The organism is Mesorhizobium escarrei, assembly GCF_935825525.1.
In the GTDB taxonomy this organism is placed as follows: Bacteria; Pseudomonadota; Alphaproteobacteria; order Rhizobiales; family Rhizobiaceae; genus Mesorhizobium; species Mesorhizobium escarrei.
The window spans coordinates 1-54,313 of sequence record NZ_CAKXZT010000122.1; the positions used below are offsets into that span (position 1 = coordinate 1).

Annotated in this window: 59 protein-coding genes, 1 tRNA gene and 1 other RNA gene; 17 read left to right on the forward strand and 44 right to left on the reverse strand. The window is 63.1% G+C overall.

From position 1 onward, the window contains the following. Positions 1–120: 120 nt before the first annotated feature. Both NMG80_RS13825 and NMG80_RS13830 read right to left on the reverse strand, forming a co-directional pair. Positions 121–1,923: an ABC transporter transmembrane domain-containing protein gene (locus NMG80_RS13825; RefSeq protein ID WP_254018612.1), complete on the reverse strand. Its 1,803-nt coding sequence runs from the start codon at positions 1,921–1,923 to the stop codon at positions 121–123. A 35-nt stretch (positions 1,924–1,958) separates the two neighbouring features. Continuing rightward, a complete protein-coding gene (locus tag NMG80_RS13830) occupies positions 1,959–2,147 on the reverse strand; it encodes a hypothetical protein (protein ID WP_254018613.1) in 189 nt (62 codons plus the stop codon). Between NMG80_RS13830 and rpmE the strand changes: the two genes are divergently transcribed. Continuing rightward, positions 2,130–2,351, forward strand: coding sequence for a 50S ribosomal protein L31 (gene rpmE / locus NMG80_RS13835; protein ID WP_006327661.1), 222 nt, complete (start codon positions 2,130–2,132; stop codon positions 2,349–2,351). The two genes, NMG80_RS13830 and rpmE, sit on opposite strands and share 18 nt — an antisense overlap. A 66-nt stretch (positions 2,352–2,417) precedes the next feature. Here the strand turns inward: rpmE and NMG80_RS13840 are convergent, their stop codons facing one another. Beyond that, a complete protein-coding gene (locus NMG80_RS13840) occupies positions 2,418–3,059 on the reverse strand; it encodes a TetR/AcrR family transcriptional regulator (protein WP_254018614.1) in 642 nt (213 codons plus the stop codon). 112 nt (positions 3,060–3,171) lie between these two features. On the opposite strand from NMG80_RS13840, the gene NMG80_RS13845 reads away from it, so the two are divergent. Together NMG80_RS13845 and NMG80_RS13850 are read left to right on the forward strand one after the other, a co-directional pair. Further along, positions 3,172–4,005, forward strand: a complete 834-nt coding sequence (locus tag NMG80_RS13845) for an NAD(P)H-binding protein (RefSeq protein WP_254018615.1) — start codon at positions 3,172–3,174, stop codon at positions 4,003–4,005. Between the two features lies 1 nt (position 4,006). Beyond that, positions 4,007–4,486, forward strand: a complete 480-nt coding sequence (locus tag NMG80_RS13850) for an anthrone oxygenase family protein (protein WP_254018616.1) — start codon at positions 4,007–4,009, stop codon at positions 4,484–4,486. Positions 4,487–4,502: 16 nt separating this feature from the next. Here NMG80_RS13850 and NMG80_RS13855 read toward each other — a convergent pair whose 3' ends face one another. The 3 genes from NMG80_RS13855 to NMG80_RS13865 all read right to left on the reverse strand — a co-directional run bounded on the left by NMG80_RS13855 (position 4,503) and on the right by NMG80_RS13865 (position 6,237). Further along, the gene (locus NMG80_RS13855; RefSeq protein ID WP_254018617.1) at positions 4,503–4,829 is read right to left on the reverse strand and encodes an Rdx family protein; all 327 of its coding nucleotides are present in this window, start codon (positions 4,827–4,829) and stop codon (positions 4,503–4,505) included. Between the two features lie 108 nt (positions 4,830–4,937). Continuing rightward, positions 4,938–5,687, reverse strand: a complete 750-nt coding sequence (locus tag NMG80_RS13860) for a YebC/PmpR family DNA-binding transcriptional regulator (RefSeq protein WP_254018618.1) — start codon at positions 5,685–5,687, stop codon at positions 4,938–4,940. Between the two features lie 226 nt (positions 5,688–5,913). After that, a complete protein-coding gene (locus NMG80_RS13865; RefSeq protein ID WP_254018619.1) occupies positions 5,914–6,237 on the reverse strand; it encodes an ArsR/SmtB family transcription factor in 324 nt (107 codons plus the stop codon). 51 nt (positions 6,238–6,288) lie between these two features. On the opposite strand from NMG80_RS13865, the gene NMG80_RS13870 reads away from it, so the two are divergent. From NMG80_RS13870 to NMG80_RS13880, 3 genes are read left to right on the forward strand one after another with little or no spacing between them, the layout of a single operon-like run. Beyond that, the gene (locus NMG80_RS13870) at positions 6,289–6,771 is read left to right on the forward strand and encodes an SRPBCC domain-containing protein (RefSeq protein WP_254018620.1); all 483 of its coding nucleotides are present in this window, start codon (positions 6,289–6,291) and stop codon (positions 6,769–6,771) included. Between the two features lie 16 nt (positions 6,772–6,787). Next, positions 6,788–7,150, forward strand: a complete 363-nt coding sequence (locus NMG80_RS13875; protein WP_254018621.1) for a hypothetical protein — start codon at positions 6,788–6,790, stop codon at positions 7,148–7,150. A gap of 27 nt (positions 7,151–7,177) precedes the next feature. Further along, positions 7,178–7,645, forward strand: coding sequence for an SRPBCC family protein (locus NMG80_RS13880; protein WP_254018622.1), 468 nt, complete (start codon positions 7,178–7,180; stop codon positions 7,643–7,645). A 9-nt stretch (positions 7,646–7,654) separates the two neighbouring features. On the opposite strand, the gene NMG80_RS13885 is transcribed toward NMG80_RS13880, so the two are convergent. The 6 genes from NMG80_RS13885 to ssrS all read right to left on the reverse strand — a co-directional run bounded on the left by NMG80_RS13885 (position 7,655) and on the right by ssrS (position 10,953). After that, positions 7,655–7,942, reverse strand: coding sequence for a BrnA antitoxin family protein (locus NMG80_RS13885; protein ID WP_254018623.1), 288 nt, complete (start codon positions 7,940–7,942; stop codon positions 7,655–7,657). Next, on the reverse strand, positions 7,923–8,210 hold the full coding sequence (locus tag NMG80_RS13890; RefSeq protein ID WP_254018624.1) for a BrnT family toxin: 288 nt from the start codon (positions 8,208–8,210) through the stop codon (positions 7,923–7,925). The genes NMG80_RS13885 and NMG80_RS13890 overlap by 20 nt, the downstream gene beginning before the upstream one ends. A gap of 60 nt (positions 8,211–8,270) precedes the next feature. After that, positions 8,271–9,038, reverse strand: a complete 768-nt coding sequence (locus tag NMG80_RS13895; RefSeq protein WP_254018625.1) for a TerC family protein — start codon at positions 9,036–9,038, stop codon at positions 8,271–8,273. Positions 9,039–9,109: 71 nt separating this feature from the next. Continuing rightward, positions 9,110–9,934: a TIGR00282 family metallophosphoesterase gene (locus NMG80_RS13900; RefSeq protein ID WP_202365547.1), complete on the reverse strand. Its 825-nt coding sequence runs from the start codon at positions 9,932–9,934 to the stop codon at positions 9,110–9,112. Positions 9,935–10,015: 81 nt separating this feature from the next. Beyond that, a complete protein-coding gene (locus NMG80_RS13905; protein ID WP_254018626.1) occupies positions 10,016–10,603 on the reverse strand; it encodes a 5-formyltetrahydrofolate cyclo-ligase in 588 nt (195 codons plus the stop codon). 194 nt (positions 10,604–10,797) lie between these two features. Continuing rightward, positions 10,798–10,953: non-coding RNA, 6S RNA (gene ssrS / locus NMG80_RS13910), on the reverse strand. A gap of 182 nt (positions 10,954–11,135) precedes the next feature. Between ssrS and NMG80_RS13915 the strand changes: the two genes are divergently transcribed. The 5 genes from NMG80_RS13915 to msrB all read left to right on the forward strand — a co-directional run bounded on the left by NMG80_RS13915 (position 11,136) and on the right by msrB (position 15,071). Continuing rightward, a complete protein-coding gene (locus NMG80_RS13915) occupies positions 11,136–11,975 on the forward strand; it encodes an AAA family ATPase (protein WP_254018627.1) in 840 nt (279 codons plus the stop codon). A gap of 114 nt (positions 11,976–12,089) precedes the next feature. Further along, positions 12,090–12,536, forward strand: coding sequence for a GNAT family N-acetyltransferase (locus tag NMG80_RS13920; protein WP_254018628.1), 447 nt, complete (start codon positions 12,090–12,092; stop codon positions 12,534–12,536). A gap of 8 nt (positions 12,537–12,544) precedes the next feature. Then, on the forward strand, positions 12,545–13,735 hold the full coding sequence (locus NMG80_RS13925) for a vWA domain-containing protein (RefSeq protein ID WP_254018629.1): 1,191 nt from the start codon (positions 12,545–12,547) through the stop codon (positions 13,733–13,735). Beyond that, positions 13,736–14,557 (forward strand): MBL fold metallo-hydrolase, encoded by an 822-nt coding sequence (locus tag NMG80_RS13930; protein ID WP_254018630.1) that lies wholly within the window; start codon positions 13,736–13,738, stop codon positions 14,555–14,557. A gap of 109 nt (positions 14,558–14,666) precedes the next feature. Beyond that, positions 14,667–15,071, forward strand: coding sequence for a peptide-methionine (R)-S-oxide reductase MsrB (gene msrB / locus NMG80_RS13935; RefSeq protein ID WP_254018631.1), 405 nt, complete (start codon positions 14,667–14,669; stop codon positions 15,069–15,071). Between the two features lie 75 nt (positions 15,072–15,146). Here the strand turns inward: msrB and NMG80_RS13940 are convergent, their stop codons facing one another. Then, positions 15,147–15,491: a hypothetical protein gene (locus NMG80_RS13940; RefSeq protein ID WP_254018632.1), complete on the reverse strand. Its 345-nt coding sequence runs from the start codon at positions 15,489–15,491 to the stop codon at positions 15,147–15,149. 215 nt (positions 15,492–15,706) lie between these two features. On the opposite strand from NMG80_RS13940, the gene NMG80_RS13945 reads away from it, so the two are divergent. Then, positions 15,707–16,216 carry an arsenate reductase ArsC gene (locus tag NMG80_RS13945; protein WP_254018633.1) on the forward strand — a complete coding sequence of 170 codons (510 nt, stop codon included), beginning with the start codon at positions 15,707–15,709 and terminating at the stop codon, positions 16,214–16,216. 27 nt (positions 16,217–16,243) lie between these two features. Here NMG80_RS13945 and NMG80_RS13950 read toward each other — a convergent pair whose 3' ends face one another. From NMG80_RS13950 to NMG80_RS14005, 12 genes are all read right to left on the reverse strand, one after another. Continuing rightward, on the reverse strand, positions 16,244–16,699 hold the full coding sequence (locus NMG80_RS13950; protein ID WP_254018634.1) for a DUF4268 domain-containing protein: 456 nt from the start codon (positions 16,697–16,699) through the stop codon (positions 16,244–16,246). A 48-nt stretch (positions 16,700–16,747) separates the two neighbouring features. Then, positions 16,748–17,008 carry a DUF2312 domain-containing protein gene (locus tag NMG80_RS13955; protein WP_023800031.1) on the reverse strand — a complete coding sequence of 87 codons (261 nt, stop codon included), beginning with the start codon at positions 17,006–17,008 and terminating at the stop codon, positions 16,748–16,750. Positions 17,009–17,167: 159 nt separating this feature from the next. After that, positions 17,168–20,626, reverse strand: a complete 3,459-nt coding sequence (gene pyc, locus NMG80_RS13960) for a pyruvate carboxylase (RefSeq protein ID WP_254018635.1) — start codon at positions 20,624–20,626, stop codon at positions 17,168–17,170. A gap of 239 nt (positions 20,627–20,865) precedes the next feature. Beyond that, on the reverse strand, positions 20,866–21,984 hold the full coding sequence (locus tag NMG80_RS13965) for a branched-chain amino acid ABC transporter substrate-binding protein (protein ID WP_254018636.1): 1,119 nt from the start codon (positions 21,982–21,984) through the stop codon (positions 20,866–20,868). A gap of 139 nt (positions 21,985–22,123) precedes the next feature. Continuing rightward, positions 22,124–22,471, reverse strand: a complete 348-nt coding sequence (locus NMG80_RS13970; protein WP_254018637.1) for a DUF6867 family protein — start codon at positions 22,469–22,471, stop codon at positions 22,124–22,126. Positions 22,472–22,489: 18 nt separating this feature from the next. Next, positions 22,490–23,218 carry an ABC transporter ATP-binding protein gene (locus NMG80_RS13975; protein WP_254018693.1) on the reverse strand — a complete coding sequence of 243 codons (729 nt, stop codon included), beginning with the start codon at positions 23,216–23,218 and terminating at the stop codon, positions 22,490–22,492. Beyond that, complete coding sequence (locus NMG80_RS13980) at positions 23,218–24,381, reverse strand: ABC transporter ATP-binding protein (RefSeq protein ID WP_301943358.1); 1,164 nt, start codon at positions 24,379–24,381, stop codon at positions 23,218–23,220. Before NMG80_RS13980 ends, NMG80_RS13975 begins: the two co-directional genes overlap by 1 nt. Next, complete coding sequence (gene livM / locus NMG80_RS13985) at positions 24,381–25,976, reverse strand: high-affinity branched-chain amino acid ABC transporter permease LivM (protein ID WP_254018638.1); 1,596 nt, start codon at positions 25,974–25,976, stop codon at positions 24,381–24,383. Before livM ends, NMG80_RS13980 begins: the two co-directional genes overlap by 1 nt. Positions 25,977–25,980: 4 nt before the next feature. Then, a complete protein-coding gene (locus NMG80_RS13990) occupies positions 25,981–26,883 on the reverse strand; it encodes a branched-chain amino acid ABC transporter permease (protein WP_254018639.1) in 903 nt (300 codons plus the stop codon). 336 nt (positions 26,884–27,219) lie between these two features. After that, positions 27,220–28,221 carry a 4-hydroxyproline epimerase gene (locus NMG80_RS13995; RefSeq protein ID WP_254018640.1) on the reverse strand — a complete coding sequence of 334 codons (1,002 nt, stop codon included), beginning with the start codon at positions 28,219–28,221 and terminating at the stop codon, positions 27,220–27,222. Positions 28,222–28,233: 12 nt separating this feature from the next. Further along, positions 28,234–29,484, reverse strand: a complete 1,251-nt coding sequence (locus tag NMG80_RS14000; protein WP_254018694.1) for an NAD(P)/FAD-dependent oxidoreductase — start codon at positions 29,482–29,484, stop codon at positions 28,234–28,236. Between the two features lie 229 nt (positions 29,485–29,713). Beyond that, the gene (locus NMG80_RS14005) at positions 29,714–30,607 is read right to left on the reverse strand and encodes a dihydrodipicolinate synthase family protein (RefSeq protein ID WP_254018641.1); all 894 of its coding nucleotides are present in this window, start codon (positions 30,605–30,607) and stop codon (positions 29,714–29,716) included. Positions 30,608–30,677: 70 nt separating this feature from the next. Between NMG80_RS14005 and NMG80_RS14010 the strand changes: the two genes are divergently transcribed. Further along, positions 30,678–31,370 carry a GntR family transcriptional regulator gene (locus NMG80_RS14010; protein WP_254018642.1) on the forward strand — a complete coding sequence of 231 codons (693 nt, stop codon included), beginning with the start codon at positions 30,678–30,680 and terminating at the stop codon, positions 31,368–31,370. Positions 31,371–31,450: 80 nt separating this feature from the next. Here NMG80_RS14010 and NMG80_RS14015 read toward each other — a convergent pair whose 3' ends face one another. The 3 genes from NMG80_RS14015 to NMG80_RS14025 form a co-directional block, all read right to left on the reverse strand. Next, positions 31,451–31,765: a hypothetical protein gene (locus NMG80_RS14015; protein ID WP_254018643.1), complete on the reverse strand. Its 315-nt coding sequence runs from the start codon at positions 31,763–31,765 to the stop codon at positions 31,451–31,453. Positions 31,766–32,040: 275 nt separating this feature from the next. Continuing rightward, positions 32,041–32,244, reverse strand: a complete 204-nt coding sequence (locus NMG80_RS14020; protein WP_254018644.1) for a hypothetical protein — start codon at positions 32,242–32,244, stop codon at positions 32,041–32,043. A gap of 326 nt (positions 32,245–32,570) precedes the next feature. Further along, a complete protein-coding gene (locus tag NMG80_RS14025; RefSeq protein ID WP_254018645.1) occupies positions 32,571–34,067 on the reverse strand; it encodes a CoA-acylating methylmalonate-semialdehyde dehydrogenase in 1,497 nt (498 codons plus the stop codon). A 385-nt stretch (positions 34,068–34,452) separates the two neighbouring features. Between NMG80_RS14025 and NMG80_RS14030 the strand changes: the two genes are divergently transcribed. Beyond that, positions 34,453–35,334: a LysR family transcriptional regulator gene (locus NMG80_RS14030; protein WP_254018646.1), complete on the forward strand. Its 882-nt coding sequence runs from the start codon at positions 34,453–34,455 to the stop codon at positions 35,332–35,334. 137 nt (positions 35,335–35,471) lie between these two features. On the opposite strand, the gene NMG80_RS14035 is transcribed toward NMG80_RS14030, so the two are convergent. From NMG80_RS14035 to rsfS, 8 genes are all read right to left on the reverse strand, one after another. Next, the gene (locus NMG80_RS14035; RefSeq protein WP_254018647.1) at positions 35,472–36,728 is read right to left on the reverse strand and encodes a D-amino acid dehydrogenase; all 1,257 of its coding nucleotides are present in this window, start codon (positions 36,726–36,728) and stop codon (positions 35,472–35,474) included. A 162-nt stretch (positions 36,729–36,890) separates the two neighbouring features. After that, positions 36,891–38,042, reverse strand: coding sequence for an alanine racemase (gene alr, locus NMG80_RS14040; RefSeq protein ID WP_254018648.1), 1,152 nt, complete (start codon positions 38,040–38,042; stop codon positions 36,891–36,893). An 89-nt stretch (positions 38,043–38,131) separates the two neighbouring features. After that, positions 38,132–38,653, reverse strand: a complete 522-nt coding sequence (locus NMG80_RS14045; protein WP_254018649.1) for an RNA pyrophosphohydrolase — start codon at positions 38,651–38,653, stop codon at positions 38,132–38,134. A 2-nt stretch (positions 38,654–38,655) separates the two neighbouring features. Continuing rightward, positions 38,656–39,879 carry a divergent polysaccharide deacetylase family protein gene (locus NMG80_RS14050; RefSeq protein ID WP_254018650.1) on the reverse strand — a complete coding sequence of 408 codons (1,224 nt, stop codon included), beginning with the start codon at positions 39,877–39,879 and terminating at the stop codon, positions 38,656–38,658. 131 nt (positions 39,880–40,010) lie between these two features. Next, the gene (locus NMG80_RS14055; RefSeq protein ID WP_254018651.1) at positions 40,011–41,336 is read right to left on the reverse strand and encodes a S41 family peptidase; all 1,326 of its coding nucleotides are present in this window, start codon (positions 41,334–41,336) and stop codon (positions 40,011–40,013) included. Position 41,337: 1 nt separating this feature from the next. After that, positions 41,338–42,714: a murein hydrolase activator EnvC family protein gene (locus NMG80_RS14060; RefSeq protein WP_254018652.1), complete on the reverse strand. Its 1,377-nt coding sequence runs from the start codon at positions 42,712–42,714 to the stop codon at positions 41,338–41,340. 145 nt (positions 42,715–42,859) lie between these two features. After that, the gene (gene rlmH, locus NMG80_RS14065) at positions 42,860–43,342 is read right to left on the reverse strand and encodes a 23S rRNA (pseudouridine(1915)-N(3))-methyltransferase RlmH (RefSeq protein WP_254018653.1); all 483 of its coding nucleotides are present in this window, start codon (positions 43,340–43,342) and stop codon (positions 42,860–42,862) included. An 81-nt stretch (positions 43,343–43,423) separates the two neighbouring features. Continuing rightward, positions 43,424–43,801 carry a ribosome silencing factor gene (gene rsfS / locus NMG80_RS14070; RefSeq protein ID WP_023800052.1) on the reverse strand — a complete coding sequence of 126 codons (378 nt, stop codon included), beginning with the start codon at positions 43,799–43,801 and terminating at the stop codon, positions 43,424–43,426. A gap of 240 nt (positions 43,802–44,041) precedes the next feature. Here rsfS and NMG80_RS14075 point away from each other — a divergent pair, with 240 nt between their 5' ends. Further along, positions 44,042–44,896, forward strand: coding sequence for a mechanosensitive ion channel family protein (locus tag NMG80_RS14075; protein ID WP_254018654.1), 855 nt, complete (start codon positions 44,042–44,044; stop codon positions 44,894–44,896). 25 nt (positions 44,897–44,921) lie between these two features. Here the strand turns inward: NMG80_RS14075 and NMG80_RS14080 are convergent, their stop codons facing one another. The 5 genes from NMG80_RS14080 to obgE all read right to left on the reverse strand — a co-directional run bounded on the left by NMG80_RS14080 (position 44,922) and on the right by obgE (position 50,772). Continuing rightward, positions 44,922–46,211, reverse strand: coding sequence for an MFS transporter (locus NMG80_RS14080; RefSeq protein WP_254018655.1), 1,290 nt, complete (start codon positions 46,209–46,211; stop codon positions 44,922–44,924). A gap of 224 nt (positions 46,212–46,435) precedes the next feature. Continuing rightward, positions 46,436–47,023 carry a nicotinate-nucleotide adenylyltransferase gene (locus NMG80_RS14085; RefSeq protein ID WP_254018695.1) on the reverse strand — a complete coding sequence of 196 codons (588 nt, stop codon included), beginning with the start codon at positions 47,021–47,023 and terminating at the stop codon, positions 46,436–46,438. Positions 47,024–47,287: 264 nt separating this feature from the next. Further along, complete coding sequence (locus NMG80_RS14090; RefSeq protein WP_254018656.1) at positions 47,288–48,574, reverse strand: glutamate-5-semialdehyde dehydrogenase; 1,287 nt, start codon at positions 48,572–48,574, stop codon at positions 47,288–47,290. A gap of 3 nt (positions 48,575–48,577) precedes the next feature. Then, complete coding sequence (gene proB, locus NMG80_RS14095) at positions 48,578–49,738, reverse strand: glutamate 5-kinase (protein WP_254018657.1); 1,161 nt, start codon at positions 49,736–49,738, stop codon at positions 48,578–48,580. Positions 49,739–49,740: 2 nt separating this feature from the next. Continuing rightward, entirely contained in the window at positions 49,741–50,772 is a 1,032-nt protein-coding gene (gene obgE, locus NMG80_RS14100; protein WP_254018658.1) for a GTPase ObgE, read from the reverse strand. A gap of 130 nt (positions 50,773–50,902) precedes the next feature. On the opposite strand from obgE, the gene NMG80_RS14105 reads away from it, so the two are divergent. Further along, entirely contained in the window at positions 50,903–51,772 is an 870-nt protein-coding gene (locus NMG80_RS14105) for an endonuclease/exonuclease/phosphatase family protein (protein WP_254018659.1), read from the forward strand. A gap of 287 nt (positions 51,773–52,059) precedes the next feature. Here NMG80_RS14105 and NMG80_RS14110 read toward each other — a convergent pair whose 3' ends face one another. The 3 genes from NMG80_RS14110 to NMG80_RS14120 form a co-directional block, all read right to left on the reverse strand. Further along, a complete protein-coding gene (locus NMG80_RS14110; RefSeq protein ID WP_254018660.1) occupies positions 52,060–52,647 on the reverse strand; it encodes a GNAT family N-acetyltransferase in 588 nt (195 codons plus the stop codon). Positions 52,648–52,765: 118 nt separating this feature from the next. Then, entirely contained in the window at positions 52,766–53,035 is a 270-nt protein-coding gene (gene rpmA / locus NMG80_RS14115) for a 50S ribosomal protein L27 (RefSeq protein ID WP_202365511.1), read from the reverse strand. Between the two features lie 117 nt (positions 53,036–53,152). Next, complete coding sequence (locus NMG80_RS14120; RefSeq protein WP_254018661.1) at positions 53,153–53,848, reverse strand: 50S ribosomal protein L21; 696 nt, start codon at positions 53,846–53,848, stop codon at positions 53,153–53,155. A 320-nt stretch (positions 53,849–54,168) separates the two neighbouring features. Between NMG80_RS14120 and NMG80_RS14125 the strand changes: the two genes are divergently transcribed. Then, positions 54,169–54,258 (forward strand) — tRNA-Ser (locus tag NMG80_RS14125). Positions 54,259–54,313: the final 55 nt, after the last annotated feature.

Sequence of the window (54,313 nt, forward strand, 5' to 3'; positions counted from 1 at the left end):
CACCATGAACTTCCTGACGCACTCGTCCTAGGGCGAAGCAAGGAGCGAAGCGACGCGGCGCAGACCCTAGGATCCATGCCGTGACATCAGCCGAACAATGCAGCGGACAAGAAACGAACGCTACTCCGCGGCGCCCCTGAAAGCGTTCGCCCCGGTTTCGAACTGCAGCTTGGCCAGCCGCGCATAGATGCCGCCCTTGACGACGAGGCTCTGGTGGCTGCCTTCCTCAACGATGCAGCCGCCATCCATGACCAGGATCCGGTCCGCCTTCAGCACCGTCGCCAGCCGGTGGGCGATGACGATCGTGGTGCGGTCCTGCATCAGCCGTTCCAGCGCCGTCTGCACCAGCGTCTCGCTTTCGGCGTCGAGGGCCGAGGTCGCCTCGTCGAGCAGAAGGATCGGCGCATCGCGCAGAATCGCGCGGGCAATCGCCACGCGCTGGCGCTGGCCGCCGGACAAGGTCACGCCGCGCTCGCCGACCTGGCTGTCATAGCCTTTCTCGAGTTTTAGGATGAACTCGTCGGCAAGCGCATCCCTGGCCGCCGCCTCGATCTCGGCCTGGCTGGCGTCCGGACGGCCGAAGCCGATATTGTCGCGCGCGCTGGCCGCGAAGATGGTAACGTCCTGCGGGACGATGGCGATGCGCTCTCGGATGGCGACGGGGTCGGCCTCGCGCACATTGACGCCGTCGATCATGATCTTGCCGGTCTCGGGGTCGTAGAAACGTAGCAGCAGCGAAAAGACGGTGCTCTTGCCGGCGCCAGACGGGCCGACGATCGCCACCGTCTCGCCGGGCTTGACCTGGAAACTCAGGCCGTGGACGGCGGCGCGGTCGGGCCCGGCGGGATAGGAGAAGGACACGTTGTCGAAGCTTATTGCGCCTCTGGCCGTCGCCGGCAGCAGTTTCGGATGCGCGGGGGCTTGGATCGCGGGCTTCTCGGCCAGGATCTCGGTCAGTCGTTCGGCAGCACCCGCCGCCTGGGAAAGCTCGCCCCACACTTCCGACAGCGCGCCGAGCGCGCCGGCCGCGAACACCGAATAGAGCAGGAACTGGCCGAGCGTGCCAGGCGACAGCGTGCCGTCGAGCACGTCGCGCGAGCCGAACCACAGCACCGCCACTACCGAGGAGAAGATCATGAAGATGGCGAAGAAGGTGAGGAAGGAGCGGGCAAAGATCGAGGACCGCGCCGAATCGAAGGCGGCTTCCACGGCAGCTGAAAAATGCCCGGTGACCAGCTTCTCGTTGGTGAAGGCCTGCAGCGTGCGCACCGCGCCGATCTGCTCGCTGGCATAGGCCGTGGCGTCGGCCAGCGTGTCCTGCGCCAGCCGCGATTTGCGCCGCACCGAGCGGCCGAAGGCGACCAGCGGCAGCACGATCACCGGAATGGCGGCGATGACAAGGCCCGACAGTTTTGGGCTGGTGACGACCATCATCGCCACGGCGCCAAGCCCAAGAATGACGTTGCGCAGCGCCACCGACGCGGTGGCTCCGACCGCCGACTTGACCTGCGTCGTGTCGGCGGCGAGCCGCGAGACGATCTCGCCCGACTGTGCAGTGTCGAAGAAGGATGGCGACAGCGTCGTGACATGGCGGAACACGTCGCTGCGGATGTCGGCGACGACGCGCTCGCCCAGCGTGATGACGAAGTAATAGCGGCTGGCCGACGCCGCAGCGAGCAAGGCCGCCATCACCACCAGCATGGCGAAGTACTCGGCGATGAAGCTGGAATCGGAGGCGGAAAAGCCGTGGTCGATCATGCGCCGCACGGCCAGCGGCAGCGCCAGCGTCGTCACCGCAGCAATGGTCAGCGAGACGACCGCGCCAACCACCATTTTCCGGTAGCGGGTGATGTACGGAAACAGGCGCCGCAGCGGCTTGAGCGAGCGCCTGCGCTCGTCTGCATCGCCGCTGGTGTGCGCCATGACCGTTTCCTCTGGCCGCCTTCTGGGCATGCGCCTCAATATGCGCTTACCGCGGCCTTGTGATTCAATTCCGGCTGATGTATAGGCTCGCCGACCGTTTTTAAAAGCCGTGGCTCCTCAATAGCTGCGGCTTCGAGTTTTAAAAAGGGGCGCATCGACGCAGGCTTTATGCCCGTCAGCAGCGCCAGCGAACCAGGAATAGCACAATGAAGACCGACATTCATCCCGACTACCACACCATCAAGGTCGTCATGACCGACGGCACCGAATACATGACCCGTTCGACCTGGGGCAAGGAAGGTGACACGATGAACCTCGACATCGACCCAACCACCCATCCGGCCTGGACCGGCGGCCAGCAGACCCTGCTCGACCGCGGCGGCCGCCTGTCGAAGTTCAAGAAGCGTTTCGAAGGTTTCGGCCTCTAAGCCGCAGGCCTTTTCGGATCGAAGAAACCCGCCCTCGTGGCGGGTTTTTTTGTTGGAGATGTGGCTCTATTCGCCAACCAGTTCGCGCAGCGCCATTCGCTTATAGACGGCGACCAGGTCGTCGCCTTCCTTTCGACCGACCGAGATCGCCAGCCGCATGGTGGCCTCGCCCATCTGCCAGATGAGAAACGCCGTCGTTTCCAGCGCCGCCGGATCGGCGGTGGGCCGCAGCCGCTTCAGCACAGCGGTGAGAAATTCGGCGTTAGCCCGGCTGTCGGCGAGCTCGAGTTCGCGCAGCGCCTTGTCGGCCTGTGTGCCCGACCAGATGTCGCGCATCACCGGCTCGGCCAGGAACAGCCCGTAATAGATATCCACCAACTCGGAAAATGCCCGCCGCAGCCCTTCGGCGTCGCTAACCTCGCCAAGCGCTGCCGCGATGCAGGCCTGGCTTTCGGCGGTGTAGCGCTCGGCCAGCGCCCAGATGATCGCCCGCTTGTCCGGGAAGAACTGGTAGAGCGAACCGATCGACACGCCGGCCCGTTCCGCCACCTCGCCCATGCGCATGGCATCGCTGCCTTGCTCGGCGATCAGCGCAGAGGCGGCGGCCAGCATCCGCTCGACCCGCTCGCGGCTGCGTTGCTGGCTTGGCGCCCGGCGCGGCGATGCGATCTGGCCATCCTGGGAACCCGATACGGTCGAGCCTTCCATCACTGTCTCCAGGCGAATGATCAACAAACTGGCTTGACTCACAAAATACGAGGGTTTATCACGTTTTGCAAATGTGAGGATTGCTCATGTTTGAAACAAAAGGAAAATCACCATGATCGACACGACACGGAAACCGACATTGATCCTCGGCGGCACTGGCAAGATCGGCCGCCGCCTCGCCGAGCGACTGACAGCGCGCGGCCTGCCGGTGCGGATCGGCTCCCGTTCCGGCACGCCATCTTTCGACTGGGAAGACAACGCGACCTGGGGCCCGGCAATGCAAGGTGTGGGCGCCGTGTATATCAGCTACTATCCCGATCTTTCCGTGCCCGGTGCGGCCGAAGCGGTCGGCGCCTTCGCCAACCTTGCCGTGCAAAACGGTATCACACGGCTGGTGCTGCTGTCGGGGCGCGGCGAAACCGAAGCGCAACGCGCCGAAGAGATGCTGAAAGCCTCAGGGGCCGACTGGACGATCCTGCGCTGCGCCTGGTTTGCCCAGAATTTCAGCGAGAGTTTTTTGCTCGATCCGCTGCTCGCCGGTGAGGTGGCTTTGCCGGTCGGCACTGTCGGAGAACCGTTCGTCGATGCCGACGACATCGCCGACGCCGCCGTTACGGTGCTTACCCGGCAAGGCCATGTCGGCCAGCTTTACGAGTTGACCGGGCCACGGCTGCTGAGCTTCGCTGACGCGATCGCCGAGATCGGCAAGGCAGCTGGCCGCAACATCAGCTTCAAGCAGATTTCGCATGCCGAGTTCGCCGCCGCAATCGCCGCGCACGAGCTGCCGGCCGAGTTTGGCTGGCTGCTCAACGAGCTGTTCACCGAAGTGCTCGACGGCCGCAACGAGGCGCTGGCCGATGGAATCGAGCGCGTGCTCGGCCGAGCGCCAAGGGACTTCTCCGCCTACGCAACCGAAACCGCTGGTACGGGCATCTGGAGCAACTGACATGATCATGAAACTGCTTCCCACCCTCACCTTCATCGCCGCACTCGGCTCGGGCGTCGTCGCTGGTGTCTTCTTCGCCTTCTCCAGCTTCGTCATGCCGGGCCTCGCCCGCATGCCTGCCGCGGGCGGCATCGCCGCCATGAATTCGATCAACGTCACTGCGGTGACGCCAATGTTCATGACCGCGCTTTTCGGCACCGGGCTGATCTGCCTTGTCCTCGCCGCCAGCGCTGTCATCGGATGGGGCCAACCGGGCTCGTTGTGGCTTCTCGCCGGCGCCCTGATCTACCTCGTCGGCAACCTGATCGTGACGATGATCTTCAACGTGCCGCTCAACAACGCGCTGGCCGCCGTCGATCCGGCGAGCGCCAACGGCGCCGCTTTGTGGACCACCTATCTCAGGGACTGGGTGATGTGGAACCACGTCCGCACCATCACCGCCATCGTCGCGCTGGGCTGCTTCATCGTGGCGTGGCGGTGAATGCAGGGACCCTGCGTCAGGCAGGGTCTTCTGACGTGGTGTCTTTTGACTTGTCGCACTTGCGGTCGGCATGGCCGAGATCGCGGTCCGGATCGATCACGTCGCGAACCAGCTGCTTGAGCCTTGCGGCATCGGGGAAGCCGCCGTCGCGCTTGCGGTCCCAGACCAGAGTGTCGTTGCAGGAAATGGTGAAGATGCCGCCGGTGCCGGGCACCAGCGTGACCTCGCCCAGATCCGTTGCGAAGGTCGACAGCAGCTCCTGCGCCATCCAGCCGGCCCGCAGCAGCCAGTGGCACTGCACGCAATAGCTGATGCGGATGGTGGGCAGCACCTTTTCGGTCATGTCAGATTGAACTCCGCTCATATTCCAACTGAGCTCCCTCATCGTCTCAGATTGAGCTCCGCTCATATCTCCGATTGAGCTCCGCTTATGTCTCGGGCTGAGCCGTGCTCATGCCGCGCTGAGTTTCGCCATGGTTTCGTCGTCGACCTCGAAATTGGCGTAGACGCTCTGCACGTCGTCATCGTCCTCGAGCGTCGCGACCAGCTTCATCAGCGACTGTGCCCGCTCCTCGTCGACCGCAATGCTGGTCTGCGGCTTCCAGATCGGCTTCACTGATTCTGCCTCGCCGAGCGCGCCTTCCAGCGCCTTCGACACTTCGCCGAGATTCTCGAAGCTGCAATAGATCGTGTGGCCTTCCTCGTCCGACTGGACGTCGTCGGCTCCGGCCTCGATCGCCGCGTCCATGACCTTCTCGGCACTGCCGACCGACGCCGGATAAAAAATTTCGCCGACACGGTCCCACATGAACGACACCGAGCCGGTTTCGCCCATCGCCCCGCCGGCCTTGGTGAAGGCGGCGCGCACATTCGACGCCGAGCGGTTGCGGTTGTCGGTCAGCGCCTCGACGATGAGCGCAACGCCGCCTGGCCCGTAGCCTTCGTAGCGCACGGCTTCGTAAGTCTCGGCGTCACCCATCGACGCCTTGTTGATGGCGCGCTGGATGTTGTCTTTCGGCATTGACACCGCCTTGGCGTTCTGCACGGCCAAGCGCAGGCGCGGGTTCATTGAGGGATCCGGCGTGCCGCTCTTGGCGGCGACGGTTATTTCGCGCGCCAGCTTGGAAAACATTTTCGACCGCACCGCGTCCTGGCGGCCCTTGCGGTGCATGATGTTCTTGAACTGTGAATGGCCAGCCATGGCACCCCTGTCGTCTTCTTGGCAGAGCATCCTGCAGCGAGGTAGTCACCTCGCCTTTTGCCAAAATGCTCGAATTCAAAATTTCAGAACGTCCCTGCTGCGTCCGGATGGACGTACGGCGCTCTATCTCGGAATGGCCGGCTTATAGATAAATCGGCTCAATTCGTCCAGCCGCGCGGTAAGGGGGGAGCGCAACACGCCCGCCAGCTGCATTCTTGCGGCCATTTCACCCCTCCAGATCGGATTTCAGCCGGTCGAGAATGCTGATCGCATGCGTGGCGTACTGGCTGATCCAGCGGTCATGGATCTGCTTGATCGGCAGCGCATTGAGATGGTTCCAGCGCTCGCGCCCCTCGCGCCGCGCCACGACCAGGTCGGCTTCCTCCAGCACTTTCAGATGCAGCATGACGGTGCAGCGGTCCATGTCGGGAAAGGCATCGCATAGCATGCCGGTGGTCCGCGGCGCGTCCTTCAACTCGTCGAGCAGCGCGCGCCGGCGCGGATGCGCCAGCGCCTTGAAAACATTGTCGTCCCGCGCTTCGCTTGACATGTTATATTTTTATAACATAATATCGATCTGATCAAGGAAGGAGCTGTGGATATGTCTCTTGAATTCAGAGTTTCGGGCCGCATCGGCAAACCGGTCGCCGAAGTTTTCGACGCCGTCGTCAACCCGAACAAACTCAGCGCCTATTTCACCACAATCGGCGGCGCCAGTGCCCCGCTGGTGGCCGGCACCAAGGTAGTCTGGTGGGGCAAGGTCCCGGTCAAGGTCGACGAGGTGGAGAAAGACAACCGCATCGTGCTGCGCTGGGACGCCACCGACGCCGACGGCAAGCCGGCTTACAAGACGCGCATCGAGATGAATTTTGAGCCGCTGGACGACGGCGGCACCTTCGTCACAATCGCCGAGGCCGGCTGGCACGAGGACGCGGTCGGCCTGAAGAAGTCCTACCTCAATTGCGAGGGCTGGTCGCAGATGCTGGCCTGCATGAAGGCCTATGTCGAATACGGCATCAATTTGCGCGACGGCTACTATCGCAGCGAGATGAAGGGCGAGCCCGCCAATGAAGACAATATCTGAGAAGACGGAGGAAAGAATGGCTGCGAAGATCACCGGCGGCATCAACATCGCCATGAAAGTGCCGCCCCACCAATACCAGGAGACGATCGCCTTCTACCGCGATGTTGTCGGCCTAAAACCGTTCACGGCCAAGGCGCCGGCCGTTGGTTTCGAGCTCGGTCCCAATCGCCTGTGGATCGACGAGGCGCCGATGCTGAGCCAAGCCGAGGTCTGGCTGGAGCTGTTCACCGACGATTTTCCGGCCGCCGCCGATCATCTCGCCAAGGCCAGCGTTGTGCGCTGCGACGCCATCGAGGCGCTCGGCGAAGGTTTTCGTGGCGGCTGGATCACCAATCCGGCCAACATCATTCACCTGGTGCGCGAACCCGACGCATGGTGACGGAGACCCGTTCGGAAGGAGGACGAGATGGACATTCGTGAGACACCGACCGCCGAAGCCGGCATGCTGATCCGGCGGCCGGTCGCAGAAATGTTCGAAGTCATCGTCGATCCGGCGATCACCACGAAATTCTGGTTCACCCACGGCAGCGACAGGCTCGACAGCGGCAACGAGGTTCGCTGGGAATGGGGCATGTATGGCGTTTCGACGCCGGTCACGGTCAGCGAGATCGTCAGGAACGAAAAGATCATCATGCAATGGAGCGATCCGCCGACAACGGTGGTCTGGACCTTTACCGAACTGCCGGGCGGCACGACCTTTGTCGAGGTTCGCAATTTCGGTTTTGCCGGCAGCCCCGATGAACAGGTCAAGCAGGCGATCGGCTCGACCGATGGCTTCGCGCTGGTGCTCGCCGGCGCCAAAGCTTGGCTGGAGCATGGCCTGACGCTTGGCCTGATCGGCGACCGTCATCCGAAGGGCGTGCCGACCGCTTAGCTGAAGCGCTCAGGACCGCCGCTTTTCCTGCTCCGTCACATGGCGACGGAGCACGCGATTGATCTCGGTTTGATAGCCGCCACCCTCGACGTGCTCCTTGAACCAGGACAGCACATCAGCGTCGAGCCTAATGGTCACCGGTTGCTTGAGCGGTCGATAAAGATGCCCGCGGCGAGCGTGAACCCAGTTCTCGGTCGGGGCTTCCGGAATATCGGAAGTATCGATTTCGTCGTCAGGCAAATCAGCCAGCATGGCAAGCTGGTCGCGCTGATCCTGGCTAAGCTCGTTCCTGCTCATAGCGCCTCCTTTCACGCGGCGTCGCTTTTCGAGCGCCGATAGTCCGAATCCGTTCTTCATCTTCGAGATCAGGGTATGTATCCATAACGAGCAAAACCACCAGCATCTCGATCATCCCAATCGCATGCCATCGTTGCTCCCCAACTTCGAACCGGTCAGGCACGATAAGATGAAGCGGATCGTTGAAGACGCCCTTTGCGAGATCGAATGCGGCACCGTGCTTGGCAAGATTGCGCTTGGCCTTTTCGGCATCCCGCTCGAACTGCAACGCCGCACCATTATTTACGATATTGTACGTACAATTTTGTAAGAGTCTAGCGTCGATGACTCAGTGCCCCGCGCCGGCCCTTGCTTTTCTTCGACGTCGCGCCAGCATGTTGAGGCCCTCGACAAGGGCGGAAAAACCCATGGCGGCGTAGATGTAGCCCTTCGGCACATGGAAGCCCATGCCGTCGGCGATCAGCGTCATGCCGATCATCAGCAGGAAGCTCAGCGCCAGCATGACGATGCTGGGGTTTTTCGCGATGAAGTTGGCGAGCGGCCCGGCCGCCAGCATCATCACGGTGACCGCCACGATCACGGCGATGTACATGATGGCGATCTCGTCGGTCATGCCGACTGCGGTGATGATCGAATCGATCGAGAAGACGAGGTCGAGCAGCAGGATCTGGAAGACGGCGCCGGCCATCGAAAGCTGCAGCGTCTCACCGATCATCGTGTCCTGATGGTCCTCGAGATCGACCGTATGGTGGATTTCCTTGGTCGCTTTCCAGACGAGGAACAGGCCGCCGGCGATCAGGATCAGATCGCGCCAGGAGAAACCATGGCCGAAAGCGGTGAACACCGGCGCCGTCAACTGGACGATGATCGAGATGGTCGCAAGCAGAACCAGCCGCATTATCAGCGCCGCCGAAATGCCGATTCGCCGGGCGCGAGCCCTCTGCGCCTCCGGCAATTTGTTGGTCAGGATCGAGATGAAGATCAGATTGTCGATGCCGAGCACGACCTCCAGCACAATCAGCGTCAGCAACGCGACCCACGCGGTCGGATCGGAGACAAAGGCGAAATGCGGCGCCAGGAATTCGATGAGCTGCATGGAGGTCGTCCCCTCTTACGATCTAGAGCAGTGTCGCCGGCAATTAGGTATCGCAGGCGTTGATATCAATGTCACGACCAGAAAGATGGCGCCGTTTCCTCCAGCCGCGGCCCGCGGCGAAACGGCGCAATCCGCTCGGTCAGGCCGCTGCGATCCGAAATGTCGACGCCGACGCCGCACAATGTCGCCGGGCCGCTCGCCGCCTCGAAGCGTCCTTTCGGCACCTTCGACAGAAACCGGTTGAGCGGCTCCTCCTTGTCCATACCGAGCGAAGAATCATAGTCGCCGCACATGCCGGCGTCCGAGATATAGCCGGTGCCGCCATTGAGGATATGGTGGTCGCCGGTCGGCTGATGTGTATGAGTGCCGACGACCAGGCTGGCGCGGCCGTCGACGAAGTGCGCAAAGCACATTTTTTCGGAGGTCGCCTCGGCATGGAAATCGATGACCACCGCATCGGCCTGCTCGCCGAGCGGGCAGGCGGCAAGCTCGCGCTCGCCGGCCTGGAACGGATCGTCGAGTTCGGGATGCATGAACACCCGGCCCATGATGTTGGCGACCAGAACGCGCGCGCCGTTCCTGGCGATGTAGACGCCGGAGCCCCGCCCTGGCGTGCCCTTGGGGAAATTGGACGGACGCAGGAAGCGTTCCTCGCGCGGCGCGAAAGCCAGCGCATCGCGCTGGTCCCAGACATGGTTGCCGGTGGTGACGACGTCGGCGCCCGCCGCGATCGTCTCGCGAAAGATCTCTTCGGTGATGCCGAAGCCGCCGGCGGCGTTCTCGCCATTGACGATGACGAAGTCGAGTTTGAAATCCGAGATCAGGCCGGGGAGTTGTTCCCACACCGCCGTACGTCCCGTCTTGCCGACCATATCGCCGAGGAAGAGAAGTCTCATCTAAAAATGATCCTGAACCGAAGGTCAGCGAAGCAAAAAGCTGCATGACTTCCGGAAAAGACCATGCGTCCAGGAACTTATCTACAATTTCGGCGCGAACCGGCGCAACCCGCTCTCGGTGAGTATTTCCGGAATGGTCACGTCATGCGGCTCGTCCGGCACCAGCGGCACCTCCTGGCAGTCGAAAGCAATGCCGATCAGCCGCGGCTTCTGCCCCTTGTCGACCAGCCGCGCGATGGCGCGGTCGTAATAGCCGGCGCCGTAGCCGACGCGGTGGCCGCGCGCGTCGAAAGCCGCGAGCGGCACCAGCATCACCTGGGGATCGAGCACCTCGGCCTCTTCATGCGGCCCGACGGTGCCGAACCCCATGTCGATCATCGGTGCGCCGCGCACCAGTTCGCGAAAGACGATGGTGGTCTTGTCGAGAATCGCCGGCAGGCAAAGCCGTGCCCCATTTTCGCGCAGGGCGAACATCAGCGGCCGGACGTCGACTTCCGTGCGCATCGGCCAGAAGCCGGAGACGATCTGGCCCGGTTCTATCGCAATGTTGTCCCGCGCCGTCTCGGCCATTTCGAGCGCTGCCTCCACCCGCCAGAACGGATTGAGCGCGTCGCGGCGCCCGAGTGCTTCGCGTCGCAATTTTTTTTTCAGTTCTTTCAAGGATGTCATGCGCCGACGATAGAAAAGGTCAGATTTGGATGGAGTTTTAGGAGCGACGTTTTCTACCGCATGATCCACCGAAGTGTCAGCGGTTCGGTGAAAAGATCATGCGAAATGAGATCAGCGGAGCGAACTTTTCGTTCGTGAGCACCGCACAAAGCGGCGCGACGACAAAATCCGCAAAATATGGCCTTTTCGATGGGTGACGATCCACACAACCGGTGGAGAGAGCGATCCCGGGAACCTACAAAGTAGGTGGGCGCCGTATGAGAAAACCCACGGGTCTTCCCAGGGACAGCTCCCTAGGGATCATTAAGGCCCCGGGGAAAATGTTCTCCTGCCGGGAAGCGCAGACCGTCTTGCCCAATATAGGCCGACGATCGACCAAGCGCCATAGAGACGGCCATGCTCGGTGGCTTAATTCGTCACAAAGCCCTGCCCGGGAGTTTTCCTGGCACAAGGTTTCACCGCGCCCTCGCCGCTGCGCCTTGCGCAGGCTGGACTGTCTCCTTACGGTTGCCATCAAAACCGAGGAGCAAGAATGCGTTTCGAAGGCACGGCGGCCTATGTCGCCGACAAGGATCTGATGGTGGCGGTCAACGCGGCGATCGCGCTCGAGCGGCCATTGCTGGTCAAGGGCGAGCCCGGCACCGGCAAGACCGAACTGGCCAGGCAAGTGTCGGCGGCGCTCGGCCTCGAGCTGATCGAATGGCACGTTAAGTCGACGACAAGGGCGCAGCAGGGCCTCTACGAGTATGACGCCGTCTCGCGGCTGCGCGACAGCCAGCTCGGCGACGAGCGCTTCAACGACATCAGCAACTACATCAAGCGTGGCAAGCTGTGGGACGCCTTCACGACGGCCAGGAAGGTCGTGCTTCTGATCGATGAGATCGACAAGGCTGACATCGAGTTCCCCAACGATTTGTTGCAGGAACTCGATAGGATGGAGTTCTTCGTCTACGAGACCGGCGAGATGATCCGCGCCGCTGTGCGCCCGATCGTCATCATCACCTCCAACAACGAGAAGGAGCTGCCGGACGCCTTCCTGCGCCGCTGCTTCTTCCACTATATCCGCTTTCCCGACGTCGAGACGCTGCACCGGATCGTCGACGTGCACTATCCCGGCATCAAGCAGAACCTGGTGCGCGCCGCACTGACCCAGTTCTACGAGATCCGCGACGTGCCGGGCCTGAAGAAGAAGCCATCGACCTCCGAGGCACTCGACTGGATCAGGCTCTTGGTCGCCGATGACATCGCGCCCGAGGACCTGCGCGCCGACCCGAAAAACGCACTGCCCAAGCTGCATGGTGCGCTTTTGAAGAACGAACAGGACGTGCATCTGTTCGAGCGCTTGGCCTTTATGGCGAGAAGGCAGGGGTGAGGAGCGGTCGGCCAAAGCCGCGGCAGGGATCGGACAGCGCTTTCCCGTTGCTGGACCGTTGCCGCCGGCCGGGCACCGGGGCAGCCTGGGCCCGAAGCTTCGTAAGGAAATGAAATGGCCGAGATCACCGTCCGCCCACTCGCACAATCCGACCACGCCGACTGGCAGCGCCTGTGGACTGCTTACCTCACCTTCTACGAAACCAAGCTGCCGGAAGACGTCTACGCCGTCACCTGGAAGCGGCTGTTCACGGCGGGTGAGTTCGAGCCGAAGGGGTTCATCGCCACCCTCGACGGTAAGGCGGTCGGCCTCACCCATTACCTCTACCATCGCTCCTGCTGGTCCGAAAAAAACAACTGCTATCTGCAGGATCTGTTCGCCGACCCGGATGTGCGCGGCAAAGGCGTCGGTGCCGCCCTGATCGAAGCGGTCAAGCAGGAAGCCGGCAAGATCGGCGTTAAGAACGTCTACTGGATGACGCACGAGACCAACACCACCGCGCGCAAGCTCTACGATCACGTGGCGCGGCGAACCGGCTTCATCGAATATGATCTCCCATAGATGGTGCGATGTTCATCCCCTTCTTCCTCGAACTGAAGGCTGCGCGGGTTCCGGTCTCTCTCCGGGAGTATCTGTCGCTGCTGGAAGGGCTGGAGGCGGGGCTGGTCGACTATGACGTCGAGGGGTTTTACTATCTCGCCCGCGCCGCACTGGTGAAGGACGAGCGTCACATCGACCGTTTTGACCAGGTCTTTTCGCGCGTTTTCAAGGGCATTGAAGCGCTGGCTGGCGAAAACCAGGTCGACGTCGAAAACATTCCGGAGGAATGGCTGCGGCGGCTTGCCGAAAAGCACCTAAGCGACGAAGAGAAAAAGCTGGTCGAGGCGCTGGGCGGTTTCGAAAAGCTGATGGAGACGCTGAAGAAGCGGCTGGAGGAACAAAATGGCCGCCATCAGGGCGGGTCGAAATGGATCGGCACCGGCGGCACCTCACCCTTCGGCGCCTATGGATATAATCCCGAAGGCGTTCGCATCGGCCAGCATGAGAGCCGCAACCGCCGCGCGGTGAAGGTCTGGGACAAGCGCGAGTTCAGGAATTTCGACGATGCCGTCGAGCTCGGCACCCGCAACATCAAGATCGCGCTTAAACGCTTGCGCCGTTGGGTGCGCGAAGGCGCCGAGGAGGAGTTCGACCTGCCCGGCACCATCCACGCCACGGCCGAGCATGGCTATCTCGACGTGCAGACACGGCCCGAGCGGCGCAATGCCGTGAAGCTGCTGATGTTCTTCGATGTCGGCGGCTCGATGGACGATCACATCAGAAGCGTCGAGGAGCTGTTTTCGGCCGCCCGCGCCGAATTCCGCCAGCTCGAATATTTCTACTTCCACAACTGCCTCTACGAGGGCGTGTGGAAGGACAATCGCCGCCGCCATGCGGAGGTGATTCCGACCTTCGACCTCCTCCACAAATACGGTCCGGACTACAAGGTGATCGTCGTCGGCGATGCCTCGATGAGCCCCTATGAGATCGCGCATCCCGGCGGCTCGGTCGAGCACTGGAATCCGGAGGCCGGCGTCGTCTGGCTCGGCCGCCTGCTGCAGCAATGGCCTAACGCGGTATGGCTCAACCCCGAAAGCGAAAAGCACTGGGGTTTTACCCATTCGATCGCCATGATCCGCAATATTTTTGGCGGCCGCATGTTTCCGCTGACGCTCGCCGGGCTCGACGCTGCGACGAAGCAGCTTTCAAGGAAGCACTGAATGGGTCCACGCAAAACAGGACGGCCGACCTGTTTCCTCTGCCTGCAGTGTGGCGTCCAGTTCGCGGCGGCAGCCGCGCCGCCGCAACATTGCCCGATCTGCGAGGACGAGCGGCAATATGTGCGCTGGGAGGGCCAGGCCTGGATCACGCCGCAAGAGCTCGCCGCCGGGCATCGGGTCGTGATGAAGGACGACGCCGGTGTGCTCGCCTTCGGCATCGAGCCGCGCTTCGCCATCGGTCAGCGGGCGCTGCTGGCACAGACCCCGCACGGCAATGTGCTGTGGGACTGCATCTCGATGGTCAGCGACGAGGCGGTGGCCGAAATCAACCGACGAGGCGGCCTGGCCGCGATCGCCATTTCGCACTGCCATTATTATTCGGCAATGGTCGAGTGGAGCGAAGCGTTTGGCGGCGTGCCGATCTATCTGCATGCCGATGACCGCAACTGGATCATGCGGCCGCATCCGGCCGTTGTCAGTTGGGAGGGCGAGACGCGCGCCCTGAACCCCTCGCTGACACTTATCCGTTGCGGCGGTCACTTTGCCGGTGGCCAGGTGCTGCACTGGAAGCGCGACGGCGGCGGCGCCATCCTGGCCGGCGATGTCTTGCAGGTGACGCCAACCCGCCGCCATGTCAGCTTCATGTATAGTTACCCGAACTACATCCCGCTCAATGCGGCGAAGGTACTCCGCATCGCCTCGGCACTGGAGCCTTTCGCGTTCGACCATATCTACGGCGCATGGTGGAACCAGAACGTCATCGGCGATGCAAAGACGGCATTTGCAAGGTCTGTTGCGCGGTATCTCGCAGCGATCGCCTGAGGAATTCTTCGCGGCAGCATTGGAAATACCGGCAAACGCCGTAACAAATGCCTATTTTAGGCGAACTTGGGAAGACAACCCCAATAGCGGCACGAGCTAAGAGGCAAAAATGGATAGTCACACCTACCCTGTCACCCGCACCGATGCCGAATGGCGCGCCCGGCTGACGCCGGAGCAATATGCGGTGATGCGTAATCACGGCACCGAGCGGCCGGGCAGCTGCGCCCTGCTCCACGAGAAGCGCGCCGGCACTTTTTCCTGCGTCGGCTGCGACCAGCCCTTGTTCGAATCCAAGCTGAAGTTCGAGAGCGGCACCGGCTGGCCAAGCTTCAACGATCCGGTGCCCGGTTCGGTCGAGACGACCGTCGACCGCAGCTACGGCATGGTCCGCACCGAATGCCACTGCGCCCGCTGCGGCAGCCATCTCGGCCACGTCTTCGAGGACGGCCCGCCGCCGACCAGCCTGCGCTATTGCATCAACGGGGTCGCGCTGAAATTCGAGCCGGCTGCCTGACTGCAATTTAAGATTGTGCAATTTAGCGTTGTCAAAGGACGGCTTCGGCCGGCCTTTGCCGGCAGCATTTTCCTGTCAGATCACCACCACCAGCATCAGCCACAGCACAGCGCCCAGCGTCATCAGCGAAGCCTTGACGCCGCCGGATTTCTCGGCGGTCCGCCACACCGCAAAAGTCAGGAAGAAATTGTACGGCACCGGCGCGAAATGCACCGCCAGAACGAGAGCGAGCGGCAGCTTCAGCCCGAGCAGGATCAGCGCCAGCACCGACACTGCGATGTTGATCGCCGTGCCGACAAGGACAAGATCGCGCCAGAACAGCCGGTCTAGCGGCGCAGTGCCTCTCCAGCGCGAGCGGAAGAAACCCGCCGCACGGCCTGCCTTGCCGTTTTCGCTTTCGAAAGTCTCTGGCGCACTCATCGATGCGGCTTTCTCTCATTCGACAGCCGCAGAGATTTCCAAAGCAGCAAGCCTGTCAACGCAGGTCGATCATCGGCACGCAAGCGTATGATTTGGAAGATTGTCATCAAACGGTCGTGAAACCTTTCTACGTCGCCTTGTCGGCATCTCGGCAAAGACACCTTGCCGGAATCTGCCGCCCCCATCATCCAGTCACCTGCCAAGGAGGTCTTGAGATGAGCGATAATGTCTACAACGTGCTGTTTCTTTGCAACGCCAATTCGGCGCGGTCGATCATGGCGGAAGCCATCCTCAATCGGATCGGCGCCGGCAAGTTCAAGGCCTTTTCCGCCGGTTCGCGGCCGAAGGGCGAGGTCAACCCCTACGGATTGCAGCTGCTCGAAAGCCTCAACCACGATACGAGCTTCGCCCGTTCGAAAGGCTGGGACGAGTTTGCCGAGCCCGACGCGCCGGAAATGAATTTCATCTTCACGCTTTGCGACACCACCGCCAATGAATCCTGTCCGATCTGGCCGGGTCATCCGATGACCGCGCTCTGGTCGATACCAGACCCAGCCAAGGCAGAGGGCACCGAAGCCGAACTGCATCTTGCCTTTGCCGATGCCTATCGTATGCTCAACAACCGCATCTCGCTGCTGGTCAATCTACGGATGGACGCGCTCGACCATCTAGCGCTGCAACAGCATCTCGACGAGATCGGCCGGGATACGGCGAAGCCGAACTAAGCCCAAGCCGCCGACAGGCAGGCGAATTCACGAACCGGCTTCGCCAGCCTCGCCGAGAACCTCGGCAACGGCGCGCTCGAAACGCGATGCCTCCGTCACCAGCCAGTCGGCCATGGCCGGCCAATTGTCCTCGGCAAAACAGTTCACCCGCCACAGCGAATTGATGCCGAGGCCCTCGCAACTCTGTTCCGGCCTGAGCTTCAACCTATCTTCGATCGCCGGCTGGAACGGTTTCAACCGCGACCAGGCTTCCGTGGCGCCGAACTTCTCGTTGCGGCCGAAGAAGACGCCGACATGGTTCTGCGCCGGCGCGACATACATGGAAAGGACCAATGCGAAGTCGGGCAGCCCGCGCTGCCAGAACCAGGGTCCGCGCCGCGCCATCAGAGGCCTTTCTTCTGGATGCCGTTCCGCGAACAGCGTCCAGAAGCCGCGTTGGCGGAACTCAGACGCGCGGCGGCCGCCAAAGTCGAATTCGCTCATGGTTCGACCCGTTGCGGGCGCAACCGGCGCCCAGGGCTGTTACCAGCCTTACACCATGCCGAGTGCGGCTTTGTAGAGGTCGAGGATGGTTTCCTCCTCTTGCCGCTCAGCCTGGTCCTTCTTGCGCAGCCGGATGATCGACCGCATCGCCTTGGTGTCGAAGCCGGTGCCCTTGGCCTCGGCGAACACTTCCTTGATGTCGTCGGCGATCGTCTTCTTCTCTTCCTCGAGCCGCTCGATGCGCTCGATGAAGGCTCGCAGCTGGCCGGCGGCAACAGTCTGGCTGGTCTCGGTGATGTCGTCGGCCATTTTTTCTCCGCGTCGTTTCCATGCCGCGACTCACGAACCGTCGCGGCGAATTTGCAGCGGTTCGATGCCCGACCGGAGGCGACCGGTCAAGCTGTTATCGATGCGGCATGAAGGGCTGCCGCCAGACGCAGAAACCTCTGCCTGGGCAACATTTCTGTCTCATCCGAAGGCGATCAGCAGATCCTTCGCGTCGATCTGGTCGCCGGCCTTGACCAGCACTTCGGCGATTGTGCCGTCGCGCTCGGCATGCAATGCCGTCTCCATCTTCATCGCCTCGATCGACAAAAGCACGTCGCCGGCCTTGACCGCCTGGCCGGCGGCAACGGCAAGCGCCGAGACGACGCCGGGCATCGGCGCGCCGACATGCGCCTCGTTGCCCGGCTCAGCCTTGCGCCGCGCCTTGGCGGCGGAAGCGCCATGCGCGCGGTCCGGCACTTTGACCCGGCGCGGCTGGCCGTTGAGCTCGAAGAACACGGTGACCATGCCCTTCTCGTCGACATCGCCGATGGCCAGGCAGCGCACCACCAGCGTCTTGCCCTTCTCTATGTCGACAAAGATCTCGTCTTCCGGCTTCATGCCGTAGAAATAGGTTGGCGTCGGCAGCACGCTGACCGGCCCGTAGGTTTCCTGCGCTGCGGTAAAGTCGGAGAAAACCTTCGGGTACATCAGCCACGAGGCGAATTCGAATTCGCTGAGCTTGCGCTCGAGCTTATCTTCGATCTCCTTGCGGCTGGCCTTGAGATTGGCCGGTTTCAACTGCGAGCCAGGTCGCACGGTGATCGGCTTATCGTCCTTAAGCACCTTCTTCTGCAGTGCCTCCGGCCAACCGCCCGGCGACTGGCCGAGATCGCCGCGCAGCATCGACACGACCGAGTCCGGGAAGGCGATATCCCTGGCAGGATTTTCGACATCTGCAACCGTCAGGTCCTGGCTCACCATCATTAGCGCCATGTCGCCAACGACCTTGGACGACGGCGTCACCTTGACGATGTCACCGAACATCAGATTGACGTCGTGATAGGTTTGCGCCACTTCGTGCCAGCGCGTCTCCAGCCCGAGCGAGCGCGCCTGCTCCTTGAGGTTGGTGAACTGCCCACCCGGCATTTCGTGCAGGTAAACTTCCGAGGCCGGTCCCTTCAGGTCGCTTTCGAAGGCAGCATACTGGTTGCGCACCGCCTCCCAGTAGAACGAGATATTCCTGATCCATTGCGGGTCGAGGCCCGGATCCCGCTCGGTGCCCTTCAGCGCCTCGACGATCGAGCCCAGGCAAGGCTGCGAGGTGTTGCCGGACAGGGCATCCATCGCCGCGTCAATGGCGTCGACACCGCTGTCCACCGCCGCCAGCACCGTCCCCGCCGACAGGCCTGACGTGTCGTGCGTGTGAAAGTGGATCGGCAGGTCGGTCGCCTCGCGCAGCGCCTTGAACAGTGCGCGAGCGGCGTTCGGCTTCAAGAGCCCGGCCATGTCCTTGACCGCGACGATATGGGCGCCGGCCGCCTGCAACTCCCTGGCCAGCGCGACGTAGTATTTGAGGTCGTACTTGGCTCGCGCCGGGTCGAGTATGTCGCCGGTGTAACAGATCGCTGCTTCGATCAGCTTGCCTTCGGCGCCGACCGCGTCCATGGCGACGCGCATGTTGTCGACCCAGTTCAGGCAGTCAAAGACTCGGAACAGGTCGACGCCGCCGCTTGCTGCCTGTTTGACGAAATGCTGGACGACATTGTCGGGATAGTTGGTGTAGCCGACGCCGTTGGCGCCGCGCAAAAGCATCTGCAGCAACAGATTGGGCGCTGCCTCGCGCACCAGCGAGAGCCGCTCCCACGGGTCTTCGGTGAGGAAGCGCATGGCGACGTCGAAGGTCGCCCCGCCCCAGCATTCGAGCGACAAAAGCTGCGGCAGCGCACGCGCATAGGTGCCGGCAATGCCGGCGATGTCATATGTGCGCACCCGCGTCGCGAGCAGGGATTGGTGTCCGTCGCGCATCGTCGTGTCGGTGACCAGCACCTCTTTGCGTGCGCGCATCCAGGCCGCGAATTTCTCCGGCCCAAGCGCATCGAGCTTCTGCTTGCTGCCATCAGGCACATCGCCGTTGAGATAGGGCACCATCGGTGCCGCCGCATCGGCCTTCGGCTGCGGCCGGCCGCGAGTCTCGGGATGGCCGTTGACGCTGACATCGGCCAGGTAGTTGAGCAGCTTGGTCGCGCGATCCTGCCGCTTCACGCTCGCGAACAGTTCCGGCGTCGTGTCGATGAACTTGGTCGTATAGGAATTTTCGGCGAAACTCGGGTGATTGATGATCGCCTCGAGGAAGGTGAGGTTGGTCGCCACCCCGCGAATACGGAACTCGCGCAGCGCCCGGTTCATGCGGGCGATGGTCTCGGCCGGCGTCGGCGCCCAGGCTGTCACTTTTTCCAGCAGCGGGTCATAGAAACGGGTGATGACCGCGCCCGAATAGGCGGTGCCGCCATCGAGGCGGATGCCGAAACCGGTGGCGCCGCGATAGGCGGTGATGCGGCCATAGTCGGGGATGAAATTATGCTCGGGATCTTCCGTAGTGATGCGGCACTGCAGCGCGTGGCCGTTGAGCCTGATATCCTTCTGCGCCGGCACGCCCGATTCCGGCGTGCCGATGGCAAAGCCATCGAGGATATGAATCTGCGCCTTGACGATGTCGATGCCGGTCACCTGTTCGGTGACGGTGTGCTCGACCTGGATGCGCGGATTGACTTCGATGAAGTAGAATTTGCCGGTGTCGGCATCCTGCAGGAACTCGACCGTGCCGGCGCCGATATAACTCGTCTCGCGCGCGATCTTCAGCGCGTAGCCGCAAAGCTCTTCGCGCTGCGACATTTGGAGATACGGCGCCGGCGCGCGCTCGACCACCTTCTGGTTGCGGCGCTGGATGGAGCAATCGCGCTCGAACAGGTGCACGGCATTGCCGTGTGTGTCGCCCAGCACCTGCACCTCGACATGGCGGGCGCGCTCGATCAGCTTTTCGAGATAGACCTCGTCCTTGCCGAAGGCGGCTTTCGCTTCGCGCTTGCCCTCCGTCACCTCGCGGGCGAGATCGGCCTCCGAACGGATGGCGCGCATGCCGCGGCCGCCGCCGCCCCACGACGCCTTCAGCATCACGGGATAGCCGATCGTCCTGGCGAGCGCCTTCACCGCCTCGATGTCGTCCGGCAGGGGATCGGTGGCGGGGATTACCGGCACGCCGACCTCGATTGCCAGGTTGCGTGCGGCGACCTTGTTGCCGAGCCTGCGCATCGTATCCGGCTTCGGTCCAATGAAAATAATGCCGGCCTTGGCGCAGGCTTCGGCGAATTCAGGGCTTTCCGACAACAGCCCATAGCCCGGATGGATGGCATCGGCGCCCGAAAGCCTGGCGACGCGGATCACTTCCTCGATCGACAGATAGCTTTCGATCGGCCCCATATCCCTGTTCAGATGCGGCCCGCGCCCGACCTGGTAGCTTTCATCCGCCTTGAAGCGGTGCAGCGAGTATTTGTCCTCCTCGGCCCAGATCGCCACGGTTTTGAGGCCGAGTTCGTTGGCCGCGCGGAAGACGCGGATGGCGATTTCGGACCGGTTGGCGACAAGGATCTTCGTGATTGCCAAGGACAAGGCTCCAGACGCTGGCGGGAAGGGAACTGGCGCCATGATTAACGCGAAAATGCTGCAGCGCAAACGAAATCAGGTGGGGGGTAGTAAACCGATTTAGTTTGATCTACCGCGTTGTCACATTGCGTATCGGTCCGGACGTCGCCTCGCGGTCCCGATCCAGGCTTTCGGAAACTCCCATGAAAAATGCCCGGCGCGAGGCGCCGGGCATTCCGAAGTTGTCGTCGTCGACAGGCTTACATTTTCTGGACGTAGGTGTACTTGCCGTCGTCGCCCTTCTTCCATTCGTACATGACGTAGCCAGGCAGCGTCGGATCGCCCTTCTCGTCGTAGGAAAGATCGCCCAGCACGGTCTTGAACGGGCCATTGGCCTTGAGAGCCTTGGCAACTTCCATCGGATCGTTCGACTTGGCGGCTGTGGCGGCTCCCGCGATCGCCTGCATGGCGGCGTAGGAATAAAGCGTGTAGGCCTCCGGCTCGAAGCCCTGCGCACGGAACTTCTCGACCAGTTCCTTGTTCTCCGGGATCAGACGCGGATCCGGGCCGAATGTGTTCAGCGTGCCATCAACCGCGTCACCGGCGATTGAGGCCAGTTCGTTCGACACGATGCCGTCGCCGGAAACCAGCGTGGCCTTGAGGCCCTGGTCAGCCACCTGGCGGATGATCAGTCCGGCTTCGGTGTGCAGACCACCCCAATAGATGATGGAAACACCGGCTTGTTTCATCTTGGCGATCAGCGCCGAGAAGTCCTTGTCGCCGATATTGACGCCTTCATACATGACTTCCGTCACGCCGGCAGCGTTCATCGCCTTCTTGGTCTCGTCGGCAAGGCCCTGACCATAGGTCGTCTTGTCGTGGACGACCGCGATCTTGGCATCCTTGAAGTTCTGCGCGAGATAGGCGCCGGCGATACTGCCCTGCTGGTCGTCGCGTCCGCAGGTGCGGAACGTGTTCCACAGGCCGCGCTCGGTGAACTGCGGGTTGGTCGCGGCCGGGGTGATCTCGAGGATACCGTTTTCCGCGTAGACTTCCGATGCCGGGATCGAAACGCCCGAGTTGAAGTGGCCGACCACGAACTTGACACCGTCGCCGACGAACTTGTTGGCTACCGAAATGCCCTGCTTCGGATCGGAGACGTCGTCGCCGATCGTGAGCTTGACCTGCTCGCCGTTGATGCCGCCGGCCGCATTGATGTCGGCGACAGCCTGTTCGGCGCCCTTCTGCAGCTGCGCGCCGAAGGCGGCATTCGGGCCGGTGATCGGACCGGCAACTCCGATCAGGACGTCAGCCCACGCGCTTCCGCTGAACGCGACGAGCGCGGTCAGGGCGACGGCGGACAAAAGTGATTTTCTCATGTAAAACGCTCCCATTTACAGAGTGGGCGTGGATGATGCTTTCATGCGATGCCCACTTTTACTCGCAGAAAGCGTACTTTGCCGATTTTCAGGCACTTGTCACGCCGATTCATCCCCGAAACGGCGTTAATGATGAACGTCAACCTTTTGGTTTCCAATTCAAAAGCGATGCTCTTTCGTAGAGCCAGCTATACTGTGTCACCATCTGGTTGGTGCGCGTGTATTGATAGCCGATGAAGCCCAGTATCATCAGGACGATGGTGTCGACGATGTAGTAGTGCAGCGAGAACATCGTGCCGCCGAACAGCGCGTGATGGATGAACCTTACGGCTATACCGAGGCCGAGCAAATAGGCGAACAATTGGACGAAGCTGCGCCATGTCTGGGCGCAGGCCTTGCCCGTCATCCACGCCGCCCAGCCGCCAAGCAGGCAGGTGACGAAGAAGAACTGCCAGACCGAGGGTTCCTCATAGAGAATGCCCTGCATGATTGATGTCTCCTGAACTCAGTGATGGCCGCCTTCGAGATAGGCGGCGCGCACGTCCGGATCGGCGAGCAGCTCCTTGCCGGTGCCGCTCATCGTCACGTTGCCGTTGACCATGACATAGCCTCGCGTGGCGAGCTTCAGCGCGCCGAAGGCGTTCTGCTCGACCAGGAACACGGTCAGCCCCTGCGTGCGGTTCAACTCGCGGATGGCGTCGAAGATCTGCTTGACGATCAGCGGCGCCAGGCCCAGCGAAGGCTCGTCGAGCAAGAGCAGTTTCGGCCGCGCCATCAGCGCACGTCCGATCGAAAGCATCTGCTGCTCGCCGCCCGACAGCGTGCCGCCGCGCTGGGTAATGCGTTCCTTCAGGCGTGGAAACAGCGTGAACACCTTCTCAACGTCCTCGTCGTAGTGCTTGAGGTTGTCGAGGCTGGCGCCCATCTGCAGGTTTTCCATCACCGTCATGCGCGGGAAGATGCGCCGGCCCTCCGGAGATTGGGCGATGCGCATGCGCGCGATCTCATGGGTCGGCAACTGGGTTATGTCGGTGCCGGCGAAGGTGATGGTGCCGGCCCGCGCCCGTGGTGCACCAAAAATGGTCATCATCAGCGTCGACTTGCCGGCGCCATTGGCGCCGATCAGCGCCACGATCTCGCCCTGCTTGACGGTGACATCGACGCCGTTCAGCGCCCTGATGTTGCCGTAGTAGGTCTGGACGCCCTTGATGTCGAGCAGCGTTGTGCCGGCCATCATTCATTCCCTCCGCCCCGGTTGGAGTCGCCCGGTGTCTTGGGCTTTGCCGGAGCCTTGGCGGCCGGCTTTGCAGTGGAGGATTTCGCGGCGGAAGGTTTCTCCGGTTTGGCTTCGGCCGGCGATGCGGGCCTTGCCGCGCCCGACCTTGCATCGACCTGCCCGGCTTTCGACGCGCCCTTCGACACCGTGACGCGTTCGCCCTCACTGTGTCCGACCGTGTCGGTCACCGGTCCGGCGAAATACGAGGACGACGAGCCCGGACCGTGCGTCGCATCCGGGCCGGTGTCGAGTTGCTCGATGACGTCTTCGTCGCCGACCTCGATCAGCACCGTCTCGACGTCCTCGTCTTCGACCCCGAGATAGGCGGCGATGACACGCGGGTCGGTGCGCACCGCATGCGGACTGCCGTCCGAGATTTTGCGCCCGTACTCGAGCACCACGACATGGTCGGAAATCTGCATGACCACCGCCATGTCGTGCTCGATCAGCAGGATGGAGGTGCCGGTGTTGTCCTTGATGTCCATAAGGAGCGCGTTGAGCGCCATTGATTCCTTCGGATTGAGCCCGGCCGCCGGTTCGTCGAGGCAGAGCAGTTCCGGACCCGTGCACATGGCCCGCGCGATCTCCAGGCGCCGCTGCGCGCCGTAGGGCAAGTCGCCGGCCGGATCGTCGGCTCGATCGACGAGGTCGGCCTTTTCCAGCCAGTGCCTGGCGAGGTCGATCGACTCGGCCGACGCCGTCCGGTAGCCGCTGAAGCCAAACAAGCCGAGGATAGTGTAGCCGGACGCCTTCATCAGCTTGTTGTGCTGCGCCACCAGCAGATTCTCCAGCAGTGTCATGCCGGAAAACAGGCGGATATTCTGGAAGGTGCGCGCCACCTTGGCTCGCGCCGGAATCTCATGGTTCGGCAGCCGTTCGAGCAGATAGCTCGAGCCGTCGCGCCGGTTGAGCGTGAGCATGCCCTCAGACGGCTTGTAGAAGCCGGTGATGCAGTTGAACACGGTGGTCTTGCCGGCGCCGTTCGGCCCGATCAGCGCGGTAATCTCGCCGCGCCTGGCCTGGAAAGACAGGTCGCCGATGGCGACCAGACCGCCGAACTTCATCGACAGATGTTCGACCTGCAGGATGGCATCGTTCACGGATGGGCTCGCATCACTCATCAGCCGTGGCCCTCCTTGGTGAAGGAGCCGGATACAGCCCTCCTCTCCTTGAGAAAGGCTGTCGGTTCACGACTGCCGACGAAGCCGCGCGGCTTCCACAGCATGACGATGACCATGGCCATGCCGAACAGCAGCATGCGGTAGAGTTCCGGCGTGAAGTCGGGACCGAAGACCTGCTTCAGGAAATCGAGTTCGCGCAGAACCTCGGTGCCACCGATCATCACCATGGCGGCGACGGCGATGCCGACCAGCGAACCCATGCCGCCGAGCACGACGATGGCGAGGATGATGGCCGATTCCAGGAAGATGAAGGATTCGGGGCTGACGAAACCTTGCCGCGCGGCGAAGAACGAGCCGGCGAAGCCGCCGAACATGGCGCCGGTGGCAAAGGCGGTGAGCTTGGTGGTGGTGGTGTTGATGCCGAGCGAGCGGCAGGCGATCTCGTCCTCGCGCAGCGCTTCCCAGGCGCGGCCGACGGGCATGCGCCTAAGCCTGATGGTGACGAAGGCGGTGAGCAGGCAGAGCCCGAGGATCAGGTAGTAGAGGAAGATCTTGTAATAGGCGCTCGACGTGGCGATGTCCAAGACCTTGGCGATATAGTTCGGATCCGAGACGTTGAACGTCATCAGCCCGAAAAAGGTGACCTTGGGAATGCCGGTGATACCGGCCGAGCCGTTGGTAACCTCACGCCAATTGATCAGCACCAGACGAATGATCTCGCCGAAGGCCAGCGTCACGATCGCCAGGTAGTCGCCGCGCAGGCGCAGCACCGGAAAGCCGAGCAACACCCCCCAGAAGGCGGCCATGGCGCCGGCGGCAGGCAGCAGGATCCAGAACGACAGGCCGTATTGCGTGCCGAGCAGCGCATAGGCATAGGCGCCGACGGCATAGAAGGCGACATAACCAAGGTCGAGCAGGCCGGCGAGGCCAACGACGATGTTCAGCCCCCAGGCCAGCATTACATAGATCAGGATCTGAATGCCGTAATTGTCGACCCATTTCAGAGAACCCTGGAACCCGGCGGCCACCGATCCTCCGTACAGAGCAAGCACCAGCACAACGATGATCGGGTAGAGCGCCAGTGCGGTTATGCCCAGTGCCGAGAAATGGGCATGGATGAAGGTTCGGAAATAAAACATCACCGAGGCGAGGGCGTAGATGATCGCCAGCGCTCTCAGGAACCGTGCATAACCGGCCAGGCCGGGCCCCAGCAATCCGTCAAGGGAGCCGGCAAGGAAGGCCAGCACGGCCACTATAACGATGGCAGCGATGAAATACGGCAAGCGGAAGAACCGCGTCGCCATGCTCTCCGGCAGCAGGCCGGTGGCGACGTCGACGATCTTCTGATTTGCCAGGAAAGGCTGTCCGTAGGCGACATAGAGAAAACGGCCGGCCATGGTGAGCACGACCACGACTGCAAGAAGCCACCAGCGCTGTACAAGGATCAGCTCGTTGGAGATGTTCTGATCGGTCCTCAGACCGATGAACAGCACGAACAGGCCGAGCGCGATGGCGCCGGCATAAAGCGCTTCGCGGGTAGCGCGCTGCATGGGAGTGGCGACGATGTCGCGCTCCGGAGACGTGGTGACCGCCATGAACTCAGACCTTTTCGACTTCTGGCCGGCCGAGAATGCCGGAAGGCAGGAAGATCAGCACGATCGCCAGGATGGAGAAGGCCGCGACGTCCTTATAGTCGATCGAGAAGTAAGCCGACCACATGCTTTCGATGAAGCCGATCATAAGCCCGCCGAGCACGGCCCCGGGCAACGAGCCGATGCCGCCGAGCACGGCCGCGGTGAAAGCCTTCACGCCGGGCGTGAAACCGTCGGAGAAGGCGATGACGCCATAATACATCAGGAACAGCGTGCCGGCGACGGCGGCAAGGGCCGCACCCATGACGAAGGTGATCGAGATGGTGCGGTCGACGTCGATGCCGAGCAACGCCGCCATCTTCCGGTCCTGCTCGCACGCTCTTTGGGCCCGACCCAGCGAGGTCTTGTTGACCAGGTACCAGAACAGCGCCAGCAGCAGCGCGGTGACGATGACGATGACGATTTGCTTCAGCGACACGCTGACGCCCTCGATATTATAGACCTTGGACACCATCGGCGGGATCGGCTTGTTGCGCGGCCCCTGCGTCACCTGGACGAAGTTCGACAGCGCGATCGACATGCCGATCGCGGTGATCAGCGGCGCCAGCCGGAACGAACCGCGCAATGGCCGGTAGGCCACCTTCTCGATCGTCCAATTGTACAGGCTGGTCAACAGCATCGCGACGATCATCATGACCAGCAGCGCGATCACCACCGGCACCGAATAGAACAAAGCACCGAGGATGAGGAAAACGATGAGGGCGGTGAAGGCGCCGACCATAAAGATGTCGCCATGGGCGAAATTGATCATGCCGATGATGCCGTAGACCATCGTGTAGCCGATCGCTATCAGCCCATAGATCGATCCCAGCGTCAGCCCGTTGATAAGCTGCTGGACAAAATACTGCATGCTGTCGTGGCTCCCCTGGAATGTCGCCCATGCAGACGCATTCCTTTTCGTATTTCCCCTAGTCGTAAAGTTTCGAGCCCGGATTGCAACGTCATTCTTTAATCGGCATGCGTGATTTTGAAGCACGCAATCGGATTGCCCGTTCTTTCCCTTCCCGGCCTCTGGACTATCGCGGACCCTATCATTGGCATAACGCAATGTCTTTGGCGATTCGTCGTCAAAATGCACGCCGTTTCGAAGGAATCGCCGTCAAAATAAGTTGATGAGCGGGATCGTTGCGCCGTCGCAGCGATCAATCTTTGCGTTTCGTTCGTTTCCCCTGGGTCAGGTTGCTCGCTATTTGACGACGAATCCGTGCGCGAACGGATCGCGATCGTCGATGAAGATCGTGTTCAACCCGGTCATCCGCGCCCAGCCGCCGATCGAGGGAATGATCGCCGGCTTGCCCGCCACCGTGACTTGCTTCTCGACCCTGCCCTTGAACAGCGAGCCGATGATCGATTCGTGGACGAATTCGTCGCCGGTCCCAAGCTTGCCCTTGGCGTGAAGCTGCGCCATCCGCGCCGAGGTGCCGGTGCCGCAAGGCGAGCGGTCGATCGCCTTGTCGCCGTAGAAGACGGCGTTGCGCGCATCCGCCTGGCTGTCGGTCGGCGCGCCCGTCCACAATATGTGCGACAGCCGGTCGATGCCGGGATTCTCGGGATGCACGAAGGCGTATTTTTCGTTGAGCCGCTGCCGCACCACCGGGCTCCAGGCGATGAGGTCGCCGGCAGAGTGCTCGGCCATGTCGCGATAGGTCTTCTGCGGCTCGACGATAGCGTAGAAATTGCCACCATAGGCGACGTCGACGCTGATCTCGCCAAGCTGCGGGCATTCGACAGTCAGACCCTCGGCATGGAGGAAGGACGGCACGTTGGTGATGCGCACCTCCTCGACATAGTCGCCGACCTGCTTGTACTCGGCGGTGACCAGGCCGGCCGGCGTATCCAGCCTGAGCAAGCCCGGTGTCTTCGGCTTGAGCAGCCCGTGCTCGATGGCCATCGTCACCGTGCCGATGGTGCCGTGACCGCACATTGGCAGGCAGCCCGAGGTTTCGATGAACAGGATGGCGATGTCGCAATCGGGCCGCGTCGGCGGATAGAGGATCGAGCCGGACATCAAATCATGGCCGCGCGGCTCGAACATCAGCCCGGTGCGGATCCAGTCATATTCGGCCAGGAAATGCGCGCGCCGCTCCATCATCGTCGCGCCGTTGAGCAACGGTCCGCCGCCGGCGACCAGCCGCACCGGATTGCCGCAAGTGTGGCCGTCGATGCAGAAGAATGAGTGGCGCGCCATTTCTAGATCCCGTCAGAAGCGGTTCGGAGAAAACGGAGACAGATCAAACACCGGATTTTGGCCGAGAATGAGATCGCGGACCAGGCGTCCGGTGGCCGCCGCCTGGGTCAGGCCGAGATGGCCGTGGCCGAAGGCATAGACTATCGTGCCGGCCTGCCTGGCGCCACCGATCACCGGCAGCGAATCCGGCAGCGACGGCCGGAATCCCATCCATTCGCGGCCGCCGGCCGGGTCAAGTCCCGGCAGGAATTTCTGTGCCTTGTCGAGCAGCGCTTTCGAGCGGGCGTAGTTGGGCGGCCGCTCAATGCCGCCGAGTTCGACCGCGCCGCCGACGCGCACGCCGGTTTCAAGCGGCGTGACGACGAAGCCGTGGCCGGAGAAGATCAGTTGCCGCTTCACGTCGAATGCGGTCTTCGGCAGCGTCGTGTTGTAGCCGCGCTCGGTCTCGAGCGGGATGCGGTCGCCAAAATGTTTCGCCAGCAGATGCGACCAAGCGCCAGCGGCGATGACGAGGCATTTTGCCTGCCGCAGCGTGCCATCGGCCAGCGTCAATGTCGCGCCGTCCTGTCCCGCCCCGACGTGGTCGATCCGAGCCTTTTCGAAACGCGCGCCGTTGGTCTCGGCATAGGTCCAGATCGCCTTGCCCAATAATTTCGGATCCGTAACAGTCTTCCATCCCGGCACGAAAGTGCCCTTGACGAAACGCGGCGACAGGCCCGGCTGCAAGGCGGCGAGAGCGTCGCCCTCGACATGGCCGAAGCCGATGCCGAAGCGTTGCCTCGCCGCCCAGCCGGGCAGCGACGCCTTGAACTCGGCCTTGCTCTCGTAAAGTTCGAGCGAGCCGTCCTCGCGCAGCATATCTTCGGTGCCCGAGCGCGCCATCAGCCCGGCCCATTCGGCCTCGGCGAGCCGCATAATCCCTGCCTGCGCCGCGAGGCTGGCCTCGTAGCGGTCGCTTTGTCCGGCGCGCCAGAAGCGGATAAGCCAGGGCAGCAGCTTCGGCAGATAGGCGGGCGTGATGCTGAGCGGCCCGAGCGGGTCGGCAAGCCATTTCGGCAAGTGCCTGATCATGCCCTTGTGGGCCAGCGGCAGCACATCGGAAAAGGCCAGGGCGGCGGCATTGCCGGCGCTCGTTTCCTCGCAGATCCCGGTCCGATCGAAGATCGTGACATTTCGCCCCGCCTCGGCCAGATAGGCGGCGACACAGATGCCGATGATGCCGCCGCCGATAATGGCGATGTCGATTGCAGCATCGCTGTTCATGGCTGCGCGCTGCATGACTCGGCCTCCGCCTCGCTCCGCACCTTGTAGCCAGCCCCCTCATCCGGCCCTTCGGGCCACCTTCTCCCCGTCGTCGGGGAGAAGAGGCTGACGCCAGCGTTGGCGACCTCTTCTCCCCTCGGGGAGAAGGTGGCCGCCCACGGGTCTTGCCTTCGGCAAGCCCGAGGACAGGCTCCGCGGCCGGATGAGGGGGTCTGCGACATTGCCACCCTTAGAATTGTGGCAGCTCCGGCCGCCCCGCCAGTGCATCCCGGACGATCTTTTCGACCGTCTTGCGGCGCTCGCCCGACAGCGGCTGGCGCGGCATGCGCACGCGGTCGTTGGTGTTGATCGCCAGGACTTCGGCGAGCTTGATGTTCTGCACCAGATAGGTCGAGACGTCGAGATCGAGCAGCGGCCGGAACCAGCGGTAGATTGTCAGCGCCTCCTCGCGGCGGCCCTGCTTCATCAATTGGTAGATCGCGACCGTCTCGCGCGGAAACGCGGTGACCAGCCCCGCCACCCAGCCGATGGCGCCGACCGACAGCGCCTCGAACGCCAGATTGTCGACGCCGGTGAACAAGTCGTAGCGGTCGCCGAAGCGGTTGATGATTTCGGTCGAGCGGCGGATGTCGTCGGAGGATTCCTTGATGGCGACGAAGCGCTTGTCCTTCGCCAGTTCCTCCATCTGATCGACGGTGACGTCGACGCGGTAGGCAAGCCGGTTGGAATAGATCATCACGGGCAGGTCGCCGGCCTCGGCGACGGCGCGCAGCGCGGCGACCGTCTCCTCCGCATTGGTGTGATAGATGGGGCTCGGCACCACCATCAGTCCGTTGGCGCCCTCTCTGGCGGCGCGGCGCGCGATCGCCGCCGCCTCGCGGGTGCCAGGTTCATTGACCGTCAGCAGAACCGGCTTGTTGCCGGCGATCTTCTGCGCGGTCTTCAGCACATCGATCTTCTCGTCATGCGAGAGCATCGGCCCCTCGCCGAGCGAGCCGCAAACGATGATGCCGTCGCAGCTGGCCTCCATCTGCAGCGCAAAGCAGCGCTCCATCTCGGCGTGGTCGAGGCGGTCGTCCTCAGTGAATTTGGTCGTAACGGCGGGGAAAACTCCGGTCCACATAGCGGGTCGCTCCATCTGATATATCAGCCATATATTTATTAAGAAACGGACTGTCAACACGGATTCCGCTATGATATATCAAAAATATATCAGGAGTTCGCCTTTGATATTCAATGGAACAAGCCCGGCAATCGAGCCAGTGGCGGCGAAAGCCTACCGCGTGCTCGAGCACATGATCGTGACACTCGAACTGGCGCCATCAAGCTTCATCACCGAAGGCGCGCTGATCGACAGGCTGGGGCTCGGCCGCACGCCGGTGCGCGAGGCGATCCAGCGGCTGGCGTGGGAGGGACTACTGGATGTCCGGCCGCGTGCCGGCATTGCCATTGCCCCGCTCCATCCCGGCGACTGGTTGCGCGTTCTTGACGCACGCCGTGGCGTCGAGGTGGTTCTTGCCCGCTCGGCGGCCCGCTTCGTCACCCGCGAGGCGGCCGACCTGTTTCACGGCGCGGCGCTGGCCATGCAGAAGGCGGTGATATCAGGCAACGTGCTGGCCTTCATCCAGGCCGACAAGGCGCTCGACGAGGCGCTGGCGCTGGCAGCCGACAATCCGTTCGCAGCACGGCTGGCGGCCCCTTTGCAGACCCACAGCCGCCGCTTCTGGTTCCGCTACAAGGCCGATACCGGGCTCGCCGAATCGGCCGAGCACCATGTCGCGCTGATCCGCTCGATCCTCGACGGCGACGAGGATGCCGCCGCCAAGGATGCCAAGCGCCTGATGGCGCTGCTGCGCGGCCATGCCGAGGCGGCCGCTACGCGCTAGGAGATCGGCATCAACCTTCGGCAGGCTCTTTGAGCCCCGCCCATCCGGCGCTGCCAGGTGCTGAGCATCGCCCAATTCCGTCATGCGTCCTGGTCGGTCGGGATCACCACGTTTTCCCAATGTTCGCCGGCCGCGACGATGCAGCTTCTGCCGGCGACATCGGTGACGATGATCGTCCAGCTTCCGCTCTCGGCGACATAGACTTCCATAATCGCCATCTGGCCGATCAGCCCGAAAGCAAACTGTCTTTCCTGGAACTGCTCGCTCAGGTGAGCTACGAGATCGCCATGTTCGACGCAGTATTGATATTGGGCGCTTGCGGCGTTCGTACCCACCGCCAATGCCCCGGCAAGCACTACGGTTTTCACCCAAACAAACAGCGATTTGCGTGCCATAGGGCACCTCCTTTGCCATCAGTCCGGCAAAGGGGACGCCTCATTTTGCCGGAACGATCCAGGCCGGTTCCGACGTCATCGCGTCGTTCCTTTCTGTATTCCGGTCTGTCAGCGGGACGATTCCAAATGTTCCCACTATGTTCCATATATGGTGTCGGCAACGAAAAGCGCAAGCAGGCGCCCGCTTGGGCGCCTGTGGATCCGTTTCAAGGTCGTCGCCGAGAACCGCGGCCTGCGCGCGGCTATGCTGAGGCGGTTGCCACTCGCTAGGCGGCTCAGGTGCCTGGCAGCGCTGCTGTCGCCACCGCGCTCTCCCAGCCTTCGCCCACCGAAACCACGCAGCTTTGACCGCGTGTGTCGCTGGCGAGGATGGTCCAGGTGCCTTTATCGGAAACGAAAACTTCAACAATCACATTCGGATTGACGACGCCGAGCGCGGTCGGATTTTCCCGGAACTTCTCCCCGAGCGCCTTGATCATGTCGGCTCGTGGCGCGCATTGTTCGGCCGCTGTTGCCGGGGCGGCGGAAAACGCGACAGCTGCCGCCCAAAGTATCGACACCATAAGACGTGTCATCTTGACACCTCCTTGCGCCAGCCGATGCCCCCGAAGCTGTCGCCAGCGCCGTTGGTTGGTCTGCCGCGCCTCCTCCGCGGCAGGATTGCAACTTAAGGCTTCTGCTGCCCGCCTGGTTCCATCACATTAGCGTTCACGCAGATACGGGGCGAGACCGGCCAATAGAAAGGCCCGGTTTCTGCCGGGCCTTTTTCGTTCAATCTTAAAATCTGGACCAGTTTGTCGACCGGCTAGTTCATCGTCGGGATGACGAATTCGGCCCCGTCCTTGACGCCGGACGGCCAGCGCGAGGTCACCGTCTTGGTCTTGGTGTAAAAACGGAATGCGTCCGGTCCGTGCTGGTTGAGGTCGCCGAAGGAAGACGCTTTCCAGCCGCCGAACGTATGGTAGGCGATCGGCACCGGGATTGGCACGTTGATACCGACCATGCCGACCTGGACCCTCGAGGCGAAGTCGCGGGCCGCATCGCCGTCGCGGGTGAAGATGGCGACGCCATTGCCCATTTCATGGTCGTTGGCGAGCTTGATCGCGTTCTCATAAGTCGGCGCGCGCACCACCGAGAGCACCGGCCCAAAGATCTCTTCCTTGTAGATGCGCATATCAGCGGTCACGTTGTCGAACAGGCAGCCGCCCATATAGTAGCCGTTCTCATAGCCCTGCATGGAAAAGCCGCGCCCGTCGACGACCAGCTTGGCGCCTTCCCTGACGCCGGTATCGACATAGGCCTTGACCCGCTCCAGCGCCTGCGCCGTCACCAGCGGGCCGAAATCGGCGGATGAATCCGTCGACGGGCCGACCTTCAGGCTTTCGACGCGCGGCACCAGCTTTTCCATCAGCCGGTTGGCGGTGTCGTTGCCGACCGGGACCGCCACCGAGATCGCCATGCAGCGTTCGCCGGCCGAGCCGTAGCCGGCGCCGATCAGCGCATCGACGGTCTGGTCCATGTCGGCGTCGGGCATGATGATCATGTGGTTCTTGGCGCCGCCGAAGCACTGCACGCGCTTGCCGGCCGCGGAGCCGCGCGAATAGATGTACTGGGCAATCGGCGTCGAGCCAACGAAGCCGATGGCCTTGATATCGGGATCATCGAGGATGGCGTCTACCGCCTCCTTGTCGCCGTTGACGACGTTGAGAATGCCCGCTGGCAGGCCCGCCTCGATGAACAGCTCGGCGATGCGCATCGGCACGCCTGGGTCGCGCTCCGAAGGCTTCAGGATGAAGGCGTTGCCGCAGGCGATAGCCGGCGCGATCTTCCACAATGGGATCATCGCCGGAAAATTGAACGGCGTGATGCCGGCAACGACGCCGAGCGGCTGGCGCATCGAATAGACGTCGATGCCGGGACCGGCGCCGTCGGTGAACTCGCCCTTCATCATGTGCGGCGCGCCGATGCAAACCTCGACCACTTCCAGGCCGCGCTGGATGTCGCCCTTGGCGTCAGCGATGGTCTTACCGTGTTCGCGTGCCAGAATGTCGGCCAGCGCATCATAGTCCCGGGCGACCAGTTCGAGGAATTTCATCAGGACGCGCACGCGCCGCTGCGGATTGGTCGCCGCCCAGCCGGGCTGCGCCGCCTTGGCGTTTTCCACCGCCGCACGCAGTTCCGCCTGCGAAGCCAGCGCAACGGTGCCGCGCACCGTGCCGTCCATCGGCTGCATCACGTCCTGTTTGCGGCCGCTGGTCCCAGCGACACGCTTGCCGCCGATGAAATGACCGTATTCGATCATGGTTTCTCTCCCTGTATTTGTGATGCGGCATTGTCCGCCTTTGCGCCGCCGATGGCAACGTGAGCGGAAACGCAACCGTTGTGCAGAAAATAGAGTCCGGTTGACTGACGGGCATCAATTCCCGCAAATGGTAGTACCACCTCAAGGAATGACAGGTTGAGTTCCTTCGCGCCCCCCTCTGTCCTGCCCGCTTTGCCAAAACTTGGCATCTCCCCCACGAGGGGGGAGATTGGCTGTCATCCCCGCTTTCGCCAACCCGCAACGTTGCAAGAAAGTCGCCGCCGGAGCGGCCGGCCGATCTTCCCCCAAGTGGGGGAGATGTCCGGTAGGACAGAGGGGGGCGCCGTAGAGCGCTGCCGTAATCCTCGTCATCCGGATCCTCCTCATGAACTGGGATGACGTCCGCATCTTTCTTGCGGTGGCGCGTGCCGGCCAGATCCTCGGCGCCGCAAGGCGGCTGGAGCTCAACCATGCCACCGTCTCCCGACGCGTCGCCGCACTCGAGGATGCGTTGCGGACAAAACTCTTTCGCCGGCTGACCACCGGCAGCGAGCTGACGCCGGCGGGCGAGCGCTTCCTCGACATCGCCGAGCGCATGGAAGGCGACATGATCGCCGCGCGCTCGACCGTGGCGGGCGAAGGCGACGACGTCTCCGGCACTGTGCGTATCGGCGCGCCTGATGGTTTTGGCGTCGCCTTCCTGGCCAAACGCCTCGGCGCACTGACGGCGCTTCACCGTGAACTCACCATCCAGCTGGTCCCAGTGCCGCGTTCCTTCTCGTTGTCCAGGCGCGAGGCCGACATCGCCATCACCGTGGAGCGACCGACGGAAGGCAGGCTGGTGGCGGGAAAGCTGGTCGACTACACGCTCGGCCTGTTCGCGTCCCGCGCCTATGCCGACGCGCATGGCCTGCCCCAGACGCCGGCCGAGCTTGGCCGGCACACGCTGATCGGCTATGTCCCGGACCTCATCGTCAGCCCCTCGCTCGACTATGCGGCCGAGTTCAGCGCCGACTGGCGCACGAGCTTCGCCATCTCCTCAGCGCTCGGTCAGGCCGAAGCGGTGCGCTCCGGCGCCGGCATCGGTATCCTGCACACCTTCGTCGCCCGCTCGATGCCCGAACTGGTGGCTGTCGACATCGTCGCGCCCATTCGCCGCGCCTACTGGCTGGTCTATCACGAATCAGTCCGGCCGCTGCGCCGCGTCCAGATCGTCGCGAGCTTCATCACCAAGGCGGTGGAACGGGAGCGAAGCCTGTTCGTCTGACGATATTCATCTGACGCGCTTTAATTGTAACTGTCCTCAAATCCGCTGCGCGGTTTCGGGGAGGTGTGTTGAACCTTGATCCCAAATTACACGGCAAGTTTCTCACCGCGCTCAACAAGTGAGAACCCCGTCCGATCCTATCGCTGGTAACGCTCCGGTCCGAGGTCGCCGACATTGATGTCCGGCACCCGGCTGGAGATGATGTCGGCCAGGACCTTGGCCGAGCCGCAGGCCATGGTCCAGCCGAGCGTGCCGTGGCCGGTGTTGAGATAGAGGTTGGAAAACTCGGTGCGGCCGATCAGCGGCGGCCCGTCCGGCGTCATCGGCCGCAACCCGCACCAGAAGGTGGCCGAGCGCATGTCGCCGCTGCCTGGAAAAAGGTCGCCGAGCGAATGTTCGAGCGTGCACCGCCGTGATTCATGCAGCGCCAGGTCAAAGCCGGAAATCTCCGCGGTGCCACCGACCCGGATGCGATCGCCGAGCCTGGTGATCGCCACCTTATAAGTCTCGTCCATCACCGTCGAGACCGGTGCTGCGGCAGCATCCTTGATCGGCACGGTGATCGAATAACCCTTGACCGGATAGACCGGGATGGGTCGTTTCAGGTTGCGCATGAATTTTGCCGAATAGCTGCCCATCGCCATCACATATGCGTCGGCGGCCTTCCAGCCTTTGCTCGTATTGATGTTGGCGATATGATTGCGCTTGCGGACGATGCGCCGTATCTCCGTGTCGTATTCGAAGCTGACGCCGCGCGCCACGCAGAGCTCGGCTAGACGGTCGGTGAACATCTTGCAGTCACCGGTTTCGTCGCCCGGCAGCCGCAGGCCGCCGACGAACTTTTCACGCACGGCTGCCAAGCCAGGCTCGGCCGCGATGCAGCCGTCGCGATCGAGGATCTCGTAGGGAACGCCATAGGTCTTCAGCACCTCGACATCGCCTGACGTGCTGTCGAGCTGCTGTTGCGTGCGAAAAAGCTGCAGCGTTCCCTTGGTACGCTCGTCATAGGCGATGCCGGTCGCCTCGCGCAGCGCTTTCAGCGTGTCGCGGCTGTATTCGGCCAAAGGCACCATGCGCGCCTTGTTCACCGCATAGCGCTCGGCCGTGCAGTTGCGCAGCATCCTGACCAGCCATACCCACATATGTGGATCGAGAGTCGGCCGCACCACCAGCGGACCATGCTTCATCAGCAGCCATTTGATCGCCTTCAGCGGGACGCCGGGACCGGCCCAGGGCGAGGCGTAGCCGGGCGAGATCTCGCCGGCATTGGCAAAGCTGGTTTCCAGCGCCGGGCCCTTCTGGCGGTCGATCACCGTCACTTCATGGCCGGCCTCGGCCAGATAATAAGCAGTGGTGACCCCGATGACGCCGCCGCCCAGCACGAAGATCTTCATCGCATAGCTCTCCAGAACGATGTCTTGTCAGGGGTTTTGGGGGCGGGGGCATCGTGGCTTTCTGTCTGCCGGATTTTACCGCGTCCGCCAAGTGCCCAAGCATGTCGCCCAGAACTACGCAGGCGGTTTTGGGACAACGACATGCCTGAAAAAGCCCGCGCGCTATCCATTCACATAGCGGCGGTGAAAGCGGCGTCCGAGGCTGGTCAGGATTTCATAGCCGATGGTGCCGGCATGGCCGGCCGCCTGGTCGACCGTCTGCGACGGGCCGATCAGTTCGACGAGGTCGCCCGCCTTCAGCCTGCCGGGCGGCAGGGCCGAAATGTCGAGAACTATCGAATCCATCGACACACGGCCCAGGAAGGGCAAGCGCACATTTTCGAACCAGGCGGCCGAGGCCGCGCGTCGATGCCAGCCATCGGCATAGCCAAGCGAGATCGTTGCGGCGATCAGCGAATCGGTGACGTGAAAAATATGGCCATAGCCGACGCCGGCTCCCCTATCGAGGCTGCGCGTCTGGATGATCTTTGCTTGAAGCCGCACCACCGGCAGCATCGGATTTTCCTGCGCTGGCGTCGGATTGATGCCGTAGAGCGCCGCGCCGGGCCGGGCGAGGTCGTAGTGAAAGGGCTGCCCAACAAAGATGCCGGAGGAATTGGCGAGCGAGGCCGGCGCCTTTGGCAGCATCCTGCGCAGCCGCTCGAATTCCAGCCGCTGCTGCTCGTTGGCTGGATGCCCGGGCTCGTCGGCGCGAGCGAGATGGCTCATCACCAAGGTGACGTCGATGCCGTCGAAAGCCTGCGGATCGGCAGCGGCCGCCTCCACCTCGGCTGCCGCCATGCCGAGCCGCGACATGCCGCTGTCGACCTGGATTGCAGCCTTGAGCTTGCGGCCGGCCGGTTGCGCCGCCGCGCGCCAGGCAGCGAGTTGGCCGGCGCTGTTGATGACCACGCCCAGGTCCGCTTCGACCGCTTCGCTTTCGGCACCCGGCTGAATACCGTTCAGCACATAGATCGCCGGCCGTGCGCCGAGCGCCTGGCGCAGCATGGCACCCTCGGCCAGATGTGCGACGAAAAAAACAGCGCAGCCTTCGGCCGCCAGCGCCGCCGCCACTTGGCGCGCGCCGAGCCCGTAGCCGTCGGCCTTGACGACACCGGCGCAGCCGACGCCGCCCAACCGCGCCTTGAGCCGCCGGTAATTTTCGCGGATGGCGCCCAGATCGACGGTCAATATGGCGCCGGCCGCCGCTTCGCTGATCGGCGCGGCTTTGACAGCGACCCTTCCAGAAAGAGATTTTTTGAAAGCGCCGTTCATGCCAATCCCGTCTGCAGCGGATTGGCCATCAATAAGGCGCTCGCGCCGACGCGGCAACCGTGGTCAGCGCGAGCGCGGCTTGCGCCAAGCTACGCAACCAGATGCCGGAATGCCGCAACCACATCCTCATAGACCTGACGTTTGAACGGCACGATCAGGTCGGGCAATTCCTCCATTGGCCGCCAGGCCCATCTGTCGAACTCGGCGGTGTGGCCGCCCGGCGGCGGATTGATCTCAATCTCGCTCACGGCGCCGTGAAAGCGGAAGGCGAACCATTTTTGCCTCTGGCCGCGATACTTCCCCTTGAAGGCGATGCCGACGAGATGGGCCGGCAGGTCGTAAAATATCCAGTTCGGCGCCTCATCCAGCAACGAGACGCTGCGCATGCCGGTTTCTTCGTAAAGCTCCCGCTGTGCCGCCTGCAGCGGCTCTTCGCCCTTGTCGATGCCACCCTGCGGCATCTGCCAGAGCTGCGTCGTGCCGGCGAATTCGCTGTCCGGCTCGGCAATGCGATGCCCGACCCAGACCAGCCCCTCTCCGTTGAGGACCATTGCTCCGACGCAGCGACGATAGGGCAGCGTCTCGGGGTCGACCGGTTTTTTCTTCGCCATGCTCAACCTTTTTCCGGATCCACCGCCACTGCCGAAATCGGCACGATCTCGATGCCGCGCTTCTTGGCCTCGATCACCCAGGATGACACGGTATCGACCGTCATGTCGAAGGCCGAGCCGATGCCGACGGCAAAGCCTTTCGCCCGCGCGGTTGCTTCCAGTTCGTCCAGCTTCTTCAATATGGCGCCGCGGTCCCGCACGGCGTCGATCGAAATGTCGCCGGCGGCGAACGGCACACCGTTCTTCAAGGCCAGTTCGGGCGCCAGGCTGCGTGCCGACGAACCGTCGTCGACATAGGCCAGGCCGCGCCTGCCAAGCTCGGCCATCAGTGGCGCCATCGCCGCAGCATCCGCCGAAAAACGCGCCCCCATATAGTTCATGACGCCGGTGTAATTGGTCGTCCGCGACAGCGCCCAGCGCAAATTCTCCAAATTCTCGTCCGGTGTCGCCACGACCGTCAGCGTGTTGCGGCCGGGATTGACATTCGGATAGTCGAACGGTTCGAGCGGCACCTGCATGACGATCTCATGGCCGCTCTGCCGCGCCGCCTGCATCCAGCGGCCGATGCTGTTGCCCTGCGGCGCGAAGCCCAGCGTCACTTCGGCCGGCAGCTTGGCGATGGCCGCCTGCGTGCCGGTCTGTGACACGGCAAGCCCGCCGATGACGATCGCCACGCGCGCACCGCGCGCACCGGACCACGGTCGCGCATAGACATCGAACGGCCGCCTGCCGTCGGCAGCACGAACCGGCAATGGACCGGTTTCGCCGGACTCGACCAGAGCCCTGTCGGGAATATGCGCGATCCTCAGGTTCTGGCCAGTTGTCGAAGGGTCGTGAATGACGATAGCCCCGGGTGGACCGTCGCCCGCTTCGGTCTGCATGTGGATGATCTGCGGCCCCGTTTTGGACCCGCCCGTCTTGGACCCGCCCTTCTTGGACCCGCCTGTCTCGGATATGCTCGCCTTGGACGCTGCTTCGGCCTTTGGCGCCGGCTCAGTGGCCAGCGTTGCGGGGTCGACCACCTCAGTCGCCTTCGGCGTCAAAACGGCGACTTCTTCCGGCTTTCGAAACGGCCTTTCGCGCAGCGCAATCGCGCCGGAGACGCCGATCACGGCCAGCACCAAGAGCGTGGCCGCGACCACGCCAGCGCTGATCCTGCGGGCCGCACGCGGCGGCCGGACGGCCTGCCCGAGTGGGCGTTCGATGTCACTACCGATGTCAGCCAAGCCGCATCCCCAGCCGCGGTTCCCCCGAATCAAACTGCCGAGGCCTTGCGGCCCCGGCAGCATTGCATCGCTTCGATCTGGCAGCCAGACCTGTTGTCCGGCTGATCGACTTTTACTGGTTCAGCACGGCCCTACTGGTTCAGCACAGCCTTGTCCGGATTCGGCGGGAACGCCGGATCGGTCTTCTCGCCGCGCAGCAACTGCTGGGCAAAGATGAGCTGCAGATCGTCTTTCGGCTCCGGTGGCACATAGGCTGCAGAGCCCGAACCGGCATCGCCCTCCTCGCTGCCCTTGATGTGGCCCTTGAGGTCCGACTCACCGCGCGTCAGGTCCCTGCCTTGCAGGTCCGGCGGCAACGGCTGGTCGACCTTGATGTCGGGCGTGATGCCCTTGCCCTGGATCGACTTGCCGGACGGCGTGTAATAGAGCGCCGTCGTCAGGCGCAGCGCGCCGTTCTCGCCGAGCGGGACGATGGTCTGCACCGAACCCTTGCCGAAGGACTGCGTCCCGACCACCGTGGCGCGGCGCAGATCCTGCAGCGCGCCGGCGACGATTTCGGACGCACTGGCCGAGCCGCCATTGACGAGCACGACCAGCGGCTTGCCGTCGATATCGTCGCCCGGCCGCGCGTCGAAGCGGGTGACGTCCTTCGGATCGCGGCCGCGCGTCGAGACGATCTCTCCGCGGTTGAGGAAGGCGTCGGACACGCTCACCGCCTGATCGAGCAACCCGCCCGGATTGAGGCGCAGATCAAGCACGTAGCCCTTGAGCTTTTCGTTCGGCACCTGCTTCTTGATGGTTTCGATGGCGCTCTCGAGATCATCATGGGTCTTTTCGGTGAAGGAGGTGATCTTGATGTAGCCGATGTCGTTCTCGACCCGGAACTTGACCGCCTTGACCTTGATGATGTCGCGCACCACCGTCAGCTCGATCGGCTTATCGGCGCCCTGACGCAGGATGGTGAGCTTGATCGGCGTGTTGACCAGCCCGCGCATCTTCTCGACCGCATCGTTGAGGCTCAGGCCGCGAACCTCCTCGCCGTCGATCTTGGCAATATAGTCGCCGGCAAGCACGCCCGCTTTGGCAGCCGGCGTATCGTCGATCGGCGTGATCACCTTGACCAGGTCATTCTCCATGGTGACCTCGATGCCGAGGCCGCCGAACTCGCCCTTGGTCTGCACGCGCATGTCCTGCGCCTCTTCGGCGTTCATATAGGAGGAGTGCGGGTCGAGCGAGGTAAGCATGCCGTTGATGGCGTTTTCGACCAGCGACTTGTCGTCGGGCGGCGTCACATATTGCGCCCGCACCCGCTCGAAAATATCCCCGAAGATCGCCAGTTGCTTATAGGTCTCGGAGCCCGCAGCGTTCGCCGTCGAGCCGGGCGCGCCATAGACCAGGCTCATCGCGGATGCGCCCATCAGCGCACCGGCAAACAGAAGCGACAGTTTCCGCATCATCTCACGTCCTTCCAGACAAACGGTCCGCCCACCATGGGGTCGGATCGACGGGTTTTCCATCCTTGCGGAACTCAACATAGAGTTCCGGCGTGGCATTTCCATTCTTCGATGCCGAGGTGCTCGCCACCCGGGCCTCTCCCATCGCGCCGACCGGCTCTCCTGCGAGCACCGACTGGCCAGACGCGACGCTGATTCTGCTCATCCCCGCGAGAACGACATGATAGCCGTCACCTGCGTTCAGGATCAAGAGTTGACCATAAGAGCGAAAAGGTCCCGCATAAAGTACATTTCCGTCCGCCGGCGCGGTGACGATGGCTCCCGATTGTGTCGCAACCATGTCACCGAGCATCACTGCACCGTTACCGTCGCTGGCCCCGAACCGTCGCTTGATCTTGCCGGTGACGGGCAACGCGATCTGCCCCTGAAGCGCCGAAAACGGTGCAGCGGCAGTGAGCCGGTTGGCTTCCGGCACCGGCAGTGCCGCCAGTTCAGTCTGTGCCGGGGCCTTCTGTGCCGGGGCCGTCTGCGCCGGAGCCTTGTCGGCGTCCGCTGCCTTCTGCTCCGCGGCCTTCTGCTCGGCTGCCTTCGCCGCGTCCGTCGCCTTGCGGGCGTTGTCGGCCTCGATTGAGGCGATCAGGTCCTTCAGGCTGCCAGCCTTGGCCGCCAGTGCTGCGGATCGCTGCTTTTCCGCCGCCAGTGCCGTTTGCGTCTCGGCCTCGAGCTTCTGCTTGGCTTCGAGCAGCATGCCGAGCCGCTTCTTTTCCGCCGCCTGCTCGCCGACTGCCGCCGTCAGCCGCGCCCGCTCCGCCTCGATCGAGGCCGTCACCCGCGACTGCTCCTTGAGGTCCGCCAGCAAAATCTCGGTCTGTTGGCGCAGTTCCGGCACCACGGCGCCGAGCAGGATGGCGCTGCGCACCGACGACAGCGCGTCCTCCGGCTTGACCAGGATGGCCGGCGGCGGATTGAGCCCCATGCGTTGCAGCGCGGCCAGCACCTCGGCCAGAACATCGCGTCTGGCAGCCAGCGAGGCGCGGATTTTCTGCTCCTCGCCCTTCAGCCGTTCCAGCTTGGCGCCGATGTCCTCGATGTCCTGACCGAGCTTCTGCTCGGTCATCGCCGACTGGATCAGCGCCGCGGTGATCGAGGCATGGTCTTTCTTGACCGTCGCCATGTCGGCGACGAGCTTGGCCAGCCGCTCCGACGACAGCGTGATCTCCTTCGCTACCCGTTCGTATTCGGCGCGGCTCTGGTCCGGGTCAGGCGCCATGTCGAGCCTGTTCTGCGCCCACGCGGCACCGAGCGACAGCATAAGCGCCGCCGCTGCCAAGCCGCAGCCTGCGCGCCAAAAGCCCGTTCGCGATTTCCAACCCTCAGCCATGAAGCCCGACTCTATGCGTGGCTTCGTTAACGAACCATCAACCATGTTCGAGAGCCCGCCGGCGGTAGTCAGCCTCGTGACGCATTGAGGCGAAAATCCGGGCGGCTCACGCCAATCCACCGATTTCGGTTGAACCTGCAACGGTTCACGAGCGATGATAGGGATGGCCGGACAGGATTGTGGCTGTCCGGTAAAGCTGCTCGCCCAACATGACACGGACCAGCTGGTGCGGCCATGTCAGCGCGCCGAAAGACACCATCAGGTCGGCCTGATCTCGCAGCGACTGGTCGTGACCGTCGGCACCGCCGATGGCGATGACAAGCGCCTTGCGGCCGCTATCACGCAACAGGCCGATGCGCCCGGCGAAATCCTCGGAGGAGAAATTCTTGCCGCGTTCGTCGAGCAACATCAGCGCGGCGCCAGGCTGCAACTGCGCCTGCAGTTTCTGGCCCTCTTCGCGGCGACGCTCGTTGGCGGTCTGGGCGCGGCCCTCCGCAATCTCAATGATCCCTGAGAATTCGAGCCCGACGGACTGCCCGCTCTTGGCGAAACGCTCGAAATACCGGTCGGCGAGCAGCTTCTCGGGGCCGGCTTTCATCCGGCCCACGGCATAAACGGTGACTTTCATCCCTGCCTCGAAGAGCCGCTAATGCATGTCACCAAGAATGGTCACCGGTTTTGGCAAACGACATGCATCAACCAATACAGCTCAGTGGAGGGTCTCCTCCTCGAGGTCCGGCGCCTGCCACATCTTTTCGAGATTGTAGAAGTCGCGGACTTCGGGGCGGAAGACGTGGACGATGATGTCGCCCGAATCGATCAGGACCCAGTCGGCGCCGGCCAGTCCCTCGACGCGCGCCGTGCCGAGCCCGGCATCCTTGAGCGCCTTGAGGAGATGATCGGCGACAGCCGAGACATGACGGTGCGATCGGCCGGACGCGATGACCATATAGTCACCGAGGCTCGATTTTCCCTGAATGTCGATTGAGACGATGTTTTCGGCCTTGGAGTCTTCCAGACTGGCAAGGACTGTCTTGATGGCGCGGGACACGGCGTCGTTTACGCTGATCCCCGCCGGCGAAGGCACGATGTCGGCCTTCTTCCACAGTGCTGTTCTCAGTGTATTTCCTTTCGCAGCAAGAACAACCAAATCACCCTTCAAAGCAGGTGACACCCCTTAGATAGGCAGAGTTGCGTTGCAGTTTCAAGACGCAGGCCCTGCCGTAGCCAAGGAAGAGCCGTTCTTCCGGGTCCGCAGTTGAAGAAAAATCGGAACTCTTGTCGCCTGGCGTGGGTTATCGGCGCATTGACCAACCGGATCCCCCTCATGCCTGTCGACCCTCAGAACGCTCTCCTCACCGTGCAGTCCGGCCTTGCGCAGCTCAGTACGCTGATCGTCTCCTACTCGCTTTCGGCCATCGGCGCCGTGATCCTGCTGGTCGTCGGCTATATCGCCGCCGGCCTTGCCCAGCGCTCGATCTATGCCGGCCTCGGCCATATCCATGGCTTCGACACGACGCTGCGCCACTTCTTCTCGAGGATCGTCCGCTACGCCATACTGATCCTCGTCGTCGTCATGGTGCTTGGCCAGTTCGGCGTCCAGACGACCTCGATCATTGCCGCCATTGGCGCCATCGGCCTGGCCATCGGCCTGGCGCTGCAAGGCACGCTGCAGAACATCGCCGCCGGCATCATGCTGCTGGCGCTGCGGCCGTTCCGCATCGGCGAATATGTCGAGGTCGGCGTCATTTCCGGGACCATCGAGGAAATCGGCCTGTTCGCTACTCGGTTGCGGACAGTCGAAGGCGTCTACGTCCTCGCCCCCAATTCGACGCTGTGGAACCTGCCAGTCCGCAACTATACGCGCAACGGTGTCCGCCGCGCCGACATCACGCTGACCATCGGCTCGTGGAACGACATCGATTTCGCTCAAAAGACCATGCTGGGCGTCGCCGCCGCCGACCGACGCGTCAGGCGAGAGCCGGCGCCGATTGCCTTTGTGGCGACCGTCGGCGACAGCAACGTCGCCATCACCTTGCGCTACTGGACCTCGGCTGCCGATTTCTTCGCCACCCAGATCGATCTCACCAAACGCGCCAAGCAGGCCTTCGACGGCGAAGGCATTTCCATACCCGCGCCACCGCCGGAAGCACCGCGGCAGGAAACCGCCACCAGACAGTGAGATGATCAATTCCCGGCATAGCTACTTATCTGCGCGGCTGCTCTTCGGACGGAAAGGCAAGATCGACGGGCAGCGGTGCCTGCGCCGTCATCGGCGCGAAATTGCCGGTCTCGGCGGCGGGAACAGGCGACATCGCCACCACGCGCCACAGCACGAACAGGCAAAAAACGGTGGCAATAACGATGGCCACATGGATGAAGGCCTGCGTTCCGTAGAAGGCGGAAAGCCCGGTCACGATGCCGGGCACGATGAAGCCGGACAGCGACCACGCGAACAGCAGTGAACTGGACAGCGCCACCATGTCGTCCTTGCCGGCGCGGTCGGCGGCATGTGCGCTGGCCAGCGAATAGATCGATTCCGACGCGCCGGCCCAGACCACATAGATGACGACCAGCGCCGCCAGCGCACCACCATCGAAGCCCAGCGCAAACAGGCCAGCCACCATGGCAAGCGTCGAAGCGGCGACCAGCACAAAGCGCCGGTCGGTGCGGTCGGAAATCCATCCGAGCGGGATTTGCAGGATCAATGTGCCGATCGGCATCGCCGACAGCAGCAGTGCCACATCGGCCTGGCTGTAGCCCTTGGCCGTGGCATGGATCGGCGCAAAGCCTGAAATCGTCATCGACAGGCCGCCGACGGCAAGCATGCCCGCGACGCCGACCGGCGAAATCCGCCAGGCCCGGCCAAGCGCCACCGACGCCGCCTGCGGCGGCGGCGGCTGGGCGAGCCGCGTCAACCCGACGGGGAGGATCGACAGCGCGGTGAAGGCGATGCCGACCAGCGGCGCGTCCGCAGCCCTTATGTCGATCAGCGCCAGTGTCGAGTAGCCGACACCGAGCCCGGCGACATAGGCGACGTAGAAGAAGGCCATGACCCTGCCGCGTATGGTGTTGGCGATGACGTCGTTCAGCCAGCTCTGCGCAACGATGAACAGGCCGCAAATGGCAAAGCCGTAGAGCGCGCGTGCCGCGATCCACGACAGCGGATGCGGTCCGGCCCCGACGGCGGCGTTGGACAGCACGATCAATGCCGACAGCACCATGAACGCGCGCGCATGGCCGACGCGCCGCACCAGCGGACCGGTCAGGATGCAGCCTGCCAGGCCGCCGGCCGAGAGGCCGGTGACGATCAGCCCGGCCCAGGTCGGATCGAAGCCCTCGGCGCCGAGCCGGACCGGGATATAGGCGAACATCAGTCCGTTGCCGACCGCTACCAGCGCCATCGACAGGACGATGCTGGCAATGGCGATCGCCGGGGCTGGCGGGCTGCCCTGCGCCGGGTCGCGTCTGGTCTGGTTTCGCTCGAGAATCGTCATGCTCGCGCAGGATCGCCTACGGACCGGGGAAAGGCAGCCGCAAATGCGACATCAGCGGTCTTCCCTTCTCCCCTTGTGGGAGAAGGTGGATCGGCGCGTAGCGCCGAGACGGATGAGGGGTGCTGGAAGAAATGAGGCGTCGGTGTTCCCTGGAACACCCCTCATCCGGCCGCTTCGCGGCCACCTTCTCCCACAGGGGGGAGAAGGGAAGACCAGCGCTCACCCTACTCCTTCGCCATTTTGCGGATCGCGGTCGACGACAGCGACGAGCGCGGGCCGTGAATGAAGGTCCAGGCCGGCGCCTTCATGCGGGCGAGCCGCGGCGCGTCGCCCTCGTCGACACGCGCGTAGTCGAAGGTCTTGGCGACAACCGACGACAGGAACGACAGCGTCGCGCCAGGGCGATCGATCACCGCGATCGGAAACGTCATCACGATCTGGCGCCAGCGCTGCCAGCGGTGGAAATCGCGAAGCGAATCGGCGCCCATGATCCAGACGAAGTCGACGCCCGGGTTGCGCGCCTTGACCAGGGCCAGCGTGTCGGCGGTGAAGCGGACATAATGGCTCGCCTCGAAGGCGGTGACCTTGACCTTCGGGTTCCGGGCGATCTGCTCGGACAGGCGCAGCCGCTCGGCCAGCGACGCCAGTTCCCGCGTGCTCTTGAGCGGATTGCCCGGCGTCACCATCCACCACAGCTGATCGAGCGCCAATCGCCTGAGCGCGATCTCGGCGACCAGTGCATGGCCGGCATGAGCAGGATTGAAGGAGCCGCCGAACAGCCCGACGGCCAAGCCCTTTTCGGCATGCGGCATTTTGAGATAATGGGAGGGAACGGTGGGCTCGGAAGGGGAGAGCATCGTGCTAGGCGCCCCCCTCTGTCCTGCCCTCTTTGCCAAAACTTGGCATCTCCCCCACGAGGGGGGAGATTGGCGGCTTCGTCCCTGGCGCCCTTACTGCGACGCCGGAGGTTGGCGAAAGTCTATGCGACATCCGATCTCCCCCCTTGAGGGGGAGATGTCCGGCAGGACAGAGGGGGGTGGCTGGGCGCAAACTTCAAGCCCTAGTAGCGAAAAAGCTCAAGGCCTCACCTGTCCCGTCCCGCGCACGCGGTACTTGAACGAGGTCAGTTGCTCGACACCAACCGGGCCGCGCGCATGCATCTTGCCGGTGGCGATGCCAATCTCGGCGCCCATGCCGAATTCGCCGCCATCGGCGAATTGCGTCGATGCATTGTGCAGAAGGATCGCCGAATCGATCTCGTTGAAGAACCGTTCGACCGCATCGGTATCCTCGGCGACGATCGCCTCGGTGTGGTGCGAGGAAAAAGTCTCGATGTGCTCGATGGCGCCGGCAACGCCGTCGACCAGTTTTGCCGCGATGATGGCATCGAGATATTCGCTCACCCAGTCGGCGTCGGTCGCCGCTTTAGCGTCGGCAAACACTTTCAGCACCTCGGCATCGGCGTGGATTTCGCACCCTGCCGCGCGCAACGCCCTGAGGATCGGCACCAGGTGGGTGGCGGCAACAGCGCGGTCGACCAGCAGCGTCTCGGCCGCGCCGCAGACGCCGGTGCGCCGCATCTTGGCGTTGACCGCGATCCTGACCGCCATGTCGAGATCAGCCGAACGGTCGATGTAGAGATGGCAGATGCCTTCGAGATGCGCAAAGACCGGCACCCGCGCCTCGTTCTGGACGCGTTCGACCAGGTTCTTGCCACCGCGCGGAATGATGACGTCGATGTTGCCGGAAAGCCCTTTCAGCATCTCGCCGACGGCGGCGCGGTCGGCGGTCGGCACCAGCTGGATGGCATCCTGCGGCAACTTGGCCGCCTTCAGCCCTTCGACCAGGCAGGCGTGGATCGCCGCCGAGGAGTTGAGCGAATCCGAGCCGCCGCGCAGGATCACCGGATTGCCGGCCTTGAGGCACAACCCCCCGGCATCGGCGGTCACGTTCGGCCGGCTTTCATAGATGACGCCGACAACGCCGAGAGGCGTGCGCACGCGCTCGATACGCAGGCCGTTCGGCCGGTCCCATGCGGCAATGACATCGCCGACCGGATCGCGCAACCCGGCGATTTCACTGATGCCGTCGGCCATGGCACGAATGCGGGCGGGATCAAGCTTCAGCCGGTCCATGAAAGAAGCCGAAAGCCCGGACTGCTCGCCATTTTTGATGTCGATGGCGTTGGCGTCGAGGATATCCTGCTCGTGGCGAAGAATCGCCTGCGCCATACTGATCAACGCGGCGTGCTTGCGCTCGGCTGCGGCGATGGCCAGCGGTCGGGCGGCGGCACGGGCGCGGCGGCCGATGTCGGCCATCAGCGCCACCGTATCATCCCGGGATTTTTCATGCAGCTTCAGCATGGCTCATCCTCCGCTATGGACCTGGTCACCGGCCCGTACTTGGTCAGTTGAATGGCTCACCACAAGGTCGTCGCGGTGGATCATCGCCGATCGCGCTTCATAGCCGAGCACCGTTTCGATCTCGGCTGTTTTCAAGCCAGCGATCCTTACGGCATCGGCGGCATCGTAGGCAACCAGTCCGCGCGCGATCTCACGGCCTTCGGGCGACAGGATTGCCACCGTGTCGCCGCGCGAGAAATTGCCGCTGACCAGCTTGACGCCGGCCGGCAGCAGCGATTTGCCCGACAGCAGCGCGCCGATGGCGCCTGCGTCGACGGTCAGCCGGCCTGCCGGTTCGAGCTGCCCGGCGATCCATGTCTTGTAGCCCTTGACCGGATTGGCGCTCGGCCGGAAGAATGTCGCCCGCTCGCCACGCTCGATCGCCATCAGCGGCGACAGCCGCGTGCCTGATGTGATGATCATGGCGGTGCCGGCGGCGGTGGCGATCTTGCCGGCGTCGAGCTTGGTGCGCATACCGCCGCGTGAAAACTCCGAAGCAGCCGCACCCGCCATCGCCTCGATGTCAGGAGTGATGCGGTCGACGACAGCAATGAACCTGGCATGCTGGTCGCGTGCCGGCGGCGCCGTGTAGAGCCCGTCAATGTCGGAGAGCAGCACCAAAAGGTCCGCGCCCATCATCGTCGCCACCCGCGCCGCCAGCCGGTCATTGTCGCCATAGCGGATTTCGGAAGTTGCCACCGTATCGTTCTCGTTGATGACCGGCACCGCCTTCATCTTGAGCAGCGTCGAGATCGTCGCGCGCGCATTGAGATAGCGTCGGCGCTCTTCGGTGTCGCCGAGCGTCAGCAGGATCTGGCCCGATTTCAGGCCGCCCTTGCCGAGCGCATCCGACCAGGCGCCGGCCAGCGCAATCTGCCCGACCGCCGCCGCCGCCTGGCTTTCCTCGAGCTTCAGCGCCCGCTTGCCGAGGCCTAGAATGGTGCGGCCAAGCGCGATGGCGCCGGACGACACGACGAGGATCTCGGCGCCATTCTCGGCCAGCACTGAAATGTCGTCGGCAAGCGAGGCTAGCCAGTCGCGCTTCAGGCCCGCCGTGCGGTCGACAAGCAGCGCCGAGCCGATCTTGACGGTGATGCGCCGGTATTTTTTCAGCTGCGCGGCCATAGCTATTTGTTCCAGCGCGTCTCGACCGGAGTGGCGACAGCTTCGCGCGCCTCGGCGACGACCGCCATCAGCGCGCGCAGAACCGCCTCGACGCCTTCGCCGGTGACGGCGGACAAAAGCATCGGCGCGCGGCCGACGGCGCGTTTCAGCGAAGCGACCTTGTTCTTGCGTGCCTCGGCATCGAGCGTGTCGACTTGGGAAAGTGCTACGATCTCGACCTTCTCGACCAACCCATCGCCATAGGCGTCGAGTTCGGCGCGCACGGTCTTGTAGGCCTTCCCGGGATTTTCTTCCTGCGCCGAGACGAGGTGCAGGAGGACTCGCGTGCGCTCGACATGTCCGAGGAAACGGTCGCCGATGCCGACGCCTTCATGCGCGCCTTCGATCAGGCCGGGAACATCGGCGATGACGAATTCGCGCCCGTCGATACGGGCCACACCGAGGCCCGGATGCAGCGTGGTGAAGGGATAGTCGGCGATCTTCGGCTTGGCTGCGGTCACGGCTGCCAGAAAAGTCGACTTGCCGGCATTGGGCAGGCCGACCAGGCCGGCATCGGCGATCAGCTTGAGCCGGAGCCAGATGTTGAGCTCTTCGCCCGGCTGACCCGGATTGGCGCGGCGCGGCGCCTGGTTGGTCGAGGTCTTGAAATGCTGGTTGCCAAAGCCGCCATTGCCGCCCTTGGCCAGCAGGAAGCGCTGGCCGACCACGGTCAGGTCGCAGATCAGCGTCTCGTTGTCCTCGGCAAAGACCTGCGTTCCCGCCGGCACTTTCAGCGTCACGTCGGCGCCCTTGGCGCCGGTCATGTTGCGGCCCATGCCGTGCGTGCCGGTCTTGGCCTTGAAATGCTGCTGATAGCGATAATCGATCAGCGTGTTCAGCCCATCGACCGCCTCCACCCAGACATCGCCGCCACGGCCGCCGTCGCCGCCGTCCGGACCGCCGAATTCGATGAACTTTTCGCGCCGGAACGACACCGAACCGGCGCCACCGTCGCCGGAGCGGACATAGACCTTGGCTTGATCGAGAAATTTCATCGTATTGCTGAGTTTCTGCTAGTGGCCTTGCGGCATTGCTCTAACGTTCGGCACTGCTCTAAACCAAGGCGGGGCGAAGGGCGAGGCTGTTTATCAACATGGCCCCAGTCTGAACATCGCCGGAGTCGCAATGCAGCTTGTAACCTACAACATCCACTACGGCGTCGGTCTTGATGGCCGCTACGATGTCGGCCGCATCGCCGATGCCGTGCGCGGCGCCGACGTGATCGCGTTGCAGGAGGTCTCGCGCAACAATCCCAACAATGGCGGCCGCGACATAGTGGCCGAGCTCGGCGAGGCGCTGCCCGAATATTTCGCCGTCTACGGCAGCAATTTCGAGGCCAATGTCGGCTCGCGCCTGGAAAACGGCCGCGCCATGACCACCACCTTCCAGCTCGGCAACATGGTGCTGTCGAAAACCCCTGTTCATCTGTCGCGCAACCTCCTCTTGCCGCGCAGCCGCAGTTTCGAGGTGATGAATTTCCAGCGCGGCGCGCTGGAGGCGCTGATCGAGACGCCGCTTGGTTTCATCCGCTTCTATTCCACCCATCTCGACCATCGCAGCCCGGTCGAACGCGCTAGCCAGATCCGGTTTCTGCGCCGGCGCCTGTTGAACTATGCGATCGAGGGCGGCGCGCTGTCGGGCGTCGCCGAAGTCGGCCTGCCGGACCTGCCTTGTCCCGAAGGATTCATCGTCATGGGCGACTTCAACATGCTGGCCGGATCGCCGGAATATGTCGAACTGGCCGGCCGCCTGGATCACGAGTTCGGCATGCCGGTGACTGCCGATCTTGCCGTCGATGCCGCCCTGCGCCTTGCCGCCGCAGGCGCCGATCTCGTCACTTGGGTCGACCCCAAGCGGCCTGACGACGCCAGCCGCCACAAGCGCATCGACTATTTCTTCACCAGCGCCTCGCTGGCCAAATCGCTGAAGCGCCTGTGGGTCGACCGGCAAGCAGTCGGTTCGGACCATCTGCCGGTCTGGGTCGAGATGGCCTGACCCAGAGTTGGCTCGCAACTGACTTTTCACTTGTTCGAGCCACGCCGAGGTGTGCTGAGATTCAGGTCAGGCCGTGCCGAGAGTGGCGGTTTTCGAGAACCGGAGCTGAGCGTACTTTAAGTACGTGAGCCCGCGCATGACCCCGAAATCGAGATCGATTTCGGAAAGGTCATGCGCAAAATCAAAGTTCTACAGCGTCCTTTGCGCGCCCAATTGGGCGCGCGGCGCTGTAGGTAAGCGCAGGAAGCCGCCATTCGCAGGCCGGCCTCACCTGAATATCGACATGCCTAGAAATGGACCCAGTTCCGCAGGCTGGTCCAGGTCCTGCGATCGAGACGGTAGCGCTCGACCGGCACCTGGCCGGCGACGATCGAGTTCAGCATGCCCTGGCCGGCATATTGGAAACCGCATTTGTGGATGACCCGGCGCGAGGCCGGATTGATGACCCGCGTCGAGGCATGCAGCACCTGGATTGCCGTCTTCTGGAAGGCGAGGTCGACCAGCGCATGGGCGGCTTCCGTCGCATAGCCGCGCTTCCAGTAGGGCTCGCCGATCCAGTAGCCGAGCTCCAGCCCGCGATCGGTGGTGTTGAGGCCCGCGCATCCGACGAAGGTTTCGGTGCCGGCCAAGGTCAACGCATAGGCAATGCCGGCCCGGCGCGATGCCGCCATCGCGAGGAAGGCGCGCGCCTCGGCCTCGCCGTAGGGGTGCGGCATGCGGGCCAGCATTTCGGCGACATGGCGATTGTCGGCGAGCACCACCAGTTGCTCGATATCGCTTTCGCGCGGCTCCCGCAGGACCAGCCGTTCGGTCACCAGGACCGGACAATCTATCGCGTAACTTTCACCGTCTGTGTCTTCCGCTTCGGCAACCATGTCAGTCCTCCAGGCACAAGAAAAAGGGGAGATGGAAACCCATCTCCCCTGATCCATTTCCTGGCTTGGCCAGACACCGGTTCCCGAGATGGGTGCCGGTGTTCTCGTGCGGAACCGGCTACTCCGCGGCCTTCGTCATCGGGTTCACCGATACGTAGGTTCGGCCATTGGCTTTTTTGTTGAAGGTGACTGCGCCAGCTTCGAGCGCAAACAGCGTGTGATCCGTGCCAATGCCGACATTGGTGCCGGGATGCCACGTCGTGCCGCGCTGACGAACAATGATGTTGCCCGCAATCACGGCTTCGCCGCCGAATTTTTTCACGCCGAGCCGCTTGGAATGGGAGTCGCGACCATTGCGCGACGAACCGCCAGCTTTCTTGTGTGCCATCTAACTAACTCCGATGCGCCGCTAGGCGCTTAAAAGGTCTTATGAACGCGTTCGCGTTCCGTTTCAAGTCCGAACCGGCGACGATCGCGCCGGCCGCTTTACTTCTTCGCCAAATCTTTACTTCTTCGCCAAGTCCTTGGCCTGCTCGCGCCAGTCCGTGATCTGGTCGGTGCTGAACGGCATATGCTCGTCGATCTTGGCGATATCCTTGTCCGACAGCTTGGCTATCTGGGCGAAAGTCGTGATACCCTGCTCGTTCAACTGGCCGGCCGCGACCGGGCCGACGCCCTTGATCACGGTCAGATCGTCCGGCTCGCCCTTCGGCGCCTTGAACAGCGGCGCGGCGGTTTCGGTTGCCTTGGCCTCCGTTTCCTTCGGCGCAGCCTCTGCCTTGGTCTTCGGGGCGGCTTCAGCCTTGGCCTCGGCCTTTGCAGCAACTTCGGTCTTCGCCTCGGCCTTCGCCTCGGTCTTGGCCGCGGCCTTCTTCGTCGACTTGGCGCCATCCAGCAGGATCTCGGCGATCCGCACGGTGGTCAAAAGCTGGCGATGGCCGATCTTGCGGCGCGAATTCTGCCGGCGGCGCTTCTTAAAAGCGATGACGGTGCGGTTCTTGCCCTGTTCGACGACTTCGGCGGTGACCAAAGCGCCGTCGACGAACGGCGCGCCGAACGTGACATTCTCGCCCTCGCCATGCGCGAGCACGTGGCCGATCTCGACGATGTCGCCGACCTGGCCTTCGACTTTTTCGATCTTCAGGAGATCGTTGGCGGCGACGCGATACTGCTTGCCGCCCGTTTTGATGACTGCGAACATTTTTTGCCTTTCGCTGTTCGGTCGGCCTTGATGAACCGCTTCAGGCGGTTCGGCCGTCTTTTTGTCAGTCTGCGGGTTCAAAAAGCAAGCGGCGCGGAAGAGCCCTCCACGCCGATTGCGCGCTGTCCCTAGCCGAAGGTTCGGCGCGAGTCAAGGCAACGGCCGAAAGCAAGACGGTGCCGTTGGCACAGGCGACAGAGGTATCGAAGAACGAGCCATACGGCCCGGGGAGAAGCCTGATCTCAGGCAGATTGGCCCTTGTAACCTGTCCGTCCAGCCGTTATCTAGTGCGCCGCGCCGGCACGGCGGACCATGACCGCGGAGAGGTGGCAGAGTGGTCGAATGCACCGCACTCGAAATGCGGCATGGGTGCAAGCCCATCGGGGGTTCGAATCCCTCCCTCTCCGCCATCCTGCTTCGCGCTGCGCGCTTCGCAGGACGAGTCCAGCAAATCCATCCCGCCTT

Coding starts and splice junctions, on each gene's coding strand:
- NMG80_RS13825 (WP_254018612.1), bottom strand. CDS start 1,923: ATGGCGCACACCAGCGGCGATGCAGACGAGCGCAGGCGCTCGCTCAAG.
- rpmE (WP_006327661.1), top strand. CDS start 2,130: ATGAAGACCGACATTCATCCCGACTACCACACCATCAAGGTCGTCATG.
- NMG80_RS13830 (WP_254018613.1), bottom strand. CDS start 2,147: ATGAATGTCGGTCTTCATTGTGCTATTCCTGGTTCGCTGGCGCTGCTG.
- NMG80_RS13840 (WP_254018614.1), bottom strand. CDS start 3,059: ATGGAAGGCTCGACCGTATCGGGTTCCCAGGATGGCCAGATCGCATCG.
- NMG80_RS13845 (WP_254018615.1), top strand. CDS start 3,172: ATGATCGACACGACACGGAAACCGACATTGATCCTCGGCGGCACTGGC.
- NMG80_RS13850 (WP_254018616.1), top strand. CDS start 4,007: ATGATCATGAAACTGCTTCCCACCCTCACCTTCATCGCCGCACTCGGC.
- NMG80_RS13855 (WP_254018617.1), bottom strand. CDS start 4,829: ATGACCGAAAAGGTGCTGCCCACCATCCGCATCAGCTATTGCGTGCAG.
- NMG80_RS13860 (WP_254018618.1), bottom strand. CDS start 5,687: ATGGCTGGCCATTCACAGTTCAAGAACATCATGCACCGCAAGGGCCGC.
- NMG80_RS13865 (WP_254018619.1), bottom strand. CDS start 6,237: ATGTCAAGCGAAGCGCGGGACGACAATGTTTTCAAGGCGCTGGCGCAT.
- NMG80_RS13870 (WP_254018620.1), top strand. CDS start 6,289: ATGTCTCTTGAATTCAGAGTTTCGGGCCGCATCGGCAAACCGGTCGCC.
- NMG80_RS13875 (WP_254018621.1), top strand. CDS start 6,788: ATGGCTGCGAAGATCACCGGCGGCATCAACATCGCCATGAAAGTGCCG.
- NMG80_RS13880 (WP_254018622.1), top strand. CDS start 7,178: ATGGACATTCGTGAGACACCGACCGCCGAAGCCGGCATGCTGATCCGG.
- NMG80_RS13885 (WP_254018623.1), bottom strand. CDS start 7,942: ATGAGCAGGAACGAGCTTAGCCAGGATCAGCGCGACCAGCTTGCCATG.
- NMG80_RS13895 (WP_254018625.1), bottom strand. CDS start 9,038: ATGCAGCTCATCGAATTCCTGGCGCCGCATTTCGCCTTTGTCTCCGAT.
- NMG80_RS13900 (WP_202365547.1), bottom strand. CDS start 9,934: ATGAGACTTCTCTTCCTCGGCGATATGGTCGGCAAGACGGGACGTACG.
- NMG80_RS13905 (WP_254018626.1), bottom strand. CDS start 10,603: ATGACATCCTTGAAAGAACTGAAAAAAAAATTGCGACGCGAAGCACTC.
- NMG80_RS13915 (WP_254018627.1), top strand. CDS start 11,136: ATGCGTTTCGAAGGCACGGCGGCCTATGTCGCCGACAAGGATCTGATG.
- NMG80_RS13920 (WP_254018628.1), top strand. CDS start 12,090: ATGGCCGAGATCACCGTCCGCCCACTCGCACAATCCGACCACGCCGAC.
- NMG80_RS13925 (WP_254018629.1), top strand. CDS start 12,545: ATGTTCATCCCCTTCTTCCTCGAACTGAAGGCTGCGCGGGTTCCGGTC.
- NMG80_RS13930 (WP_254018630.1), top strand. CDS start 13,736: ATGGGTCCACGCAAAACAGGACGGCCGACCTGTTTCCTCTGCCTGCAG.
- msrB (WP_254018631.1), top strand. CDS start 14,667: ATGGATAGTCACACCTACCCTGTCACCCGCACCGATGCCGAATGGCGC.
- NMG80_RS13940 (WP_254018632.1), bottom strand. CDS start 15,491: ATGAGTGCGCCAGAGACTTTCGAAAGCGAAAACGGCAAGGCAGGCCGT.
- NMG80_RS13945 (WP_254018633.1), top strand. CDS start 15,707: ATGAGCGATAATGTCTACAACGTGCTGTTTCTTTGCAACGCCAATTCG.
- NMG80_RS13950 (WP_254018634.1), bottom strand. CDS start 16,699: ATGAGCGAATTCGACTTTGGCGGCCGCCGCGCGTCTGAGTTCCGCCAA.
- NMG80_RS13955 (WP_023800031.1), bottom strand. CDS start 17,008: ATGGCCGACGACATCACCGAGACCAGCCAGACTGTTGCCGCCGGCCAG.
- NMG80_RS13965 (WP_254018636.1), bottom strand. CDS start 21,984: ATGAGAAAATCACTTTTGTCCGCCGTCGCCCTGACCGCGCTCGTCGCG.
- NMG80_RS13970 (WP_254018637.1), bottom strand. CDS start 22,471: ATGCAGGGCATTCTCTATGAGGAACCCTCGGTCTGGCAGTTCTTCTTC.
- NMG80_RS13975 (WP_254018693.1), bottom strand. CDS start 23,218: ATGGCCGGCACAACGCTGCTCGACATCAAGGGCGTCCAGACCTACTAC.
- NMG80_RS13980 (WP_301943358.1), bottom strand. CDS start 24,381: ATGAGTGATGCGAGCCCATCCGTGAACGATGCCATCCTGCAGGTCGAA.
- livM (WP_254018638.1), bottom strand. CDS start 25,976: ATGGCGGTCACCACGTCTCCGGAGCGCGACATCGTCGCCACTCCCATG.
- NMG80_RS13990 (WP_254018639.1), bottom strand. CDS start 26,883: ATGCAGTATTTTGTCCAGCAGCTTATCAACGGGCTGACGCTGGGATCG.
- NMG80_RS13995 (WP_254018640.1), bottom strand. CDS start 28,221: ATGGCGCGCCACTCATTCTTCTGCATCGACGGCCACACTTGCGGCAAT.
- NMG80_RS14000 (WP_254018694.1), bottom strand. CDS start 29,484: ATGAACAGCGATGCTGCAATCGACATCGCCATTATCGGCGGCGGCATC.
- NMG80_RS14005 (WP_254018641.1), bottom strand. CDS start 30,607: ATGTGGACCGGAGTTTTCCCCGCCGTTACGACCAAATTCACTGAGGAC.
- NMG80_RS14010 (WP_254018642.1), top strand. CDS start 30,678: ATGATATATCAAAAATATATCAGGAGTTCGCCTTTGATATTCAATGGA.
- NMG80_RS14015 (WP_254018643.1), bottom strand. CDS start 31,765: ATGGCACGCAAATCGCTGTTTGTTTGGGTGAAAACCGTAGTGCTTGCC.
- NMG80_RS14020 (WP_254018644.1), bottom strand. CDS start 32,244: ATGATCAAGGCGCTCGGGGAGAAGTTCCGGGAAAATCCGACCGCGCTC.
- NMG80_RS14025 (WP_254018645.1), bottom strand. CDS start 34,067: ATGATCGAATACGGTCATTTCATCGGCGGCAAGCGTGTCGCTGGGACC.
- NMG80_RS14030 (WP_254018646.1), top strand. CDS start 34,453: ATGAACTGGGATGACGTCCGCATCTTTCTTGCGGTGGCGCGTGCCGGC.
- NMG80_RS14035 (WP_254018647.1), bottom strand. CDS start 36,728: ATGAAGATCTTCGTGCTGGGCGGCGGCGTCATCGGGGTCACCACTGCT.
- alr (WP_254018648.1), bottom strand. CDS start 38,042: ATGAACGGCGCTTTCAAAAAATCTCTTTCTGGAAGGGTCGCTGTCAAA.
- NMG80_RS14045 (WP_254018649.1), bottom strand. CDS start 38,653: ATGGCGAAGAAAAAACCGGTCGACCCCGAGACGCTGCCCTATCGTCGC.
- NMG80_RS14055 (WP_254018651.1), bottom strand. CDS start 41,336: ATGATGCGGAAACTGTCGCTTCTGTTTGCCGGTGCGCTGATGGGCGCA.
- NMG80_RS14060 (WP_254018652.1), bottom strand. CDS start 42,714: ATGGCTGAGGGTTGGAAATCGCGAACGGGCTTTTGGCGCGCAGGCTGC.
- rlmH (WP_254018653.1), bottom strand. CDS start 43,342: ATGAAAGTCACCGTTTATGCCGTGGGCCGGATGAAAGCCGGCCCCGAG.
- NMG80_RS14075 (WP_254018654.1), top strand. CDS start 44,042: ATGCCTGTCGACCCTCAGAACGCTCTCCTCACCGTGCAGTCCGGCCTT.
- NMG80_RS14080 (WP_254018655.1), bottom strand. CDS start 46,211: ATGACGATTCTCGAGCGAAACCAGACCAGACGCGACCCGGCGCAGGGC.
- NMG80_RS14085 (WP_254018695.1), bottom strand. CDS start 47,023: ATGCCGCATGCCGAAAAGGGCTTGGCCGTCGGGCTGTTCGGCGGCTCC.
- NMG80_RS14090 (WP_254018656.1), bottom strand. CDS start 48,574: ATGCTGAAGCTGCATGAAAAATCCCGGGATGATACGGTGGCGCTGATG.
- proB (WP_254018657.1), bottom strand. CDS start 49,738: ATGGCCGCGCAGCTGAAAAAATACCGGCGCATCACCGTCAAGATCGGC.
- obgE (WP_254018658.1), bottom strand. CDS start 50,772: ATGAAATTTCTCGATCAAGCCAAGGTCTATGTCCGCTCCGGCGACGGT.
- NMG80_RS14105 (WP_254018659.1), top strand. CDS start 50,903: ATGCAGCTTGTAACCTACAACATCCACTACGGCGTCGGTCTTGATGGC.
- NMG80_RS14110 (WP_254018660.1), bottom strand. CDS start 52,647: ATGGTTGCCGAAGCGGAAGACACAGACGGTGAAAGTTACGCGATAGAT.
- rpmA (WP_202365511.1), bottom strand. CDS start 53,035: ATGGCACACAAGAAAGCTGGCGGTTCGTCGCGCAATGGTCGCGACTCC.
- NMG80_RS14120 (WP_254018661.1), bottom strand. CDS start 53,848: ATGTTCGCAGTCATCAAAACGGGCGGCAAGCAGTATCGCGTCGCCGCC.